We start from the raw sequence: 57,228 nt of genomic DNA on the forward strand, positions 1-57,228 counted from the left end.
TGCTGGATATGCGTGGGCAGGTTCTCGGGGACGTAGTGCTTTGCTGCTGTTTCTACAGGGGTCGTCATCGTTGAGGTCCTAACTGTGTTGTTAAGGATTGGGGTCTGTGGCGTTGGTTTGGGAGAGGTATGCGTCGAGGGTGGCGGAGCGGTGGAGCCGTGCTGCTTTTTCGATGGTGTCGGCGTCGGCACCGGTTTCAATGAGCTTTAGCAGGGCCTCGTGTTCGTCCACGGACTCGTGGGCGCGGCCGGGAACAAAGCGGAACGTTGAGGACCGCAGTGATGCCAGCCGGTTCCAGCCGCGGTGGACCAGATCCAGGATGTGCGGGTTGGGGCAGTGCTCGAACAGGACGCTGTGAAAGTCCTGGTTGAGCCGGGTGAAACGGACGGGGTCGAAGTGCTTCAGGCACTCGCGCATCTCGGCGTTCACGGCGCGGGCCCGGGCAATGTCCGCTTCGCCGACCAGCGGTGCGGACAACGCCGTGGCCGCACCTTCCACGATGCTCAGGGTCTGCATCGTGTAGAGGTACTCGGTGGGGTCGATTCCGGCCACGGTGGCCCCGACGTTGCGTTCGAACTTCACCAGGTTTTCGGCCTCAAGCCGGCGGATGGCTTCCCGGACCGGGACCACGCTGAAGCCGAGGTCTTTGGCGATGGCAGCCAGGACCAGCCGGTAGCCGGGCGTGTAGGTGCCCTCCACGATCCGCGCCTTGATGGCCTGGTAGGCCTGCTCGGACTTGCTGCCCGCGGTGCTCGCAGAAGTGCTCTCAGCAGCGGGGGCGGTTGCCGTCTCAATCATTGGCTTTGCCTGCTTCCCATTGCTTCCCATTCCTCATACTTGGCGCGCCATTCCGCGTTGAGCGGGTAGAGCCCGTCCACGCTGTGGCCCTGCTCCACCATTTCGGCGATGAAAACCTCTTCGCGTTCCTGGGCAATCGAGTCGTTGGCGACTTCCTCGGCCAGGGCCGGCGGGATCACCAGGATGCCGTCCGAGTCAGCCACGATGATGTCCCCGGGCTGCACCGTGGTGCCGCCGCAGGCGATGGTGATGTCGGTGTCCCACGGGATGTGGCGACGGCCTAGCACGGCGGGGTGCGGGTTGGAGTAGTAGGTGGGCAGCTCCATGGCAGCCACGGCGGAGAAGTCGCGGACCCCGCCGTCGGTAATGATGGCTGCGGCGCCGCGGACCTGGGCGCGCAGGGCCAGGATGTCGCCGATGGTCCCGGTGCCCTTCTCGCCGCGGGCTTCCATGACCAGGATTTCGCCTTCGTTCACGGAGTCGATCGCGCGTTTCTGCGCATTGAAGCCGCCGCCGTGCGTCTTGAAGAGGTCCTCACGATTAGGCACGTAGCGCAGGGTCCGGGCCAGGCCCACTACCCTGCGGTCCGGGCGGGTGGCGGTGAGGCCGTCGATGCTGACGTTGTTAAGGCCGCGCTTGCGCAGCTGGGAAGACAGCGTGGCGGTGCAGACGCTCTCCAGCTTCGCCTTGAGCTCCGGGCTCAGGGCAGATTCGGTGGCGGGGAGGCCTGCTGCCTCCCGCGAGCCGTAGGCCTCTTCGCGCTGGAGGTCATCGGCCTTGGGCCGGGCACCAAAGTCAGCGAACGCCGTCGTGCCTTCCTTAACTGTGGTGGTGAGGCGGCCGGTGGTCAGGTGAGCGTCAGCTGTGCTGACCTCCACCTCCAGCACGTCGCCGGGCACGGCGACGGAGGCGCCGGCCGGCGTGCCGGTGAGGATGATGTCCCCCTCCTCGAGGGTGAGCAGCTGGGACAGGTCCGCCACGAGCCGGGCGAACGGGAAGAGCAGGTCTTCGGTGGTGTCATCCTGCACCAGTTCCCCGTTGTGCCAGGTGCGGATGCGCAGTTTGGCGGGGTCGACGGCGTCTGCCGGAATCAGTGCCGGGCCCACCGGGGTGAAGCCGTCGCCGCCCTTGGACCGGAGGTTGGAGCCCTTGTCCGCGTAGCGGAGGTCGTACACGCCGAGGTCGTTGCTGGCCGTGACCGCGGCGACGTGGCCCCAGGCGTCTTCGACCTCGACGCGGCGGGCCGCCTTGCCGATGATGATGGCGATCTCGCCCTCAAAGCCGAGGAGTTCGCAGCCGGCCGGGCGTTCGACGGCGGTGCCGGTCAGGGACAGTGACGACGAGGGCTTCAGGAAGTAGGAGGGCTGGGCCGGCGTCCGGCCGCGCTGGGCGGCACGGCTGGGGTAGTTGATGTGCACCGCGATCACCTTGCGTGCTGCTGCCAAGGTGTCGTCGTTGACCTGCTCCAAAGCGTTCTCCTCATCAGGTACGAAATCGTATACGAAACATACTGGACCGTTTCCGGCCACTGCGTCAACCCCTGTTTTCGGGGGAGGGGAAGCTGGTTGTAACGCGGGTCATATGTGACGTACAGTACTGAAGCATAACCACAATTTCTATTATCGAACCATGTGTTCCGATATAGAACACAAGATTGGCGAAAGCCAGCCACACAGTGAAGTGAGGAAAGCCCGTGCAGTTCCACCACCACGGTTACGTTTCCGGTGACCCGCGCATCCAGCCGGCGGCCGGCGTCGGCATCAACCGCCCTGAAGAGCTGCCCGACGAGGTTGACGTGCTCATCGTGGGCTCCGGCCCCGCGGGCATGCTCGCCGCCGCCCAGCTCTCGCAGTTCCCGGACATCACCACACGCATCGTGGAGCGCCGCGGCGGCCGCCTCGCAATCGGCCAGGCCGACGGCATCCAGGCCCGCAGCGTCGAGACATTCCAGGCGTTCGGTTTCGCCGAGGAGATCATTGCGGAGGCCTACCGGATCACCGAGATGGCGTTCTGGAAGCCGAGTCCGGAGAACCCGAAGCACATCGTCCGCGCCGCCCGCGCGGTCGACGACGAGATGGGCATCAGCGAATTCCCGCACCTGATCGTCAACCAGGCCCGGGTGCTGGACTACTTCGCCAGGGTCATGGCCTTCTCCCCGACCCGCATGACCCCCGATTATGGCTATGAGTTCAGCAGCCTCGACGTCGCGGAGGCGGGGGAGTACCCGGTCACAGTGACCCTGGTCCACACCACCGGTGAGGTGGCAGGCCAGGAGCGCGTTGTGCGGGCCAAGTACGTCGTGGGTGCCGACGGTGCGCGCAGCAAGGTCCGCGAATCGATCGGCTGCACGCTCGCCGGAGACCAGGCCAACCACGCCTGGGGCGTCATGGATGTCCTCGCATCCACCGACTTCCCGGACATCCGCACCAAGTGCGCCATCCAGTCCCACGACGGCGGCAGCATCCTGCTGATCCCCCGCGAGGGCGGCCACCTGTTCCGCATGTACGTCGACCTCGGCGTCGTGCCGGAGAACGACAACGGCGCCATCCGCAAGACCACCATCGAACAGATCATCGCCCACGCGAACCAGATCCTGCAGCCCTACACCCTCGACGTCCGCAACGTCGCCTGGCACAGCGTGTACGAGGTGGGCCACCGCCTCACCGACAGGTTCGACGACGTCCTGCCGGAGCAGCGGGACACCCGCACGCCGCGGGTGTTCATCACCGGCGACGCCTGCCACACGCACAGCGCCAAGGCAGGCCAAGGCATGAACGTGTCCATGCAGGACGGCTTCAACATCGGCTGGAAGCTTGGCCACGTGCTCGAGGGCCGCAGCCCGGAGTCGCTGCTCGCCACGTACTCCGCGGAGCGCCAGGTCGTCGCGAAAAACCTGATCGATTTCGATAAGGAATGGTCCACCCTTATGGCCAAGAAGCCCGAAGAGTTCGAGGACCCCTCCGAGCTTGAGGACTTCTACGTGCGCACCGCCGAATTCCCGGCCGGCTTCATGACGGAGTACGCGCCGTCGATGATCGTCGCCGAGGCGAAGTACGCCGGGCTGGCCACGGGTTTCCCCACCGGCAAGCGCTTCAAGTCCGCTCCCGTGCAGCGCGTCTGCGACACCAACCCGCTGCACCTGGGTCACCAGGCTACGGCCGACGGCCGCTGGCGCATCTACGTGTTCGCCGACCCCGCCGAAGCCGGAGCCGCGTCGCCGACCACTGACTTCGCGCGCTGGCTGGAGAACTCTCCGGAGTCGCCGCTCGCGGCCACGCCGGAGGGTGCCGACGCCGACGCCTGGTTCGACGTGAAGGTCATTTACCAGCAGGACCACAGGGGCATCGACATCAACGCCGTCCCGGCCGTGTTCAAGCCGGAGGTCGGGCCGTTCAAGCTCACCAACCTGGAGAAGGTCTACGGCACCGACCCGAAGGCCGACATCTTCGAGCTTCGCGGCCTCGACCGCGCCGGCGTCGTGGTGGTGGTCCGCCCGGACCAGTACGTGGCGAACGTCCTGCCGCTGACCGCGACGGCGGAGCTCGGGGCGTTCTTTGCGCCCCTGTTGCCGGCGCGCCGCGGACTGGTAAGCCACCACGCCTGAGAAATGAAATAGCCGGGGAGCGCAAAGGCCTCCCCGGCTGTTTCATTCTTGGCTGCGCCAGCCACCACCAGTGCGCTGAGGCACAACAATTGATCGCTGCCAGACAAGCCCTGTCCGGCCGGGACTGCCAAGCTGGAATTCCAGGTGCGAGGCCATTGCCGGCACCCCTCTCCAACGCTCATGACCGTTAAGAAGGATCCAATGAGTATTTCAAATTCCGCGTCCCGGACCGCAGAAGAAGCAAATCCGCGCAAGGAGCAGTCCACCGCCCTCCGCGCGGGCAGCATCGGCGTTCTGGGCATCCTCTTTTTCGTTCTTTCAGCCCAGGCTCCGCTGACCGGCATCGTCGGTGCAGCGCCCCTGGCGGCTGCACTCGGCAATGGTGCCGGGGCACCGGGCGCCTACCTCGTCGTCGGCATTGTCATTGTCATCTTCGCCGTCGGGTTCGTGGCCATGAGCCGGAAGGTGCAGGCCAGCGGCGCCTTTTACGCCTACATCAGCGCCGCCTTCGGCAGAAAGACCGGCACGGGCGCCGCCTGGTTGGCACTGCTGGCGTACAGCACAGTGCAGGCCGCCATGTACGGACTGTATGGTGCGGCCTTCTCCGGCCTGCTGCGTTCCGCCGGCGTGACCGTTCCCTGGTGGCTTCTCGCCGTTGCCACCATGGCAGGCGTGCAGGTTCTTGGCTCGATGAACATTGAACTCGGCGCCCGCGTCCTGGCATTTCTTGTGGGCCTGGAAGTGGCGATTCTGCTGCTGTTCGGATTCACCGTCCTGCTGAAGGGTGGAGGCCCCGAGGGCCTTAACATGGCGGCCTCGTTCTCCCCTGAAGCGATCGCCAGCGGCGCCCCAGGCGTTGCCATCATGTTCGCCGTTGCATCCATGTTTGGCTTCGAGTCAACGGCCATCTACTCCGCCGAGGCCAAGGATCCGCACCGGACGGTGGCGCGGGCAACGTACCTCTCCGTGGGCATCATCGCCGTGTTTTTCGCTTTCATCACGTGGATGCTCGTGAGCTTCTACGGGCCCTCTCACGTCATCGATGCCGCCGGAGCTGCCCTGGAGTCGGGAGACGCGACCTCCTTCGTGATCGGGCCGCTTGTTGAGTTGTTCGGCCCGTGGGCCGGTGTGACTGCAGGAATCCTCCTGGTGACGTCCCTCCTGGCCGGCATCATCGCCTTCCACAACGGCATCAACCGCTACCTCCACTCGCTGGCCCTGCGCGGCTCCCTGCCCGCTGTCCTGGCGCGGACCAACAAGCATCGCGCCCCTGCATCCGCAGCCTGGATCCAGACAAGTGTCGCCGTGCTGCTCGTGGCTCCGTTCGCGGTACTGGGGATGGACCCGGTGCTGACGCTCTTCTCGTGGTTTAGCGGGCTCGCGGTTGCAGCGCTGCTGGTGCTGTACATGCTCTGCTCCCTGGCCGTCGTCGCATTCTTCCGCCGCGAACGGGAGCCGGGGCAACTCTGGCAGACCCTCATCGCACCGGCGCTCGCTTCGCTGCTGCTGGCGTGGGTCCTCTACCTGGTGGTCAGCAACTTCACCTCCCTCATCGGGGGGAGCGCCGAAACAGCGGTGGGGCTGCTGGTTGCCGTCCCCGTGATGTTCGTGGCCGGAGTGTTGGCGGAAATCGCGGTGGAAAAGCGCGGCCGCACCTCAGCGCCCGCGTTTGCCAATGAGGCTGCTGCCATCGCTGACTAACGGCTCGTCGGCGGCTAACGGTTCGTTAGGGACGACGACGGCGTGCCGGCGGTTCCGCTGGCCGTCCCGCCTGGCAAGGCCGCCGGCGAGCAAAAGCAGCACCGCAATGCACGCCCCGGTTCCGCCAGCCGTTGCGGGGTCGCCCGGCCAATTCCCGGTGATCCCGAGAAGGGCCGGGTACCGTCGCTGTCGCCTGGCTGGCCAGAACCAGGGACCAGCCGATCAGCGGCGACAGTCGGCTATGGTCCAGGGCCAGCGAGAAGAAGAACAGCATCCACAAATAGGACCAGCAGAGCCACAGCACTGCCAGCAGCGGGTCCTCAGGGAACCAGGCCGCGGCGAGCAGCAGGCCGCACCCGCCCACCATGCCGCAGAACCAGCCGAGGCCCCTGGACCCGAGCCCCAGCAGGAAATCCAGGCCAACGTAGACGTAGGTGAGGCCGAACAGGAACATGCCGGACGCCGAAAGCAGCAGCTGCACGCCGCCGTCGGCGTCCGGAGCTGTGCTGTCCAAACGAACGTTGCCCAAATACGTGACGGCCAGATGGGTGCTGCCCAGGAGCAGCTGGAGGCTGCCGATGACCAGGCTCAGCACGGCCGCATCCCGGCGCGGGAGGGCTCCCAGAGTGGCGAGCCCGTTGATCAGCAGCGCGGCGCCCGAAAGGAGGAGGCAAACATACGCCATCAGTCGACCCCCCTACCTCTCATAATGCGGAATGTTAGTGTCACAATACGGAGATCAAGGGATAACACTCCAGCCGCCTACCTGGGTGTGGTCTTAATCGGTTAGGTTGAAAGCTCAAGTATAAGACGGTGGGGAGTTATACCTCCCGATCGTCGGCAGCCGAAGTGAGGAAGATTCATGGATGCACGGCTGGAGGCCGTCAGGGACACAGTACTGGCGCGGAACCCGGGCGAGGCTGAGTTCCATCAAGCGGTGGTCGAGGTGTTCGAAAGCCTTGGCCCGGTCCACGACCGGCACCCCGAATTCCTTGAAGCCGCCATCCTGGAACGGCTTTGCGAGCCCGAGCGGCAGATCATCTTCCGGGTGCCGTGGACCGACGACTCCGGCCGGGTGCAGATCAACCGCGGCTTCCGCGTGGAGTTCAATTCGGCGCTCGGGCCCTATAAGGGCGGCCTCCGGTTCCACCCCTCCGTTTACCTCGGGATTGTGAAATTCCTCGGCTTCGAACAGATCTTCAAGAACGCGCTCACCGGCATGCCCATCGGCGGCGGCAAGGGCGGTTCCGATTTTGACCCCAGTGGCCGCAGCGACGCCGAAGTCATGCGGTTCTGCCAGTCGTTTATGACCGAGCTCTACCGCCACATCGGCGAGTACACCGACGTGCCGGCGGGTGACATCGGCGTGGGCGGCCGCGAAATCGGCTATCTGTTCGGCCAGTACAAGCGCATCACCAACCGCTACGAATCGGGAGTCCTGACCGGCAAGGGCATCTCCTGGGGCGGTTCGCTGGTGCGGCCGGAAGCCACCGGCTTCGGCACGGTGATTTTCACCGAAGAGATGCTCAAGACCCGGGGCTCCTCCTTCGACGGGCAGCGCGTGGTGGTGTCTGGCTCCGGCAACGTGGCCATCAATGCCATCGCCAAGGCCCAGGCGCTCGGAGCCGCCGTGGTGGCCTGTTCCGATTCATCCGGCTACGTGGTCGATGAGGCGGGGATCGACGTCGGGCTTCTTCGCCAGGTCAAGGAAGTGGAACGCGGACGTCTCAAGGACTACGTTCTGCGCCGTTCCGGCGTTTCCTATGTGGAGGCTGGCTCCGTCTGGGACGTCGACGCCACTGTTGCGCTGCCGTGCGCAACGCAGAACGAGCTCGACGGCGGTGCTGCCGCGCGGCTGGTCCGCAACGGACTGCTCGCTGTCGGCGAAGGCGCCAACATGCCCTCCACCCGGGAGGCCGTGGCAGTGTTCCAGGAGGCGGGCGTGCTGTTTGGGCCCGGCAAGGCCGCCAACGCCGGCGGTGTGGCCACGTCGGCGCTTGAGATGCAGCAGAACGCGAGCCGCGACTCCTGGTCCTTCGAGCACACCGAACAGCGCCTCACGGACATCATGGTGGGAATCCATGACCGCTGCGCGTCCACCGCGGATGAGTACGGCGAACCCGGCAACTACGTGCTGGGCGCGAACATCGGCGGCTTCGTCAAAGTGGCGGACGCGATGCTCGCGCAAGGGCTGATCTAGGCGCTGTGCCGGTTTAGGTGTTGTGCTGGTTTAGGCGCCGCGCCGCCAGTCGCTGGGTGATTCGCCGAAGGCGTCCCGGAACGTCCGGCTGAAGTGCGCCGCGTCCAGGAAACCCCAACGTGCTGCTACGGCTCCCACGGAAGTGCCGGAGTGCAGCGGGTCCCTGAGGTCCCGGCGGACCCGCTCCAGCCGGCGGCTCCGGATCCAGCTGGCAACCGTGCTGCCGGACTCGTGGAAGACGTTGTGGAGATGGCGGGTCGAAATAAAGTGTGCGGCGGCAATGCTGGCCGGCGACAGCTGAGGGTCAGCGAGGTTCGCCTCGATGTAGTCACGGACCGACGTCGCCAGCAGCGCCTGGGGCTTCATGCTGTCCGCAGCCAGATCCAGTTCCGAATGGAGCATGGTGGAAACGAGGTCCAGGGTGTTGGCCGCAAGCCGCGAACCGCTCGGCCCGCTGAGTGCCTCCAGGTTGCCGGCGAGCTGCGTGATGAATGGTCCCACAATGCCCGCCAGTCCCGACTCGCCGGCCAGACGGACGGCCGACAGCTGTCCCACATAGTCGGGCGGCAGCGACAGGGAATCGTGCGGGAACATGACCACCATCATGCGGGCCTGCTCCTCGAATGCCAGCGTGTACGGCCGGTTGGTGTCATAGATGGCCAAATCGCCGGGGCGGAGCACTGCCTCGCGGTTGTCCTGGATGAGGAGCCCGGTGCCCTCCAACTGGAGATTGAGCTTGAAATAGCGCTGGTCGGACTGCGCCAGAAGTGCCGGTGTGCGGTGGACGCTGTGGCCTGAAGCCGAGACTTCCACGATGCACGTGCGGTCCAGTACCCGGGAGCGCATGCGGCCGCGGAACTGCTCGGGCCGGTCCGTTTCGGCGGCCAGTGGCACAAAGGACTGCGCTACAAGGTGCCTCCAGTGGTCAAAGGAGGTGGCCACGCTGGAAGTGAGGGCCTGGTCCGCGGGGCGGATGGTGGTTGCTGGCATGAACGTTTCCTGACGCCGGTTGGCTGTCTTTTGGCGGGTCCCCAACACTGTGTCTTGCGACACAGTCATTTCAGATTAGCGGCGAAATTCTGCCCTGTCATCTTTTTTCAACATCTGGCGAAAAAAGATTCCGGGACCCAAAGCGGTCGGGCCCCTACTTGTTCTTGCCCCGCGCTGCCACCACCCAGCGGTCCACGAGCGCGCCGCCGCTGACCACTGCGACGTCATCCACCAGGTTTATGGCCAGGCACACGTGGTTGGGAATAACGCGGAGCCGATGCCCGATGGCGGGCACCGTCCTGGGATCGGGCCACTCGACAGTTGCGTGGTGCTCCGACAGTGCGGTGATCCGGGCGTCGGGGTGGGCCATCAGCCGTCCGAAGCCGCTTGCCCACGCGGGCCGGTCGCTGCCGAGAACCTTGCTGCCGGCGTCGATGATGAAACGTGTCGGTCCGTCCGCGGGGGTTGCATGTTGGCTGACCACGGTGGCTGCCACGGTCAGTGCGATGTCCTCGGCGGCGCACCGCCCCAGCTCCAGTTGCTGGGCGTCGCCGAAGACGTAGACGCCCGGGCGCACCTCGGTGGCAGCCGAATTCCCGGTCAGCATCGCGGTCGGGGTGGAGCCGCCGCTGCGGCAGGTGATGTCGAATCCGGCCGCGGTAAGAACCTCGGACGCCCGGTTCAGGGCCTGCTGCTCCTGCTTGGCCGCTTCGACCGGCATGCCCGGTGCGTAGCTGTGTCCCGGGAAGGTGAAGACTCCCGCAACATTCAGTCCCGCGCGCGCTGCTGCTTCGGCAACCGGTGCGACGGCTTCCGGGTGGACGCCGCTGCGGTGGTGGCCGCTGTCGACTTCCACGAGGGCGCTAATGCTTCCCGCGGCATTTCCCATGCCGGATCCCAGTGCCGTTGCGCCCTCCACGGAGTCCACGCCGACGGCGATCTGCGCAGTCTGCGACAGGCGCCGCAGCCGCTCGGCCTTTTGCGGCGAAATCCAGAGGGGGTAGGCGATGAAGAGGTCGCCGACGCCGGCGGCGGCGAACACCTCGGCTTCGCCGATGGTTGCCACTGTCAGCCCGGAGGCTCCGGCTGCGATCTGGCGGGCGGCTATTTGGGGAATCTTGTGCGTTTTCGCATGCGGGCGCAGGTTCAGGCCACGTGCCCGGACGGCTGACGCCATCCGCTCGATGTTCCGGTCAAGAATGTCGACGTCAATCATGATGTCCGGCGTATCGATTTCCTGTGGGATGGTCACTGCCGGCGTCTCCTGGCTGTAGGTCGGTTCTCGCGGTCCGGGTCGGTCCGCGGTGCGTGGGGGCCTAAGGCTAACGTGTCAGCAGGGAAAGGAAGCCCTCGAGCTGCCCGTCCAGGCCGAGTTCCGTCTGGCCCTCCGGAAGCAGCGCGGCTGCGATCTGGGCGCCCAGCAGCATGTTGAGCAGCTGGCCGGCCAGGCTGTCGTCGTCGACGGCGGTTCGTACGTCCCCGCTGTCCCTGGCCTCCGTCAGGTGGCGCCGGATCGTATCCAGCCACTGCCGCATCGATTCCCGGTGGATCTGCGCCTTGCCGGGATCGTTGATGGCCTTCTGCCAGAAGGGGATGACGATCCGGGCTTCATTGATCCGTTCCTCATCCAGCGGGAGCACTTCGACGCAGAAGGCGCGCAGGGCCGCCAGCCCCGAAAGCCCCGAGGTGACTTCGGCGATGCGCTCGTTGGTCCGGTTGAAGACGTGGCTGAACGCGAAAGTCAGCAGCGTGTCCTTGCTGGGAAAGTACGGTTTGAGGGCGCCGTTTGCGAAGCCCGCCTCAGTCGCGATTTCCCGCATCGTGGCGCTTTCAATGCCCAGCCGGGCGATGATCCGCCAGGTCGCATCGACGAGTTCCAGGCGGCGCTCGTCGTGGTCAACAATCTTTGGCACGCGGCCGCTCCCCAGTAAATATTTTCGCCCAGACTCTTGTGAGCCATCTTACGTTCGCTTATTCTCTACAACTATAGAAAATAAAAATCCGACCCGCCAGGGTCCCGGACAGAAGGCTGCCATGACGCCCTCCACCACCCAAACAGCCAGCCCGTTCCGCCTTGCCTCAGCTGGGGAAATCAGTGAGGTGCAGGGCATTCTTCGGACCGCGGGCCTCCTTGGCCCGGAGAAGCGCATTGCCTACCTGGGCGTCCTTGACCCGGTGCGCGGCGCCGGCAGCGAAGCGGAAGACCGGCGCTTCCGGGTCTTCATCCACGACGTCGCCGGGGCACGGCCCCAGGACGTCACTGTCTCGGTCAGCAGCGGCACGGTGATCTCCGCCGTCGAACTCGACACCGCGGCCACCGGCGAACTGCCGGTCCTGGAAGAGGAGTTCGAGGTTGTGGAGCAGCTGCTGGCCACCGACGAACGGTGGCTGAAGGCCCTGGCCGCCCGGAACCTGGACGTCAGCACGGTGCGCGTTGCACCGCTGTCCGCCGGGGTCTTCGAGTACGCGGGGGAAAGGGGCCGCCGGATCCTCCGCGGGCTGGCCTTCGTACAGGACTTTCCGGAGGACAGCGCCTGGGCCCACCCGGTTGACGGGCTGGTGGCCTACGTGGACGTGGTCAGCAAGGAAGTCACCCAGGTGATCGACACCGGCGTCTTCCCCGTCCCGGCAGAGCACGGCAATTACACCGATCCCGAGCTCACGGGCCCGCTCCGCACCACCCAGAAACCCATTAGCATCACCCAGCCCGAAGGCCCCAGCTTCACGGTGACCGGCGGCAACCACATCGAGTGGGAAAAGTGGAGCCTGGACGTCGGTTTCGACGTCCGCGAGGGCGTGGTGCTGCACAACATCGCCTTCCGGGACGGGGACCGGCTCCGGCCCATCATCAACCGCGCGTCGATCGCCGAGATGGTGGTGCCTTACGGCGATCCGTCCCCGATCAGGTCCTGGCAAAACTACTTCGACACGGGGGAGTACCTGGTGGGCCAGTACGCCAACTCCCTCGAACTGGGCTGCGACTGCCTCGGCGACATCACCTATCTCAGCCCGGTCATCAGCGACGCCTTCGGCAACCCCCGAGAGATCCGCAACGGCATCTGCATGCATGAGGAGGACTGGGGCATCCTGGCCAAGCACAGCGACCTCTGGTCCGGCATCAACTACACCCGCCGGAACCGCCGCATGGTGATCTCCTTCTTCACCACTATCGGCAACTACGACTACGGCTTCTACTGGTACCTCTACCTCGACGGCACCATCGAATTCGAAGCGAAAGCCACAGGCGTCGTCTTCACGTCCGCATTCCCGGAAGGCGGCTCGGACAACATCTCCCAGCTGGCACCGGGCCTGGGAGCGCCGTTCCACCAGCACATCTTCAGCGCCCGCCTGGACATGGCCATCGACGGCTTCACCAACAGGGTGGAGGAAGAGGACGTGGTCCGGCAGGCCATGGGCCCGGGCAACGAGCGCGGCAACGCGTTCTCCCGGAAGCGCACCGTGCTCACCCGTGAGTCGGAGGCAGTCCGCGAGGCCGATGCCCGCACCGGCCGGACCTGGATCATCTCCAATCCCGGATCACGTAACCGCCTGGGCGAGCCGGTGGGCTACAAGCTGCACGCCCACAACCAGCCCACGCTCCTGGCAGATCCCGACTCCTCGATTGCGCGGCGGGCGGCGTTTGCCACCAAGGACCTGTGGGTGACCCGCTACGCCGACGACGAGCGCTACCCGACCGGCGACTTCGTCAACCAGCACTCCGGCGGCGCGGGCCTGCCCTCCTACGTCGCCCAGGACCGCGACATCGACGGCCAGGACATCGTCGTGTGGCACACCTTCGGCCTGACCCATTTCCCGCGTGTGGAGGACTGGCCCATCATGCCGGTGGACACCGTCGGCTTCAAGCTTCGTCCCGAAGGCTTCTTCGACCGCAGCCCCGTCCTCGACGTCCCTGCCAACCCCAGCCGGTCCGGCTCTCACTGCCACGGCTAGGCCCACCCGGTGACCGCACTGCATTCCCGTGCCGTCTCTGTGGTGACCGCCGCGTCCTGCGTGGTGCATCTGTGGCTTGTGGCCGAGAACCAGCACGGACCGTGGCTGGGCGTGGTGATGCTCGCGATGGTCGGGGTTTGCCTGCCGTGCGCTGTGCACCTGTGGCGCGGTGGCCGGGAGAAGACCCTGCGCCAGGTGATGGGCTGTGCCCTGGCCATGGCTGCATTGCACGCCGTCCTGCTGCTGGGCGCCCCCGCCCTTTCCGGCAGCGGCGGGCTGGGCCACTCCCATGCCGGCGCGGCGGCGCCTGGTGCGGGTTTCTTTGGGACGGGCTCTTTGGGGTCGGGTTTCTTGGGGCCGGGCGCCGACGGCTTGCTGGCCGTCGTCGTCCTGGAAATTACGACGGCGTTCCTCGCCGCGACGCTGCTCGCCCGCCTTCGCTCCGTCCATGCTGAAATAAAGCACTAGCGGAAGGCCCTTTTGAGGATGATCCTGCTCGATTCACTGGAGCGCCAGATTGTGGCTGCCTTGCAGCTGGATCCCCGCTGCCCCTGGCGCAAGATGGCCGCCGTCCTGGGCGAACCGGAACGCACCGTGGCCCGCCGCGGGGCGCAGCTTTTGGAATCCGGCGCCGTCTCCATCGCTGCCGTGCGGCCGCATCCGGCGTCGATGCTGGTGGAAATGCGCTGCACGCCGGGCACGGCCCGCGCGGCCGCACAGTCGCTCGCGCAGCGCCCCGACACCACGTTCGTTTACACCGTCACCGGCAATGGCGACTGCGTGGCCGAAATCCTCACGGACCCGGACAGGATGGGGGACATCCTCTCCGATGAACTGCCCTCCACGATCGGGCTGCGGCACTCCGTGAGCTATCCGGTGCTGCGGTATTTCCGGACCATCCAGGGCTGGAGGCCGGAGATGCTCACCCCGGAGCAGGCAGATGCCCTGCGCTCGCCGGTCGCTGCGGACACGGGCGTGTACGCAGTCCGGCAGGTCCTGAACCGCCAGGACACCGAGCTCGTGGAGGCCCTCTGCGCGGATGGGCGGATCAGCTTCGAGGCTCTGGCCAGGCGCGTCGGAGTTTCGGAGGCAACGGCCCGCCGGCGCTGCGAATGGCTGCTCGCCAACAACCAGGTCCAGCCCCGCGTGGTGGTGGAACCGGCCGCCCTCGGGCTCGCCGTCGAGGCGCTGCTGTGGATCAGGGCGGCGCCGCACCAGGTGGAGCAGCTCGGCAAGAACCTGGCCGGGCTGCCCACCGTGCGCTACGCGGCAGCGCTTGCCGGTGACTACCAGATCGTGGCCGACGTGACCGTGCCCGATCTGGCGTCCCTGTACCGCCTCATAACGGCGTCAGAATGGGCGGCGCAGGCCTCCGGCGTAGACGTGTCCGTGCTGCTGGATGCCCGCAAACGCGGCGGTCGGATCATGCGGGCTGGCTGAGGCCTGCCAGTTTAGGGGCGATGGCTGCGTAGTCCGTCTCCTGTTCGAATGCCCTCGCCCAGCGCAGCAGCTGCACGTCGGTGTAGTGGTTGGAGGCCAGCTGCAACCCGATAGGCAGCCCGGACCGGCTGAACCCGGCAGGCAGGCTCAGCACCGGCAGGCCGGTGGCCGAGAGCAGGCACGCCGACCGCATCCAGTCCAGATAGGTTTCGGAAGGGACACCGGCCACCTCCTGCGGGTAGCGCAGGCACGCATCGAACGGCAGCACCTGCGCGCACGGGCTCGCAAAAATGTCGTAGCGGCTGAAGAAGCCCTGGACGCTGTATTCCAGCCGGGTGCGGGCGGCGTTGGTGGCAATGATGTCCTCGGCGGTGAGGGCCTGGCCCTTGCCGACGTTCCACCGCACCTCCGGCTTGATGAGCTCGCCTGATTCGGCGACCAGCCCGCCCAGCCCGGCTGCGAAGTCCAGTGCGCGCGTGTTGCCGAATACCAGATCCGCCTCGCTGAAATCCGGGCAGGCCTCCTCCACCACGGCTCCCAGTTCCTCGAACACCGCGAGCTGGCGTTCCAGGTGGTCGGCGATTTCCGGTTCCACCGGAACACCAATGCCAAAGTCCCGGGACCAGCCGATCCGGACCCCGCGCATGTCGGTCTCGAGCCCCGCCCTGAATTCGGCCGGATCAACCACCTGGGGGTGGGGCACGCGTGGATCCCGTCCAGCGGTGACCGACATGAACAGGGCGATGTCCTCCACAGTGCGCGCCATCGGGCCGGTCCGCCCCAGCCAGGACCAGGCGTTGATATCGGACGGCATGGGAATGACGGCCTGGGACGGCCGGAATCCGACGATATTGCAGAAGGACGCGGGGATCCGCAGCGAGCCGCCCATGTCGCTGCCGTCACCCATCGGCTGCACGCGGGAACCCACGACGGCGGCCACCCCGCCGCTGCTTCCGCCTGCACTGAGGGCCGGCGCGTACGGATTAGTGGTGGTGCCGAAGAGGTCGTTGAACGTGTGGGAGCCGGCCCCGAACTCGGGAACGTTGGTCTTTCCCGTGCTGACCACGCCGGCGGCCTTGAGCCGGGCGATGATCAGGTCGTCCTTGGCCGGCACGAAGTCCTTCAGCACCACCGAGCCCTGGGTGGTGCGCATTCCGGCGGTGTTGTTCGTGTCCTTGTGGGTCAGGGGCAGGCCGTGCAGGGGCGGCAGCTCGTTGCCGGAGACTGTGAGCTCGTCGGCGCGGGCTGCCAGTTCCGCGGCGCCCTCGGCGTCGAGTGTCACCACTGCGTTGAGCCGGGGATTCACTTCGGCAATGCGTTTGAGGTGGCAGTCAAGGGCCTCCCTCGCCGAGATTTCCCTGTTCCTGATGGCGGCGGTGAGCTCGACGGCGGAAAGTTTGCTGATCACGTCAGACATGGTGCTCCTTCGGGCAGTGGTTCAAGAGTGCGCGGTTGTACTTACCTGAAGTGTGGAGGACCGGGAGCGTCCAGCGGAAGGCATCGGCAGGTGAATCCGCGGCCTGACTGATCCGGCCAGAATTTTGGCCGATTCCGCCATCCCTTGCGGTCGCGAGCCGGCGTCCCGGACAGTATTCCTAACCTGCTGGCCGATCCGGTCGGCGGCCCAGATCCCGCAACGCGGCGGTCCTGCCCGCGGCATCAGCATCGCCGGCCCCCAGCGGGCCCTAACAGGAGGCTCCCATGCACGCACCCCTGGCACCCACCGGCTCCACGGACATCCTTGCAATCGCCAACGCCCCCGTCCTCTGGCTCTGCGTGGCCGGTGTCTTCGGCGTCATCGTGGTCCAGTCACTGATCTTCCTCCGGGCAGTCCGCCGGGCGGCACCGTCGGTGCAGATGACACCACGGGACATAAGGACGTCGTTCCGGTCCGGGGCTGTCTCCGCGATCGGCCCCTCGCTCGCCGTTGCGCTGGTGGCCATTGCGCTGCTGGCACTTTTCGGTGCACCCGCCGTGCTGTCCAGGATCGGACTGATCGGCTCCGCAGCCTACGACGTCTCGGCGGCCGGCATCGCGGCGGGCACCCTGGGAGCCAAGCTCGGCGACGAGAGCTATACCCAAAGCGTTTTCGCAGTGGCGTTCTTTGCCATGAGCATCGGCGGAGCCATGTGGATGATCGCCACGCTGATCCTCACCCCGCTTCTCCGCCGCGGCGACGCGAAGGTACGCGCGATCAGCCCGGCGGCCATGGCCATAGTCCCCGCGGCGGCCCTCATCGGAGCTTTCGCGTGCCTGGGGTTCACCGAGCTGCCAAAGTCCGGCACCCACGTGGTCACCTTCGCCGTATCCGCCGCCGTCATGGCGCTGTCCCTGCTGCTGGCCAGGGCATTCGGCAAGAGCTGGCTGAGGGAGTGGGGCCTGGGCATCTCGATCGTTGCCGCCCTTGGCGCCGCACTTCTCGCGTCCGGCAGCTGACCGGCGCAAACCACAAAGCGACCCGCCGGAACCCCGGCCGCGCCAATCCGGCACCCCCGAAACTAACGGACAGGAATCCAGGTATGACAGCCACCAGCACCGCACCAGCCACCATGGACCAAGCCATGACTGAGTTTGACCGCACCACCTCGCGCTGGGGACGGGCCACCATGATCGCGGGCCTGCTGGTCTCCGTCGCCGGCCCCCTGTATCTCGTCTTCGCCGGAGGACTGGACATTGCGCCTGCGCAGCTCTGGATCGCCTTCGCTGCCGTCGCCGCCACATTCGGGATCATCTGGATCGTCGAGCCGCTGACGTACTACCCCATCCTTGGACCGGCCGCCATGTACCAGGCCTTTATGATCGGCAACATCTCCAACAAGCTCCTGCCGGCGGCTCTCATCGCGCAGACGAACATCGGCGCGCAGCCCGGAACCCGCCGGGGCCAGCTCGCATCCGTCGTGGCCATCTGCGGTGCGGCCGCGGTCCACTTGGCCTCACTCGCCATTTTCGTGGGGCTGCTGGGCAGCTGGCTCATCAGCGTTATTCCGCCTGCCGTCATGAATGTGACCCGGCTGTACGTGCTGCCCGCCGTCCTCGGCGCCGTGCTGGTCCAGGCCATCGTCTCCATGAAGCAGCCCCGGACCACGGTCATCGCCCTGGCCGTGGCAGCCGCCGTCGTCTTTCTTGTCCTCCCGGCGGTTCCCGGACTTGCCATGGTCTCCACCGCCATCGCCGTGCTGGGGACGGTGCTGCTGGCGTGGTTCTTCCGGGGACGGCAGCCCGCTCCGGCAGGCCGTCCGGCCCAACCCGTCCACCTCGAGTAGCCCCAAACACGACTGACAACAGGGTGCGTTCCGCCGGGATTCCCGGCGGAACGCACCCTTATTACTGCGCCAGCGGGGTTGTGGGCTGAACGGTTTACGGTGCCAGCCGGCGGAACTCCGAGCCGAAATGCACCAGCGGGTCCGGAACCTCGGACGGTTCCGCCCCACTGCCCATGGCCACAACGTTTCCCACAACAAGCAGGTGGGTGGCGGCAGCATGGACCGAAACGGTCCGCAGCTCGAAGTACGCGAGGCAGCCGTCGATGATCGCGGATCCCGTGGCCGGCCCGCGCCGGAACGGGACCTGCGCCAGCAGCCCGTGCAGCGGTGTCCCCCGGACTGGCCAGCCACGTCGCCGTGCCCTCGTGCTTGCCGGACAGCACGCTCAGTGCCCAGGAGCCGGCTTCCTCCACCGCCTCGCCAATGCGGGATTCCGCGTACAGACTGACCAGCATGGTCGGCGGGTCGTACGACACCGAAAGGAAGCCGCTGACCGTGGCAGCGTAGTCCCTGTTCCGCAGCCGGGTGGAAACGACGGCGACGCCTGCGGTGATGTCCGAACTTAGCCTGCGGTACAGGTCCACGTCGGCGTCCGACGGCGGCCCCTCACCCCACTGGCGCGCGTCCAGCGGTCCTGAAGTTTCCATGAGCCCATCGTGCCACGTGGGGCCCCTGTTAAGGCTGATAAAGCTGTTGCCGAATCACTACGACTGTGGCGCAACTAACGCAATGGCAACCCAGCATCTGTAAGCCAATGGCCCGCCGTCGTTAACCCTGCGTTCACCTCGGACCCCAAAACTTGTTACCTGCGGCCCATAACTTCAGTGAAGGTACAAAAAGTACGCATGTCACGTTCGGACGTCTCCGGTCCGCACCGCATCGAAAAACCCTGGAAGGGGTACACCCAGTGAAGGCACTCCGCTTCGGCCGCCATGCGGCTATCGCTGTTATCGCCGCCGGCGCACTCGCGCTCACCGCCTGTGGTTCAGACAATGCCACGAACACCGCTCCGGCAGGCAGCGCCTCCGCCGCCGGCACCAAGGTCACCGGCACCCTGACCGGCATCGGCTCCTCCGCGCAGGGCGCGGCCATGGACGTCTGGAAGACCAACTTCGCCTCCGCCAACCAGGGCGCCACCGTCCAGTACTCCCCGGACGGCTCCGGTGCCGGGCGCAAGGCCATCCTCGACGGTTCGGCACAGTTCGCCGGGTCCGACGCCTACCTGAAGGACGAGGAACTGGCATCGGCCAAGAAGGTCTGCGGCCCCGAGGGTGCCATCGAGATCCCCGTCTACATCTCGCCGATCGCCATTGCCTTCAACCTGCCGGACGTCACCGAGCTGAAGCTGGACGCCCCCACCGCGGCCAAGATCTTCCGCGGCGAGATCGCTAAGTGGAACGACCCCGCCATCGCGGCACTGAACCCGGACGCCAAGCTCCCGGACCTCGCCGTTACCCCGGTGAGCCGCTCTGACGACTCCGGCACCACCAAGAACTTCACCGAGTACCTCTCCGCCGCGGCTCCCGATGTCTGGAAGGACAAGGCCGACGGCATCTGGCCTGCATCCCTCAAGGGCGAGAACGCCAAGGGCACGTCCGGCGTGGTCAAGACCGTCACCGACACCCCGGGCGCCGTGACCTACGCAGACGACTCCGCCGTTGGCGGCAAGCTGGGCATCGCCCAGATCAAGGTCGGCTCCGAGTTCGTCAAGATCTCCCCGGAAGCCGCCTCCAAGGCAGTCGACGCCGGCAAGCCGGTTGACGGCCGCGCCGACACCGACGGCGCCATCAAGCTTGACCGCACCACCACCGAATCCGGCGCCTACCCGGTGGTCCTGGTTTCCTACCACATCGTCTGCTCCACGTACGACAAGCAGGAAACGGTCGACCTGGTCAAGGCTTTCGAGACCTACGTAGTTTCCGAAGAGGGCCAGAACGCTGCCGCCGAGTCCGCCAAGTCGGCTCCGATCTCCGCCGCACTGGCAGAGAAGGCCGCCAAGGCCATCGAGACGATCAAGGTCAAGTCGTAACGTCTGTCCTGTTCGCCGAGGTTCCCCGCCCAGCCGCCAGGCAGGGCGGGGAACTTAGCCGTGTAAGCGCGGTTCCACCCCGATTCACATCTGACGCATCAACAACACCGAAGGGCCGGGTATGACCACCACCTCCCTGACCAGTTCCCGAGGCGCCGGCCGCGCCGGGGACAAAGTCTTCTCCGGAGCGGCCCTGGCGGCAGGCTGCCTGATTCTTGCCGTGCTGTTCGGCGTGGCGCTCTTCCTCGTCATTCAGGCGATTCCCGCCTTCACGGCCCCGGCCGCGGACATCCAGGGCGGCGAGGGCTTCTTCGCCTACATCTGGCCGATCGTCGTCGGCACCCTCATTGCGGCCATCATCGCCCTGGCCATCGCCACGCCGGTGTCCATCGGCGTCGCCCTCTTCATCTCGCACTTCGCCCCGCGCGGCCTCGCGTCCGGCCTCGGCTACGTGATCGACCTGCTCGCCGCGATCCCCTCCGTCATCTACGGTGCCTGGGGCGCCGCCTTTCTGGCCCCGCAGATTTCGCCCGCCTACGGCTGGCTCGCCGCGAACTTGGGCTGGCTGCCCATCTTCCACGGTCCGGCCTCCGCCACAGGCAAGACCATCCTGACCGCCGGCATCGTGCTGTCCGTCATGGTGATCCCCATCATCACATCGCTGTCCCGCGAGATCTTCCTCCAGACCCCCAAGCTGCACGAGGAAGCAGCCCTCGCACTGGGCGCCACCCGCTGGGAAATGATCAAGATGTCGGTGCTGCCCTTCGCCCGCCCGGGCATCATCAGCGCCGTCATGCTGGGCCTCGGCCGCGCCCTGGGTGAAACCATGGCCGTGGCGCTGGTGCTGTCCTCGGGGGCACTCACCGCCAGCCTGATCCAGTCCGGCAACCAGACCATCGCCGCCGAGATCGCCCTGAATTTCCCCGAGGCCAGCGGCCTCAAGGTGAGCACGCTGATCGCCGCGGGCCTGGTCCTGTTCGTGATCACCCTCGCCGTCAACATGATCGCCCGGTGGATCATCAGCCGGCACAAAGAATTCTCGGGAGCCAACTAAATGACCTCCACCCTGACCCCGGTCCGCAAGCGGTCCGCCCTGACAAAGGGCCAGCTGCCCAAATACGCCCCCTACGTGGTCCTGGGCGTCGCGCTGGTCCTCGGGGCCGCCATCCTCGCGCTGATCGGCTTCAACGCCTTCGGGTGGGGAGTCGTATCCGCCGTTCTTTTCGCCGCCGGGCTCGTGGGGTGGAGCGGTGCCGTTGAGGGGGCCCGCAAGGCCAAGGACAAGCTCGCCACGTGCCTGGTGGTGGGCGCCTTCCTGGTCGCCCTGCTGCCGCTGATCTCCGTTATCTGGACCGTCATGGTCAACGGCATCCCGGGCCTGCTCAACCCCGGCTTCCTGGGCACCTCGATGAACGGCGTCACCGGTGTCTTCGACAACCGGGCGGCAGAAGGCACCGGGCCGGTCGTCGGCGGCATCTACCACGCGCTCGTGGGCACCGTGCAGATCACCCTGCTAGCCACTGTCATCTCCGTTCCGGTGGGCCTGCTGACGGCGATCTACCTCGTCGAGTACGGCAACGACCGACCGCTGGCCCGGGCCATCACGTTCTTCGTGGACGTCATGACCGGCATCCCGTCCATCGTCGCCGGCCTCTTCGCTGCTGCGTTCTTCTTCGCGGTGGTGGGGCCCGGCACCAAGACCGGTGCCGTTGCCGCCGTCGCCCTGTCCGTGCTGATGATCCCGGTGGTGGTGCGGTCCAGCGAGGAAATGCTGAAGATCGTGCCCAACGAGCTCCGCGAGGCCTCCTACGCGCTGGGCGTCCGCAAGTGGCGGACCATCCTCAAGGTGGTCATGCCGACGGCGATCTCCGGCATTGCGTCGGGCGTCACCCTGGCCATTGCCCGGGTTATCGGCGAGACCGCCCCCATCCTGGTGACCGCAGGGTTCGCGACGAGCATCAACAACAACGTGTTCGGCGGTTGGATGGCTTCGCTGCCCACGTTCATCTACACGCAGATCCTGAACCCCACCTCCCCGTCCAACCCCGACCCGTCCTCGCAGCGGGCGTGGGGTGCGGCCCTGGTGCTCATCATCCTGGTGATGCTGCTCAACCTCGGCGCCCGCCTGATTGCCCGGGTCTTCGCCCCGAAGACGGGCCGCTAGGCCGGACCGCCCCTACCGGATCGCCTTCCGGCCCGGGAAGCCCGGATCTAGACTTCAATTCATACCAGCAAGTTAAGGAACATCATGTCCAAGCGCATCGACGTCAAAGACCTGAACGTGTACTACGGGAATTTCCTGGCCGTGGAAGACGTCAGCATCAACATCGAGGCCAAGTCCGTCACGGCGTTCATCGGCCCCTCGGGCTGCGGCAAGTCCACCTTCCTGCGCACGCTGAACCGCATGCACGAGGTGCTCCCGGGCGCCCGCGTCGAGGGCGAGGTGCTGCTCGACGGCGACAACCTCTACGGGCCCGGCGTGGACCCGGTGACGGTGCGCTCCCAGATCGGCATGGTGTTCCAGCGGCCCAACCCGTTCCCCACCATGTCCATCCGGGACAACGTCCTGGCCGGCGTGAAACTGAACAACCAGAAGATCTCCAAGGGCGAGGCGGATGCCCTGGTGGAGCGCTCGCTCCGTGGCGCCAACCTTTGGAACGAGGTCAAGGACCGCCTGGAGAAGCCCGGCTCGGGACTGTCCGGCGGCCAGCAGCAGCGCCTCTGCATTGCCCGCGCCATTGCCGTGGAGCCGCAGGTGATCCTCATGGACGAACCGTGTTCCGCTCTGGACCCGATCTCCACCCTGGCCGTTGAGGACCTCATCAACGAGCTCAAGGACCAGTACACCGTGGTGATCGTGACCCACAACATGCAGCAGGCCGCCCGCGTCTCGGACAAGACGGCGTTCTTCAACATCGCCGGGACCGGCAAGCCGGGCAAGCTCATCGAGTTCGCCGAGACCAGCACCATCTTCAACAACCCGAGCCAGAAGGCCACCGAGGACTACGTCTCCGGCCGCTTCGGATAGTCCCCAGCCGCACCCCGGGCTCGCACGCTCGCCCGGGGACCCCTGCGGCTGTGGGCCCACCCACCGCCATCGATTGCTCCGTAACTGCCCTTGTGAACGCTCAAAAGGGCCGTTAGGGAGCAATCGTTGTTTGCGGGCTTTTCAGGCGGCGATGAGCGGGGAGAGCGCCAGTTCCAGGACGAAGGCTCCTGCGGCGGTGGCTGCCGGCGTGAGGACCCACAGTGACAGGATCCGGGTCACCAGCTTGCGGTGGCTGGTGGCGAACTGCTGGTTTTCCCCTGCGCCAAGCACGGCGGACGTGACCGTGTGGGTGGTGGAGACGGGCCAGTGCAGCCCGATGGCGCCAATAAACAGCAGGAGCGCACTGAACCCCTGGGCCACCACACCGCGCAGCGGATCAATCCGGGTGAGCCGGTAGCCGATGGTGTGCGAGATGCGCCAGCCGCCAAAGAGCGTGCCCACCGTGATCATGACCGCGGACAGCAGCGCCACCCACATCGGCAGCGAGCCGCCGTCCGAGTAACCGGCGGCCAGCAACGCCAGGATGAGTACCGCGCTGATCCGCTGGCCGTCCTGCAGCCCATGGCCAAAAGCCACGGCGCCGGCCGCGATCGACTGTGCAGCCCGGAACCGCTTGTTGACCACGCTCGGCTGGGTGTAGCGCGCGGCCCAGGTGACGGGAAATACCAGCAGATAGGCGGCGATGAAGGCAATGACCGGCGAGAGCGCAAGGGGGAGGACCACCTGGAACAGGAGTGACTGGTCCACGCCGCCCACGGAGTTGCGGCCCACCAGCACGCTGGCGGTTCCCGCGCCCGCCAGGCCGCCCACGAGGGCGTGAGTGGAGGAGGAGGGAATGCCCCGCCACCACAGGAACAGGCCCCAGGCGCACGCGCTGGCGAGGCCGGCGGCGATGATGGTCAGGCCGCTGTTCCCGGGAGGGAGGGCCACCCAGTTCTGACTGATGGCCACGGCCAGTCCGGCGCTGAGAAAGGCGCCGATGAGATTGAAAAGGGCGGCCAGCAGGACGGCAATGGTGGGGGTCAGGGCGCGTGTCCGCACGGCAAGGGCCACGGAGGTGGACACGTCCCTGAAGCCGTTGATGAAGGCAAAGGCCGCAGTGAGGAGCACCACCAGGGCAAAGATGAACAGCGTCACCTCAGGATTCCTTGACGATGATGCTGCCCACCTGGGTGGCGACGCGGCGCATGTCTTTGGTAACGTCCACCAGCTGGTTGGCGATGTCCCGGTTGCGGGCATACTGGGCGGATTTCATGTCCTTGAGCATGTCCGCGACCCAGACGCGGTGGGTCCGTTCGGCCCGCTTGGCCAGGCGCAGGACCTCGATCCAGTAGTCCTCAAGGTCGTCCAGGTTGTTCAGCCGGCGCATGGCGTCAGCCGTCAGCTCGGCCTGGCGGCTGATGATCTCCAGCTGGTCGGCCGCGCGCTTGGGCAGCCGGTCCAGGTTGTAGAGCGCTACGAGTTCGGCCGCGGCGTCCAGCTTCTCAATGGCTTCATTCAGGCACTGCGAAAGGGCGTACATGTCCTCGCGCGGGAGGGGATTCACAAAGCTGGTGCGCATGTGGGTCAGCAGGGCGAAGTGCAGCTCAGCCGACTTTGCCTCGTGGTTGTGCATGTCCTCCACCAGCCGGTGGTGTTCGGTGGCCGGCGCGCCGAGGATTTCCGCCATGGTGGCGCTGGCCAGAACGATCTGCCTGGCCAGCTGCGACAGTAGGTTCAGGCCTGCGGGCTCCTGGGGAAAAAGGCGCAGCTTCATGAGTACCGGTCTCCGGAGGATCGTCAGGGCGGGACGCCGCGGGAGGTTTTTGACTTGACGTCGGAGCCGCAGCTACCCAGTACTTTACCGGCAGCTGGATGAGGGCATAAAAATGGTGCCGAACCGGATACGCCTCTCGGCGGTAGGCCGCTCTAGGCGGCTAAATGTTGAAGCCCGGGGGTTTCGCGGTTCGGCACCTATTTCAGTCTTCTACTTTGGCTGGGCCAAGTCAACATTGACAGATCGGGCCTGATGGGTCAGTCGAGCTCACCCAGTCGCCAGGCGTTGGCGGCGTGTTCCAGGTCCTCCGCGGTCTTGACGAGCAGGTGCGAGTTGCGCGTCAGCTTGCGCGCGTGGCTCTCGTTTGAATGCTCCGCACCGTCCGCGAGCGTGGCCTGTCCCAGCGCCACCACGCGGCAGAACGCAGCGGACCGTTCCAGCGCAACGTCGAAGTCGCCGTCGAAGGCTCCAGACAGGATGGCGTCCGCCATGGTCTTCATTTCGTCGGCGCCGGGCGGTTCGGCCGCGCCGGCCACCACATTGGAGACCTGCGCTGTGTCCTTGCCCGCCTTGAAATAAACGGAGATGCGCTCGGGATCCTGCACGGTAGCGGCGCGGAGGGCATACAGCCGCCACAGCGCGCCGGGCAGCGAGCGTGCCGGGCTTTCAGCCCACATCTCCGCGATTGCCTCCAGGCCCTGCTCGTCGGCCAGCTTGACCAGCCGTTTGGTGATGACGGGATCATCGCTGTCCCGCCCGTGGCGCACCAAGGCCTGGGCGGCCAGGTGCGCAGCTTCCGAGACACGCGCCGGATCGGCGCCGCCTGCGAAAGGTTCGAAATCTATGGGCGCAAAAGGCTTCGGTTTGTGGTGCCGCTCCGCCCCGCCCGGGCCGCTGGTTCCTGCGTTCTGGCTCATGGTCCCACGCTACTCCTGCAAAGAACGGGAATCGAGCGTCCCTTGCGGCACCCGGCCCGTCCTGCACGAGCGGCCGGGAGCCCTGCTGTCTCCCGGGGAAGACACGTTCGACGACGGCGGCGGGGCGCCGTGCTGAAGTCGCCACCGTCTGGGGTACAGTATTAAACGTCCAGAAATGGACTGGAACTGTTTCGCGTTTGCAGGCTGCTGAAGCCCGCATTTCAGCAGGCAGTTTGGGCCTTTAGCTCAGTTGGTAGAGCATCGGACTTTTAATCCGTGGGTCGTGGGTTCGATCCCCACAGGGCCCACTCTTTTAGCGAAGAGTGGAAAGTCCCCGGCTTCCTGGCACCAGGAATCCGGGGACTTTTTATTTGCGCCGGCCTCCACTTTCGCGCCCGCCTCCACTTTCACGCCTGCCGCCACGTCCAGCCCGAACAGCGTTTCAAGGGCAGCGGTGTATTCGTCCTGCCTGCCGGCTGCCGCCAGCTCGCGCGCCCTCGAGGTGGGAACATGCAGGAGTTGCCGCACCACCCGCCGCAGGGCGAATTCCACCGCTTCCGCGGTGGCCGTGCAGCCGTGCTGGTTCTTCACCCGAGCCACTTCACCCGCCAGTACAGACTGCATGTGTTGGCGCAGCGCCACGATCGCCGGATCAAGGAGCCGCACCTGCCGGTCCTCCTCGAATCGCAGGGCGGCCTGCCGGACCAGTTCACCGGCCTGCCGGACGACGTCGGTTTGTTCACGCGGCGAGGCTAGCCGCACATGCTCCAGCGTGATGAGGTCAAGCCCGGGCAGTTCGCCCGCTTCCGGTTCAAAGTCCCGGCTGAGGGCAAGGTCGACGACGACGAGCGGAACGGCAGCGCCCTGCCGGAAGGCGCGAAAGTCTCCGGCACTGAGCCTGGCGCCGCGGCCGCTGCAGCCGATCACCACATCCGCTCCGCGGACGGCAGCGGGCAGATCCTCGGAGGTCAGGCCGGTGGCGCCCCGGGCTGACGCAAAGGCCTCGGCCCGTCCGGACCAGGAAAACACGGACACCGCCGGGCACGCCCTTGCCGCCAAAAGGGCAAGGGTGGATCCTGCGTAGGCGCCGGTGCCGAGCAGCACCACGGACAGGCCGGACAGGTCCCGGCGTCCCAGCTTTGAGAGGGCCAGGTCCAGCGCAACGGACACCATGGACCGGCCGGCCTCACCCAGGGCCGTCAGCGATCCGACTTCGCGGGCGGCGCGGGAGGCGGCCTGGAAGAGCCGGACCAGTGATCCGCTGGCCGATCCGGTCTCCTGGGCCGAGGCAAGCGAGCGGCGCAGCTGCCCGGCGATTTCCCGTTCGCCCACCACTGCAGAGTCAAGGCCGGCACCCACCGAGAAGAGATGCTCGGTCAGGGCGGTGCCGGTCAGGCAGTCAAGGGCCCGGCTGAGTTCGTCGGCGGAGACACCCGAGCATGTGCTGATGATATCCAGCACGTGCTTCCTGGTGATTTCCGGGTCGGCCGCCGGAGCGACGTCGCAATAGACCTCGAACCGGTTGCACGTGGCAAGCACAACTGCTCCCGCGACGCCGTCCAGATTCGCGATAACGTCCGAAGTGATGCGGACGGGTCCCGAACCGAGCCGGGCCAGGAACTCCAGTCCGGATCCCCGGCCGTCCGCGCCGCCAGCCGGTCCGGGACCCCCGTCTCCGCGCCGGGGACCGGATCCCTGGTACGGTGTGCGGGCATGATGGGAAACCACAAGAGCAAACTGCCGTTCTGACGGGGGTAATCCCTCGATGGATCCCCCTGCACCCTGCAACAAATCGGCCCCCTTCCGCCGCTACGTTCCCCACCCTGTCCTGCCGCGATCCTTGGTGGCCGCCCCGGTGGTGGCACCCGCTTAACGCAAAGGAGGACACCGCTTCCGGACCGGTCCCGCCGGTGGCCGCCGCTTATGAGGACACCGCCGATTGTCGCTGGGGCCAGGCGCCGTTGCCTGGCCCCAGAGCCAAGAGACCTTGCAGACAGGGTGGGGGACCCACCTTGGGAAATTCTTGATGGGCGGGGCGGCCTGCATTCTGCAACGATGTATCCGAGAGAGATGTCCGAGGGGGATGTCTGCCGCGAAAGGGACCCAGCATGGCCGTGACAATGAACGATGTTGCCCGTGCGGCCGGAGTTTCCCTCAAAACCGTGTCGAATGTGCTCAACAACTATGAGTTCATCAGACCGGCCACCCGGCAGAAGGTGCTGGACGCCATCGCCGAGCTTGGCTATGAGGCGAACCTGACGGCGAGGAGCCTGCGTTCCGGAAAGTCCCGCATGCTGGGCCTGGTGGTGTCCGACCTCTCCGTGCCGTATTACGCGGAGCTCGCTTCCAAGCTCATGACTGTGGCAGCCGCGCGGGACTACCGCGTCCTGGTCGAGCAGTCTGCGGCGACCAGGGCCAACGAGCTCACCGCCCTGCAGGGATCCCTGAGCCAGCTGACGGATGGCCTCCTGTTCACTCCGCTGGTGCTTGACGCGGACGCCGTGGCCGCCGCCCGGCGCGGCACCAAACCCCTCGTGATGCTCGGCGAGCACATCGACGACCCGCGGTTCGACCTCGTCACCATGAAGAATGTCGGTGCGGCCAGGGCCATGACGGCCCACCTGCTGGCGGGAGGCCGGCGTCGAATTGCGGTGATCGGCGCCTCTCCCGGGGACCGTGCCGGTTCGCCTGGACTTCGGCTGGCCGGATACCGGGAGGCGCTGGACGAGGCGGGTGTGGCCTTCGATCCGGCCCTGATCGTGCCGTCGGAGTGGCGCCGTGACGGCGGTTCGACGGCGGTGGCCAGGCTCCTTGACGGCGGCCAGCCGTTCGACGCCGTCTTTGGACTGAACGACGTCCTGGCTTTGGGCGCGATGCACGAACTGCTGCTCCGCGGAGTCAGGGTGCCCGAGGACGCTGCCGTGGCCGGGTTCGACGACATCGATGAGGCCCGGTTCTCGTCCCCGTCGCTGACCACTGTTGCCCCCGGCATGAACGAGATCGCCGAGCGGTCCGTGCAGCTGCTGATCGACCGGATCGAGGGATCCGGGAAAGCCGCCGAAGGCACGCATGTGGAAGCACAATTTGAACTGCGGATCCGTGCCTCCGCACCGTAAATTTGCAGCCCAGGTTTCGCGCCCGGGGTTTCGCAGGGTCCCCGAACGGGTACGTCATCGGCACCGGCACCGGCACAGTGAACGAAAGGTGCACCCATGATTGCCCTGCTCATCATCGACATGCAAAACGCCTACTTCGAGGCGCCGGAACTGGCAGCCCAGCAGGAGCGGCTGGTCAGCGCCTGCAACACGCTCCTTGAGGGCTTCACGTCCAGTGGGTACAAGACGCTGCTGGTTGGCACCGAGCACGAGCGGGATAAATCCACATGGACGCTGAACATGCTCGACGACGACCAGGGCTTCATTTTCCGGGGCAGCAAACAGGCGGAGGCTGTGCCCGGCCTCGTCACCGACGGGCTGCCACAGCTGAGCAAGACGCGGGACAGCGCCTTCGTGGGCACCAACCTGCTGTCCCGGCTGCGGAACTGGGGCGCCGATGAAGTGGTGCTGGCGGGCGTCTCCACGCACAACTGCATTGCCCAGACCGGAGCGGATGCCTTCGCCCACAACATCCGGGTGACGTATGCGAAGGACGCCATGGCGTCGGAGGACAGCCAGGACGCAGCGGACATGCTGCGCATCCTGTCCACCACATACCGCCAGCCTGTCCAGTCGAACGATGAGATCCTCGCCCGGCTCAGCGGAGACCAGAGCAGAGACCGTTGACAGCGGAGGCAGTTGAGAGGCGCGGCTGCCGGAGCCCGACCTGACGCTCCGGAAACGTGGTGGAAACGAACGGGGCTTAGTCTGGGTCCCACGCCGACCCGCAGGCCGTTGAAGGGATCCTCATGCATCTGCTGCCCCGTGAGCAGGAAAAACTCATGATCGTGGTCGCCGCCGACCTCGCCCGCAGGCGCCAGTCGCGGGGCCTCAAACTGAACTATCCGGAAGCCGTGGCCATCATCAGCTACGAACTGATCGAGGGTGCACGGGACGGCCGCACCGTGGCCGAACTCATGAGCTACGGCACCACGCTGCTCAGCCGCGACGACGTCATGGAGGGCGTGCCGGAGATGATCCACGATGTCCAGATCGAGGCCACCTTCCCTGACGGCACCAAGCTCGTCACCGTCCACAACCCCATCCGATAAGGGGCATCATGATTCCCGGAGAGTACGTCCTGCGTCCTGAACCGCTGGTCATCAATACGGGCAGGGAGGCGATCGACGTCGTCGTCCTCAACACCGGTGACCGGCCCGTGCAGGTGGGCTCGCACTACCACTTCGCAGAGGCGAACCCGGCGCTGGAATTCGACCGCGGCGCCGCCTACGGGCGGCGCTTGGACATCCCCGCCGGCACCGCCGCGCGGTTCGAACCGGGCGACGGGAAGACCGTCCGGCTGATTCGGCTGGCCGGCAGCCGCGAGGTTTATGGCCTGAGCAACGCGGTGAACGGCAGCCTCGGCGCTGACCGGGACGCCACTGGCCAGGACGCCACTGACCGGGACGGCGGACACCGATGAGTTTCGAATTGTCCCGCAGGCAGTATGCGGACCTCTACGGCCCGACGACGGGCGACGCCATCCGCTTGGCGGACACCGAGCTGTTCCTCGAGATTGAAAAGGACCTCACGAACTACGGCGAGGAAGTGGTGTTCGGCGGCGGCAAGGTCATCCGGGACGGCATGGGCCAGAACGGCCAGGCCACCCGGGACGGCGGTCCTGATGGCGGTGTGCCGGACACCGTCATCACCAATGTGGTGGTGCTGGACTACACCGGGATCTACAAGGCCGACGTCGCACTGAAGGACGGCCACATCTTCAGGATCGGCAAGGCCGGCAACCCTCAGATTGCCGATGGCGTGGACATCGTCATCGGCGCGAGTACAGAGATCATCGCCGGGGAGCGGAAGATCCTCACCGCCGGGGGCGTGGACACGCACATCCACTTCATCTCCCCGGACCAGGTGCCCACCGCCCTCACCAGCGGCGTGACCACCATGGTGGGCGGCGGCACCGGGCCGGCCGAAGGCACCAAAGCCACCACCGTCACTCCCGGCAAGTGGCACATCCAGCGGATGCTGCAGGCCACCGAGGGCATGCCCATCAACATCGGGCTGTTCGGCAAGGGCCACGCCTCCGCCGTCGAACCCCTCGCCGAACAGATCCGGGCCGGTGCCATCGGGCTCAAGGTCCACGAGGACTGGGGGTCCACCACGTCCTCGATCGACACCTCGCTGAAGGTGGCGGACGAGTACGACGTCCAGGTGGCCATCCACACGGACACGCTGAACGAATGCGGCTTCGTGGAGGACACCATCCGCGCCATCGGCGGGCGCGTCATCCACACGTTCCACACCGAAGGCGCCGGGGGCGGGCACGCACCGGACATCATCAAGATCGCCGGCCTGCCCAACGTGCTTCCCGCCTCCACAAATCCCACGCTGCCCTACACCCGCAACACCATCGAAGAGCACCTGGACATGCTCATGGTGTGCCACCACCTCAACCCGGACATCCCCGAGGACGTGGCCTTCGCAGACTCCCGCATCCGGGCCGAAACCATCGCGGCCGAGGACGTCCTGCAGGACCTCGGCATCTTCGCCATCACGTCATCGGACTCGCAGGCCATGGGTCGCGTGGGCGAGGTGATCACCCGCACCTGGCAGGTCGCGGACAAAATGAAAAAACAGCGAGGCGTCCTGAAGGACCCCGCCGGCGAAGCGCACGGCTCCGCAGACAGCGACAACTTCCGGATCAAGCGGTACGTGGCCAAGTACACCATCAACGCCGCCATCGCGCAGGGCATGGCCGACTCCATCGGCTCCGTCGAGGAGGGCAAGTTCGCGGACCTGGTGCTCTGGGATCCCGCGTTCTTCGGCGTGAAGCCGGAACTGGTCCTCAAGGGAGGCCAGATTGCCTACGCGCTGATGGGTGACGCCAACGCCTCCATCCCCACCCCGCAGCCGCGCACCATGCGCCCGATGTTCGCCGCGTTCGGCAAAGCGGTGCAGCAGTGTTCTATCACGTTCCTGTCGCAGGCGGCCATCGACGCCGGGGTGCCGGAAGAACTGGGGCTCCAGAAGAACATCCGACCCGTGTCGGGGATCCGCACGCTGTCCAAGGCCGACCTTAAGTTCAACGACGCCACGCCGGACATCCAGGTGGACCCTGAAACGTACCAGGTCAGCGTGGACGGCGAGGACGTCACCTGTGAACCGTCGGACGTCCTGCCCATGGCGCAGCGCTACTTCCTCTTCTAACTCCCGGAGCCTGACGTGATCATCGAAAAAATCCTCGGCAACCTGCACGAGCAACCCGCCGAGTCTTACGCCGGCCTGCACCAGGAGAAAGCCGTCCTGCCCAGTGCCCAGCTGGTCAAGCGCATCCAGCGCGTCACCACCGACCACGGCAACGAGATTGGCATCAGGCTTCCGGCGGGATCGGCCGACCTCCGGGACGGCGACGTGCTGTACGTGGCCGAAACCAACATGATCGTGGTCTCCGTGTTGCCCACGGACGTCCTGGTGGTCGCGCCTCGGACCATCCACGAAATGGGCGTCGTGGCGCATTCGCTCGGGAACCGGCACCTGCAGGCGCAGTTCTTCGACGCCGGCTCCGAGTACGGTGCTGAAGTCATGGTGTGCCAGTACGACCACACCGTCGAGGACTACCTCAAACATGTCGGAGTGCCCTACGACCGTCAGGAACGCGTCATGCCAGTGCCTTTCCGCCATGCTGAACACAGCCACTGACGACTCCGCTGGTCGAGCTTGTCGAGACCAAGGGGTTTCGACAAGCTCAACCATCGGGGGTTACCAGCTCGCGCTTCGGCAGCTTACTGATTCCTCGCTTCCTACCGGGGCGTTTGCTCACTCGCTTGGATTTGAGACCTATATCGAGCGGGGGGTCGTTCATGATGAGGAGTCCTTTGGGCGGTGGCTGGGGGTGTTCCTTTCGCAGCAGCTGACGTATTCAGACGCCCTGGCCATGCGGTTCCTGTATGAGGGGTGGGATGTCCTCGAGCTGGATGGCCTGCTGACCGCGCAGCTTTTGCCGCGGCAGGTGCGGGAGGCCAGCATCAAGATGGGAAACCGGATGCTCGAAATCGGCACCGAAGTGTTTCCCTCGGCCGAACTGTCGGAGTACCGGGCGTTGGTGAGTGGCGGCCGGGCCGCCGGCCATCAGCCGCTGGCGTTCGCCGTCGTCGCCCGTTCCCTCGGGGTTCCGCCGGCGGAGGCGATCGCTGCGTACCTTTTCGCCACCGTCACGTCCCTGACGCAGAACGCCGTCCGGGCCATCCCGCTCGGGCAGGCCGCCGGCCAGCGGGTGCTGCGGAACGCTCACGACGCCGTTGCTGCCGCCGTCGAGCGGGCCGCCCGCCTCACCCCGGACGACTTCGGGGCGGTCAGCCCCGGACTGGAGATTTCGCAGATGAGGCATGAGCGCCAGCGTGCCCGCATGTTCATGAGTTAGCAGGAGGACAACATGACTGAACCCATCAAGATCGGCATCGGCGGCCCCGTCGGCGCCGGAAAGACCCAGCTGGTGGAACGGCTCACGCGCCACATGAGCGCGGAGATTTCCATGGCCGCCATCACCAACGACATCTACACGATCGAGGACGCCAAGATCCTCGCCACCAACGGCATCCTGCCCGAGGATCGCATCATCGGCGTCGAAACCGGTGGCTGCCCGCACACCGCCATCCGCGAAGACACGTCGATGAACACGGCGGCCATCGAGGAGCTCAAACAGCGGCACCCGGACCTGCAGGTGATCTTCGTGGAGTCCGGCGGCGACAATCTCTCCGCCACTTTCAGCCCCGAGCTGGTGGACTTCTCGGTCTACATCATCGACGTCGCGCAGGGCGAGAAAATCCCGCGGAAGGCCGGCCAGGGAATGATCAAGTCCGACCTCTTCATCATCAACAAAACAGACCTCGCCCCGCACGTCGGCGCCGACCTCGCCGTCATGGAACGCGACTCCAAGGAGTTCCGCGGCGCCAAGCCGTTCTGCTTCACCAACCTCAAGACGGACGAAGGCCTCGAGTACGTCATCGAATGGATCCGGCGCGACGTCCTGATGCTCGACCTGGCCCAATGAGCACGAGGGCGGCAACTCAGGTGGTCACCTCATCGGCGGCCGGGCTGGGTCCGGCGGCTTCGCCGGATTTGGGGCCGTGCCCGTCCCCAGCCGCTCCCGACTCTCGCAAGCTCGAGTCGGGGCCCTCGCGGCAGTGGGCCCCCCACGAGTGCCACCACGCCGCGGCCCCAAAATCCGGCCTCGCCGCCTCAGCGCTCAAGTCGCCAATGGGGGAGCTTGAGCTGCAGATCGCCGTGCGTGTTCAGCGATCTGTGGCCGTGCAGCAGTTTCATCGGGGCGCGTTGCGGGTGCTCCGGCCGCATTATCTGGATGACAGCGGGCAGGTTTGCTACGTCGTCGTGAATCCTGGCGGGGCCTACTTGGGTGCAGATCTCTACGTTCTGGACGTGGAGGTGCGTGACGGGGCTGACGTGCTGCTCACCACGCAGTCGGCGACGAAGATCTACCGGACCCCCGGATCGTTTGCCGAGCAGCGCATGAGCGTCCGGCTGGGGGAGGGCTCGCGGCTGGAGCTGGCGCCGGACCAGGTCATCGCCTACCGGGAGGCCAGTTACCGGCAGAACACCCGCATCACGGTACGGCCGACGTCGAGCCTGGTGATGGCGGAGGTGATCACGCCGGGGTGGTCCCCGGACGGGGCCTCCTTCCGGTACGAGGAACTGCGGCTCCGCAACGAGATCCGCGTGGAGACGGACGCGGGCACCCGGCTGCTCGCCCTGGACAACCTGCTGGTCCGGCCACCGCTCGACGACGTCACCGGCACCGGCTTCATGGAGGGCTACAGCCACCTGGGTTCGCTCGTGGTGGTGGACGCCCGCGTGGACCAGGCGCTCGCCGATGAACTGCACCGGCTGGCAGAAAGGTTCGACGCCTACACAGGGGTCTCGCTCAGTGCCACAATGGACGGCATCACGGCCCTGGTGCTCCGGTCACTGTCCAACAGCACCGAAAAACTCAATACGCTACTGGGTGGCTGCAGCGGCCTTCTCCGTCAACGCTGGTATGGCCAGGCGCCCCTGAACCTCAGGAAGTACTGATGACTACCTTGACCCAGTTCGCAGCCATGTACCGCGAGCGTGAGCAGTTGCCGCTCCGGACGCGCCTGCTGGCCACCTTTGGTGCGGTGGGCATCCTGCATCTGGCCGCCGTCGTGCTTTTGGTTGCCGGCACGGCAACGTCGGGGCAGCCGCTGGCGTTCGGACTGGTGCTCACCGCGTACCTGGCCGGCATCAAGCACAGCTACGACTGGGACCACATCGCCGCGATCGACAACTCCACGCGGAAGTTCGTGGCCCAGCGCCAGGATCCCACGAGTGTGGGATTCGCTTTCAGCCTGGGGCACAGTTCGGTGGTGATCCTGGCCGGGGCACTTGTGGTTTCGGGGGTATCGCTGGTGGGCAGGTTCATGACCCAGGGCAGCACCGGGAACCTGGTCCTCGGGTTGATTGGCAGCAGCGTCTCCGGCCTGTTCCTGCTGGCCATGGGGATCTTCAACGGGTCGGCGTTTCTCGGTGCCGCCAGGTCCTACCGCAGGGTCCGCGGCGGCGGCACGGTGCTCCCCGAGGAACTGGAAGCCAAGGGCTTTGTGGCCCGCCTCATGGCCCGGCCACTGTCCAAGGTGCGGCGCCCCAGGAACGTGTACGTGATCGGATTCCTGTTCGGGCTCGGTTTTGATACGGCCACCACCATCGGACTTCTGGTGATGACGACGGCGGCATCCCTGGCGGGTGTTTCGCCCGTCGCGCTGCTGGCACTGCCGCTCGCTTTCACCGCCGCCATGACCCTGTGCGACACGGCGAACGGCGTGGCGATGATGCGGATGTACAGGTCCGCCATCCATGATCCAATGCGCAAACTTGGGTTCAACGCCGTCATCACCGGGCTCTCGGCATTGTCCGCGCTTTTCGTAGCCGGAATAACCCTCGCCGGTTTCTGCAACGCGGCGTTCGCTCTGAAGGACCCGCTCACGGCCTGGCTGGGCGGGATAGATCTGGGCGACGCCGGGCTGCTGCTCGTGGCTGCATTCCTGGCGCTGTGGGGAGTGGCCACCCTGAGGGCGCGCCGGAGGGCTGTTTCCTAGGCGCGCGTTTCCTGGCCGCCCAGCTTTGCCCGAAGCCCGCCGATGACCACGTCCAGGCCGAAATCGAAGGCGTGCCCGCCCCGCTCCGCTGACGGTCCGGCATTGCCGAGCGCCCGCTTAAGCGTTGGGTAGCCCTCCGCCGGCGGGTCCCACACCACTTCCGGCGCCGCCAGGTCCAGGGCCGCGCCCAGGGCAAAGCTGTCGATGGTGGAAATGGCCGCCACGACGTCACGTCCGCGGAACCCCGCGCTCTCCAGGGCCAAGGCCAGGTCCTCGTAGAGGCCGATGACCGCCGGATCGGTGATGGACTGCAGCACCAGAAGCGGAGCCAGCCGCGGATGGCGGGCAAAGGCGTCGCGGTACGCGCGGATCAGGACCCGCAGCGCGCCCTCCCACTCGCTGTGGTCCACGGGAGGGTACGGCTCCTCGGTGATGATCCGGTGCCGCAGCAGTTCCAGGATCTCGTCCCGGCCGCTGACGTGGTTGTAGATGGAGGACTGGCTGACGCCGATTTTTTTCGCCAGCTTCGGGAAGCTGAAGTCGCCGCTCTCATCGACCAGCTCCAGCGCGGCCGTCGTCAGGGCCTCCACGGATATCAGCGGGAGGAGCGGGCGCCCCATGGAATCTCCTGTCTGCAGCTCTGGAACATCGGAACCCAGCCTAGTCTCCGGCAGCGGTTGCTGCCGCTTTTGAAAAAGCTATTGTGCTCGGCGCCACACGCCCTCATACTAAAACGAAAGCCTTTCGTTTAGTCGGGCTTCCCAGAAAGGACGGACCAGTGCCGGATATCCAAACCAGACCTCCTGCGTCGTCTGCGGACGGCGCCCTCAAGCGCAATGCCCTGGGCACGGGCGGCATTGCCTTCCTCGTCATTTCGGCGGCAGCGCCGCTGACCGTCATGGCGGGCGTTGCCCCGGTGGCCATCAACGTCGGCGGCATCGGCGCCCCGGCCGGCTACCTCCTGGCAGGCACCGTGCTCACCCTCTTCGCCGTAGGCTTCATGGCCATGACCCGGCACGTGAAGGCGGCCGGCGGCTTTTACACCTACATCTCGCTGGCCATGGGCAAGACGGCGGGACTCGCCTCGGCCATCCTGGCGATCGTTTCCTACAACTGCCTCCAGATCGGTGTCTACGGCCTCTTCGCCGTCCAGACCCACGACATGCTCAAGGTGGTGTTCGGGCTCGAGGTGCCCTGGCCGGCGATAGCGCTGGCCGCCGTGGCTGCCGTCTGGTTCCTCGGCTACCGGGGCATCGACGTCGGCGCCAAAGTGCTCGGCGTGCTCCTCGTGGCCGAGACCGGCATCCTGGCCCTGATGGCAGCGGGGATCCTGGGCAGCGGCGGAGCACACGGAATCAGCGTGGGCTCATTCAGCCCGGAGAACGCCTTCGGGCCGGGCGTCCTGGCCATCCTCGGGATCTGCTTCGCCGCCTTCATGGGCTTCGAGTCCACAGTGCTGTACCGCTCGGAGGCCCGCGACCCGGACAGGTCGGTGCCGCGCGCCACGTACATCGCCGTCGGCTTCATGTCAGTGTTCTACGCCTTCATCGTGTGGGCCGTGGTGCAGGCCTACGGCGAAGACCGTGCCGTGGAAGCCGCCGGGGAGCTGGCCGGCGGCATGTTCTTCCAGACCATCAACCACTATGTGGGCCCCTGGGCCGAGGTGGCGATGTACTTCCTGATCGTCACCAGCGTCTATGCCTCACAGCTGGCCTTCCACAACGCGATCAACCGCTACGTCTACATGCTGGCCCGCGACGGCGTGCTGCCGGCCTTCCTGGGGCGGACCCACCCGAAGTTCAAATCACCACACCGGGCCGGACAGCTGCAGACGATCCTGGCCGCCGTCGTCATCACCATTTGTGCCATCCTGAACGCCGATCCGTACCAGCAGCTGCTGATCTGGGTGAACACCCCGGGAATCTTCGGCATCGTCGGGCTGCAGGGCCTGGTGTCGGTGGCCGCCTTCCTCTACCTGCGCCGGAATCCCGACGCCGTCACGCACCGGCTGATGGTCCCGTTGAGTCTGGCGTCGGCCATCCTGCTCTTCGGCGTGGTGCTGCTGATCGGGTTCAACATCGAACTGCTCACCTTCGCCGACGCGCTGACCAACACCATCCTCATCCTGGTGACGCCCATCGTCTTTATCGCCGGACTCCTGGCCGCCCGCTGGGTGCGCCGCAACCGGCCGGAAACCTTCGCCCAGATTGGAAGCTTCGAAACCCATGAATCCTGATGTGATCATCCTTGCCGGCACCGTCCACACGATGGACGGCATGTTGTCAGGGAGCCCGGCGCCGCAGGCCGTTGCCGTCCGGGACGGCGTGATCGCCGCCGTCGGAAGCCGTGCGGATGCGGCCGGTTGGCCGGCAGCGGAGGTTATCGACTTCGGCGACGCCGTGCTGACCCCCGGCCTGGTGGACTGCCACATCCACCCTGTCTTCGGGCTGGAACTGACCCGCGGCTGCGACCTGTCCGGCGCCGCGGACCTGGCAGCGGTGCGTGCACTCTTGCATGCCGAGGCGGCGGCAACAGCGCCAGGCGAGTGGGTGCGCGGCTGGGGCCTGGACCCCAACGTGTTCGGATCCGCTCCCGCCCACCGCGGGCTGATTGACGACGCAGTCTCCGGACTGCCGTGCCTCATCCGGCTGTTCGACGGGCATTCCGCGCTGGCCAGTTCCCGGGCCATCGACATCGCCGGTGTCACGGGGCCACGCTCCTTCGACCAGGCCGCGGAAGTGGTCTGTGACGGAAGCGGCCGGCCGACGGGGCTCCTGCTGGAGGCGGCCGCCGTCGAACTCGTTGCGCGGGTGGTGCCCGCCGAGTCCTTCGCCGAACGGAAGGCGCGGCTGGCGGAACTGCTCACGCAGTTCTCACGGTCCGGACTGACCGGGGCACACGTGATGGACTGCAACGACGATTCGCTGGACCTTTACCGGGCGCTCGAAGAAGAGACCGACGGCGGTCTTCCGCTGCGCCTGCGGATCTTGCCCTGGTGCATGCCCGGCACCGGTGAGCCGGACTGGCGCGGGCTGGCCGAACAGATCGGCGTCGGCGGGCGGCGCTGGGAAGTGGCCGGCATCAAGCTGTTCGTCGACGGCACGGTGGACAACGGCACGGCCTGGCTGTTTGAACCCGATGCCTATGGCGAGTCGGTGGCACCGTTCTGGCCCCGCCCCGAGGAGTATGCGGCGGCCGTGCGGTACTTCGCCGGGCGCGGCATTCCGACGGCCACGCACGCAATCGGCGACGCCGGGGTGGCCGCGGTCCTGGCCGCCTTCGAGTCCCTGCCTCCGGTCACCCTGCAGGGCGTGCACCGGATCGAACACCTTGAGACCGTTCCGGATGAGCTGATCGGGAGGTTCTCCCGATCAGGCCTCATCGCCAGCATGCAGCCGACCCACTGTACGCACTACTCCCGCGCCGACCACTCGGATAACTGGTCCACCCGGCTGGGCACGGAAAGGGCCAACAACGCCTGGCGGTGTGCCGACCTCCGTGCTGCGGGAACCGTCCTGGGGCTTGGCTCTGACTGGCCGATCGCCCCCTTCGAACCGCTGCCCATCCTGGCGGACGCGCAATTGCGACGGCGGTCGGGCCGGCCGGGTGAACAGCCGATTGTTCCCGGCCAGGCCCTCACGGCCCGTCAGGCGCTCGAAGGCTACACCTCGCATGCCGCCCGGGCTGCGGGGGAGTGGCAGGTCTCCGGCTCGGTCACGGTGGGCAAGCGCGCCGACTTCACGGTGTTCGACGTAGATCCGCTGGCGGCTGCTCCGGATGACCTTGCAGCGGCCCGGGTCCTGGCGACGTTCGTGGACGGGCAGGCGCAGCACTCGGCGGTCGGGACCGGCAGGCAGCTGGCCTAGGTGTACTGCCCAGGCAGGTTGGTTAAGCGGCTGATGGGCGTGTGGCCTCCGATTGCAGTGTGGGGCCTGTGGTGATTGTAGTGGTGCAGCCATGCAGGGAGGGCGTTTCTGCGGGCTGATTCAGTGGCGTAGAAGCGTTTGAAGGCCCATCCGTCGGCCAGTGTGCGGTGGAACCGTTCGATCTTGCCGTTGGTTTGCGGACGGTAGGGTCGGGTCTTCTTGGCCTTGATGTTCAGCTCCCGGCAGGTGTCCCGCCAGAGGTTCGATTTGTACGCTGATCCGTTGTCGGAAAGGACTCGCTCGACGGTGACGCCGCGCGCGGCGAACCAGGATACTGCCCTTTTCAAAACGGAGGCTGCGGTGGCCGCTGTTTCGTCATCATGGATCTCGGCGTAGGCGACGCGTGAGTGGTCGTCCACGACGGTGTGCACGTAGGCGGTGCCGATCAGCGGGTTACGGTGGTTGCTTCGCGGCTTTGCCGGAGTCGTAGCGCGGTTCCTCTTGCCTTCCTGCCGGCCAACGTAGCGCCAGCCGCCACCGTCCGGGATGTTGCCGAGCTTCTTCACATCGACGTGGATCATCGCCCCGGGTTTGTCGTGTTCGTAGCGGCGGATGACTTCCCCAGTGCGCTTATCCACGTAATGCAGCCGGTTCAGCCGGCACCGGACCAGGACCGCGTGGACCGTGGAGGCAGGCATGGCCAGCTTCGCTCCAATCGCGACAGGCCCCAGCCTTTGCTTCCAGCGCAGGTGCACGACCTTGCGAACCAGATGCGGCGGAGTCCGGTTCGCCACCCGGTGCGGGCTTGAGGATCGGTCCGTCATGCCGGCTGGGCCCATCGCGGCATACCTGGCTGCCCACCGTTTGGCGGTGGGCCAGGAGCAATTGAACTGTTCGGCAGCCCGGGACACCGGCCAGCCGTGATCAACGACGAGCCGCGCGACGCGTAACCGTTGGCGTGGAGTCAAAGCAGCATTAGCGTGGGACATTGAGGACCTCCTGGTCGCTTCAGCGGTTGTCTAAGCAACTCCACTGTGCAACCGGAGGTCCTCACCCATGAGTCAACGACTCCAGCGAGTCATCACATTCACCCAACCAACGTCCCTGGGCAGTACACCTAGATCGCTGCTTTAGGAGGTGATGGGCTCAAGCCGCCTGCGCAGGAGGCAGAACTCGTTGCCCTCAGGGTCGGCCAGGACGTGCCATTGCTCGTCGCCGGTTTGCCCGACGTCGGCGGGCCGGGCGCCGAGGGCGAGCAACCGTTCCAGCTCGGCGTCCTGGTCCCGGTCGACGGGGTTGACGTCGATGTGCAGGGGCAGCTTTCCGGTCCGGGGGTCGCTGCTGGGGCTCAGGATGATGGTCGGCTGCAGACCGCCGAACCCGGCGTCGGGCGGGCCGATCTCGATTGCACCATCCTCCCGGTCGAGCTCGACGTAGCCAAGGACCTCACTCCAGAACCGCGCGAGCAGTTCGGGATCGGCGCAGTTGAGGACAAGTTCACTGATACGGCATGCCATGAACCTCAGTGTACGGAGACGCCCGGCGCGGATGCGGTAATTATCCGCATCCGCGTGTGGCGGCGCTCGTCGCCGTCCCTGACCCACCCGCCGTGATCCCTTAGGCGGCGGCTCTCTTAGGCGACGGCGGCGGGTGCCACTTCCGCGGGCGCCGCCGTGTCCTCAGGCAGGTCCGCCAGGAGCTCGGCCGCTGTGGGCGGATTGGCTCCGGGGCGGCGGACGGTGATCGCGGCGGCCTTCGAGGCGGTGCGTCCCAAGGTTTCCAGCACGGCCGGCGCCAGGCCGTCGGTTCCCCGCGCAAGCAGTCCGTAGATCAGCGCCGCCATGTAGGAATCGCCGGCGCCGATGGTGTCGGCCACGGCGGACCGGACGGCCGGCACTGTCAGCTGCAGGTCCGGAGTGGCAAGCAGTGATCCCTCGGAACCGCGGGTTACCACCGCGAGCCCCGCACCCAGCCCCAGGATCCGTGCTGCGGTGTCCTCGAGCTGCAGGTTGGGGTACAGCCACCTGGCATCCTCGTCGCTCAGCTTAACCACGTCGGTGAGCGGGACCAGCTCTTCGAAGATGGTCCGGGCCTCAGCCTGGCTGCCGAGGAGTGCGGGGCGGATGTTGGGATCGTAGGTGACCACGCATTCGCGGTGCGACTGCTCCAGCAGGGTCCTGACTGCTGCCGCCCCCGGAGCCAGGAAGGTCGCGATCGAGCCGGTGTGGAGCACCTTGGGAAGGGATGCCGGGGCTACCGGCGGCAATTCCCAGTGGATGTCGAAGTCATAGGTTGCGGAGCCGTCTGCGGCCAGCGTCGCGGTGGCGCTGGCCGTCCTGCCCGGTGTCCTGGAGCCGGGCAGGAGTGCGACGCCGGCGCGCTGCAGGTGCGCCTCGATGGCCCGCCCGCGGTCGTCGTCGCCAATGGAGGTGAGCAGCGCGGTTCGGATGCCGAGCAGGCCGAGCCCGTAGGCAACGTTCGACGGCGATCCGCCGGGGTGCTCAACGGCACCTTCCGCAGAGGCGACGACGTCCACCAGCGCTTCACCGATGACGATGACTTCCGGCGTTGCGGCGCGGGTTGCTGAGTCAGCAGCTCCTGCGGTGGCGGTTCCGGGGTTGGAGGTTGGGATCACGGTGGGCCTTTCATGGAGCCGTCCGCGGGCCGAAGCCGGCCCGCGGACGGAGGTGGTGACGTGCTGGTTCTGTGGTGGCGCTGGTTTGGTAAGGCGGGGTTTTGGGTTGCGCTGCCTGGTCAGGCTGTGGCGGCGCCCGTCATGATGGCCACGGCGTCGGTCATGCTGTGTGACTGCGGGGTGATGGTGGCGGCGCACTTCCCGAGCCGCTGGATGTGGATGCGGTCGGCGACATCGAACACGTGGGGCATGTTGTGGCTGATCAGGATGACCGGGAGGCCGCGGTCCCGGAGATCGCGGACCAGCTGCAGGACCTGGTTCGACTCCCGGACGCCGAGGGCCGCAGTCGGCTCATCGAGGACAACCACCTTGGAGCCGAAAGCAGCGGCGCGGGCCACGGCCACCGCCTGCCGCTGGCCGCCGGACAGGTTCTCCACAGGGACGGTCACGTCCTGGAGTGTCGAGATGCCGAGCCGGGTCAGTTCCTCCTTGGCCTTGCGGCGCATGCCCTTGGTGTCCAGGACACGGAAGAGTTTTCCCAGCGGGCCGGGGAGCCGTTCTTCGCGGCCCAGGAAGAGGTTGGAGGCAACATCGAGCGCGGGTGACACGGCCAGGTTCTGGTAGACAGTTTCGATGCCGTGTACCCGGGCGTCCTGTGGGCGCTTGAAATGGACGGTCTGTCCGGAGACCTTCAGTTCGCCGGAGTCCGGGACCTCTGCGCCGGTGAGGCACTTGATGAGCGTGGACTTTCCTGCGCCGTTGTCGCCGATGATCGCCAGGACTTCACCCGGGTACAGGTCAAGGCTGACGCCGTCCAGGCCCACGACGCGTCCGAAGGTCTTGACGAGGTTCCTTGCTTGCAGGATCGGCTGGCGGATCGGGGTCTTAGCCGGCTGGAATTCTGTGGCGGTCATGATTTCACCTTTCGGATCCACTGGTCGATCGACACAGCGAGGATGATGAGGACGCCCACGGCGAGGGTCTGGTAGAGCACGTCGAGGCCGGCCAGGGACAGGCCGTTGCGGAACACGCCCACGATCAGCGCGCCGAGGAGGGAGCCCCAGATGGAGCCGCGTCCGCCGAAGAGGCTGGTTCCGCCAATGACGACGGCGGTGATGGAGTCGAGGTTCAGGTCCACGCCGGCGTTGGGGCTGGCTGCGTTCGTGCGGCCGATCTGGATCCACGCGCCGATGGCCAGCACGGCCCCGGCTGCGAGGTAAACGCTCATCAGGACCCGGTTGACCGGGATACCGGCCAGCCGGGCGGCTTCCTTGTCATCGCCCACCGCGTAGACGTGCCGGCCCCAGGCGGTCTTGCCAAGGATGAACGCGACCGCGATGTAGAGCAGGAGCATCATGACCACGCCGGTGGAGATCCGGACGGGTCCGACGGGGAACGTGCTGCCCATCCATGTCAGCAGGCCGGGCATCGCCGAGCCGCGCACTGTGGAGCCGCCGGAGTAGAGGAGCGTCAGGGCGATGAAGATGTTCAGCGTTCCGAGCGTGACGATGAACGGGGGGAGCCGGAACCTGGTGACGAGGAAGCCGTTCAGCGCCCCTGCTGCCAGACCCACGACGAGGCCGAAGAGGAGAGCGAGCGGAGCGGGTGTGCCGCTGCCGACGGCCAGCTGCGCGACCACCATGGATGAGAGGATCATGACGGCGCCCACGGAGAGGTCGATGCCGGCGGTGAGGATGATGAGGGTCTGGGCGATTGCGAGGGTTCCCACCACCGAGACCTGCTGGGTGATCAGGGACAGGTTCTCGACACGCAGGAACCTCTCATTGAGGAGCCCGAAGACCACCACCGCAACAAGCAGGACAATGGCCGGGCTGAGCGCGGGATAGCGGTGAAGGATGTTGCGGATTCGGCTGAGCGGGGTCTGACGGTCGAGGAATTCCTCGGCCGGGTCGGCATGCCCTGCGGCGGGCGGTCCGGCGGTCTGTTGCTGGGTCACTGTTGCTCCTGAACTTCAAGGTCCTGCGGGGGCTGGTTCGGCTGGGGCTGGTGCGGCGGCTGCGGCTTCTGCAGTTAATTCTCCTGCTGCGAACCGCGGGAGAGTACTGAATCTTCAGCGCCCTCCCGCGGTGCTGGGTCCATGCTGGTTACTTGCCCCAGCAGATCTTGGAGGCCTCCGACGTGGTGATGCTCTTGACGCCGTCGACGGCCTTATCCGTGACGAGCTCGACACCGGTGTTGTAGAAGTCCAGGCCTGGTGAGTTGGCCGGCTTCTTGCCGGTCTTGGCCAGCTCAACGATGGCCTTGACGCCCAGTTCCGCCATCTTCACCGGGTACTGCTGGGCAGTGGCGCCGATCACGCCGGCCTTGACGTTGTTGACGCCCGAGCAGCCGCCGTCCACCGAGACCACCAGCACGTCCTTTTCCTTGCCGGCAGACTTCAGCGCCTCGAAGGCGCCCGCCGCAGCTGGCTCGTTGATGGTGTAGACCACATTGACGTTCGGGTTCTTGGCGAGGAGGGTCTCCATGGCGGTCCGGCCGCCGTCTTCGGCGCCCTGGCTTGCCTGGCTGCCCACGATTTCGTAGTCGCCGCCCTTGCCGCCGGTGTATTTGCCGGTCTTGGCCTCGTCACCGTTCTTCTTCTTGTCCGCGGTGTCGATGCCGAGGCCGGTGAGGAAGCCCTGGTCCCGGTTGTAGTCCACCGAGACGACCTTGTCGTCGAACAGGTCCAGCAGCGCGATGGTGGCCTTCTTGCCGCCGAGCTGCGCGGCGGTCCACTTGCCGATCAGTTCACCGGCGGCGAAGTTGTCGGTGGCGAAAGTGATGTCGGCGGCGTCAGCCGGGTCCGGCGGGGTATCCAGGGCGATGACGAACAACCCGGCATCTTTGGCCTTCTTCAGCGCATCGACGACCGAAGGGCCGTTAGGCGTGATGAGGATGCCTTTGTCGCCCTTGGAGATTGCGTTTTCGATTGCCTGGATCTGCGTCTCTTCGTCGCCGTCGGCCTTGCCTGCTGCGAGCTTGAGGTCCACGCCGTCGGTTTCGGCAGCCTTCTTGGCGCCGTCCTGCATGGAAACGAAGAACGGGTTCGAGGTGGTCTTGACGATCAGGGACACACCGACCTTCTCGGCCGAAGAGCTTCCGGCCGACGAGGTGGTTGGCGAACTCCCGCCGCAAGCGGTAAGGCTGAGCGTGCCGAGGGTCAGTACTGCACCGATGGCAAGCAGGCGGTGGGTGACTGTCCGCGGGGCTTTGGAACTCAACATTGAATCTCCTGTTTTCGTGGCACTTCTGGTGCCTGACAACGATGTCATGCATCATGTAATCAAGATCACAAGGTACAGTCAAGAGAAATCGGATGATGAAGGACCAATTAATGACAACGATGTCTAATCGTTACCAGCCTGATACGACGAAGAATCGGCCCACGATGCGCCACGTCGCGGCACTGGCCGGCGTCGGCATCAAGACCGTCTCCCGGGTGATGAACGATGAACCGGGCGTGTCCGAGGCAACCCGCCAGCGCGTGCTCGGTGCCTCCCAGCAGCTCAATTACCAGCTGGACATGGCAGCGGGGAGCCTTCGCCGGGCCGGCCGCCGGACCCTTTCCATCGGCCTCCTGCTGCCAAGCGTGTCCAACCCCTTCAGCGGTGAGATTCACCGCGCCCTGGAGGACTCCCTGGCCGCCCGAGGCATTGCGGTCTTCGCCGCCAGCCTTGATGACGACCCCGAAAGGGAGAAAGCCCTGGTTGCCGCCTTCCTGGGCAGACGCGTGGACGGCCTGGTCCTGACGCCTATCGCGAAAAGCCAGTCCTATGTCATCCCGGAGCACTCACGCGATCTGCCCATGGTCTTCATCGACCGCGAACCCGTGGGCATCGAGGCGGACGCAGTGGTGACGGATAACGCGGTTGGATCAGCCATGGCCGCCAGTCACCTGATTGCACAGGGCCACACGAAGCTCGCCTATCTCGGTGACCGCACAGATATCCAGACTGCCCGCGAACGCCGGCGCGGCTTCATCGAAGAAGTCGGCAGGGCGGGCATCGCGACCTCCTCGGTTCCGGTGCTTGAAGGCCTTCACGACGAGGATTCGGCGAGGCGGGCCGCCCTTCAGTTGCTGACGTCGGAGGATCCGCCCACGGCCATCTTCTCCAGCCAGAACCTCGTCACGTTCGGCGTTATGCGGGCGCTGAAAGAGCTCGGCGCCAGCAAGCGCGTTGCCCTCGTCGGCTTCGACGACTTCACCCTGGCCGACATGATGGAGCCAGGCGTGACCGTGATTGCCCAGCACCCCGACCGGATCGGAAAACTCGCCGCCGAACGCCTGCTGGCCCGGATCGACGGCGACCACAGCGCGGCGCAGACGTACGTCGTCCCCTCAGAGCTCATAACCCGCGGATCCGGCGAACTGCCCCCGCCGGAATGAACAGCACGCCGGAATGAACAGCACGCCGGAATGAACCAAACCCCCAAAGCCTCAAAACCCACCCCGACAGGAGAATCATGACCAAGACGCTCTACGCCGAATTCACCGTCAAGCCCGGCAGCGAAGCCCGGGTTGCCGAAATGATGCGCGAACTCACCGAGCAGGTGCGCAGTGAGCCCGGCAACCAGCTGTTCCTGCCGTACACCCGGGAAAGCAACCCCCGGGAGTACTTCGTTTTCGAGGTGTATCGCGACGAGGCAGCCTTCCAGGAACACATCACGGCGGACTACGGCGCCCGGTTCAACGGGGAGCTCGCGGACCACATCGAGGAGGACGGGTCGGTGCTGACCTGGCTGCAGCCGGTCCACTAAACCCGGCGCCGCCTCGCCACAAAGACCGCCCGGCCAGGGCGGTGCGTAACGGCCCGGTCCGGCACGAATAAGGCCGGTGTCCGCAGGTTCTGCGGACACCGGCCTTCCGTTTACCGGCCGTTACTTCCTGTTCTTGGTGGGCACTTGCGCTGCCAAGAACATGGACCGGCTGAGCGGCGTGACGGTCAGTGACTTCAGTCGGGCGGTTCCCCCTTCGGCGAAGAGCGCCACCTGGTTGGCGCCCTGTTCGGGGAAGACCTGGTCCGTGATGGTCCGCAGGCCGTTCTGGGCGAACACCTCCACCGAGGACCGGTCCACGTAGATGCGCAGCGTCACGTTGCCGCTCGCGTCCACGGTCACGGGGGCGGAGTCAACCGAAACGAAGAGCGGGTGGAAGTCAGTGCTGCCGGAGTTGCTTCGGTCGACGTACAGCTCCCCGGTTGCCTTGTCGTAGCCGATGACCGTCGATTTACTGCCGTTCCCCAGGACTGTGATCCCGGCCTTGGACGCTGATCCGGGGGCGAACGTCACGTCGATCCGCTGCACGTCGCCCGAGGCCGCAGACGGCAGCGCGTGGGTGCCAGCGGGAATGTTCCGCGCCCGCTTTTCGGCGTAGCTTTCCTTTGTGCCGAGGCCATCCACCTGCTGGACTGCCTTCTGCGCCAGCCGCGGACCGTTGGCCGTCTGCGTGAGGGCCACTTCGCGGGGCAGGGACATGGCGCTGCGCCAGGGCGAGGTTGGAATGTTGTTGGCGTAGTCCCAGTTGTTCATCCAGCCGAGCATGATGCGCTTGCTCTGCGGCATGTTGTTGAAGGACACGGACGCGTAGTAGTCCCGGCCGTAGTCGAGCCAGTCATAGGTCTGGACCCGCGGCGTGGCCGGCCGCGGGGAGGCGACGAACTCGTCCGCCAGGATGTGGCCCCAGCCGAAGCGGTTGTTGTCCACCACCCGGATGCTGGCCTGCCGCCCCCTGAACTCGGAAACGTTCCACGATGCCCAGTCCAGGACCTCGCTGTTAGCCCCGGTGGCCGACCTGACCACCTTGCCGTCCACCACGAGGTTGACGGTGGTCTCATCGGAACGGGGCACTGCTGCCTGATCCGTCAGCATGACGTGGTCCAGGGTGAGGTGTCCCCAGCCGCCGGTGGCCTGGTCCACGATCCGGAGCTGTGCCTGCTGCCCGGCGAACTCGGATACGTCCCAGCCCTTCCAGTTCAGGGCTCCAGCGTCATCGCCGGCGAGGCTGCGGACCACGTTGCCGTTCACCAGCAGCTGCGCTTCCAGCGTCTGTCCGGAGCCGGCCGTGCGGTGTCCGCCGCCCACCAGCATGCTCATGAAGTTCCGGTTTACCGTGAACGACGGCGACGTGAGGGTTCCCTGCCTCTCGTCGCTGGGCGCGCCTGCCGTATCGAACGTGTTGATCCGTTTGGTGCCGATATAGAAGTCGCCGCCGGACGTTGCCGGCTGGAACGCCGGTGCCAGATCCCCGGTTCCTGTCCACCCGGCGTCGGCCAGCGTGGAGCCGTCCGGTACCTCAAAGCCGTTGAACAACAGGTCCCCGGGTGGCGGGGTGTTGTCCAGCTTGTCCGAGACCCGCGGATGCTGTCCGCCGCCCACGAGGAAGTTGAGGTAATCGCTGTCCACGGTGAACTGCGGCGAGGTCATCGACCCCAGCGGCCAGTCGCCGTCGTTGAATGAATTGATCAGACCGGCGCCGGCAAAGCCGGTAACGGCGTTCTGCCCGGCAAGCGTACCGGAGGCGGGTGCCCCGGCGAATGGCCCGTCCTTCCAGTTGCCGGGTTCGTTGTTCACCGTCCAGCCGTTGTACGTGCCGTCGTTGAAGCCTGCCAGGGGAGTGCCCGCGGGCAACGCGTCACTGGCCTTCGTTGTCTCCGAGGTGAATGTGGTGCCGTCAAAATTGCCCACGAAATACTGCCCTGCCGAGCCGCCAGCCACGCCTCCCGGGTTGATGTTGACCACCATCACCCACTTGACGTTCGCGGGGTTGCCGTCGACGGCAAGCGGGAACAGGTCCGGGCATTCCCAGAGCCCGCCCGTGGCATTCGCCGGGCCGAACTCGCTGAGCTGCGTCCAGTCCTTGAGGTTGCCGGACTTGTACAGCACCACCTTGTGCTCGGTGGCCTCGACGGCGGTCATCACCCAGTAGCCGCCTCCGCCGGGGGAGTCGTACCAAAACACCTTTGGGTCCCGGAAGTTCGCCGAGTTGCGGTTTAGCACCGGGTTGCCGCTGTACTTGGTCCAGGTCTTGCCCTCATCCAGGCTGTACGCAAGGGATTGGGCCTGCAGCCCTTTGTACGGTGAGGCGTCCTTGTAGGCGCTGGTGAAGATCGCCACCAGAGGAGGGTTCGCGGCCGTGCCGAGGCCGGAACTGTTGTTCTTGTCCACCACCACGCTTCCGGAGAAGATGTCCTGCTGGTCGTCGGTGGCGATGGCCAGGGGCTGCTCCTTCCAGTGCACCAGGTCTGTTGACGTGGCGTGTCCCCAGGACATGTTGCCCCACTGATTGCCGGACGGGTTGTGCTGGTAGTAGAGGTGGTAGACGCCCTTGTAGAACACCATCCCGTTGGGATCGTTCATCCAGTTCTGTTCGGGCGTGTAGTGATATGCCGGCCGAAACTGCTCGTCGCCGGCAGTGCCCGCCGCCGTTGCCGTCGCTGCTCCGGCGAGTACTGTGGCAAGGCTGAGACCGGCCACGGTCAAAGCGGTACATAGCTGTAGTCTGCCGAATTTTCTCTGATGCATTGTGCTGGTGTCGCCCTTCATCGCGCGTGCCTCTCCCCACCCCGAAGGTAGGTAGACAACGTTGTCAATGAGTGGAACGCTAGGGGATGTCCACAAGACAAGTCAACGGCTCCAACGGCGGCAAATCGACTAGCTGTTCATGGCCTTTGCGGTTGGCGAAAGGCCCGCAACCTGGCCTCCAGGCCAGCGGCTGTCAGCCCTCGATGAAGCGCCTGGGCCAGGATCGCAGCCGTTTCCAAGGGAAAGCAAGAGCAGACACCGTTGTCACGCGCCCGTCGTCGAAGTTCGCCGGGACCGCCGTTGCTAGGGTGGAATCATGAAAACGCAGCCTCCTCGCCATGTCCATGCTTCCTGTCCTCGTTCTGCTGGCGGGCTGCGCCCAGGCCGAGGAAGCAGCCCAGAATGCGGCGAGCTCGGCAGTCTCCCAGGCTGCCAATGCGGCGGCCGAACAGGTGAAGGGGCAGATCTGCACCGTGATCGAGGACGGCCTGGTGAGCGCCTCTGACAAGGCTGCGCTCGCGGGTCTTGTCGCCGGCGCCGAAACTGCCGGCGTGCCCGCCGAAATCACCGGTCCCCTGAAAGCGATCGCCCAGGCCGGCGACAAGGTTCCCAGCGATTCTGTCCGTGAGCTTCAGAAGGCCTGCGCCGCCGCCTGAACCGTGGAGTCAGCGCAGCCTGCAATAATCGGAACCAGCAGTTGCGGGGGCCGCTGAAAATGGCCGGCCGCGACGGGCAGCAACGTTAGTTTCGGGCCGATTACAGCAGACGAGGCGGACATATGAAGGCTCCCAGCCAGCAGCACGCGACTTCCCCTGAGGCGCCTTTCCCTGCAACCTCTTCCCCTGAGCCTTCTTCATCTGAAATTTCTTCTGAAATGCCGGCGGGCAACGGAGCGCCGGTGACTGGTGCCGCCGTCAATCCCGAGCTGCTGCGCTGGCTGGCGGAGGCGTACGGCGTCGGAACCTCCTACCAGGGGTGGGACGGGCAGCCGCATGAGGTTGCGGCAGAAACCCTGATCCGTGTCCTTGCCGCGCTTGGCGTCCACGCCCACACCGATCAGCTCATCGAACACGAACTGGCCGAGGCGGAACTGGCGCCCTGGCGTCGGATGCTGCCGCCCGCCGTCGTGATTCAGGAAGGCACGCCGGGGCAGGTGAGCGTCCATGTCCCGCACGGTTCCAGCGTCCGCATGTGGGCCATCACCGAGGACGGACGCGAGCTGGAGGCCGTCCAGGAGGACGTCTGGGTGGAACCCCGCGAAGTGGACGGTACTCTGACCGGCCGGGCCACCTTCGCCGTGCCACAAAATACGGGCCTGGGATGGCACACCCTGCGTGCCAAGGCGGCCGGGGTGGTTGCCGAAACCACGCTGGTGGTGACCCCTGCCCGGCTGTCCACGGCAGCCGACCTTGAGGAGCGCCGGGGCTGGGGACTGGCGACGCAGCTGTATTCCGTCCGCTCCAAGCGGTCCTGGGGGGTGGGAGATTTTTCCGACCTCGCAGAGCTTGCGGCGGTTGCCGGCGCACGCGGAGCAGACTACGTGCTGGTGAATCCCCTGCACGCGGCCGATCCCGTGCCGCCCCTGGAGCCGTCCCCGTATTCACCGTCGACCCGCCGCTTCTTCAACCCGCTGTACCTGCGGATCGAGGCCATTGCCGAGCTTGCGTACCTGAAACCCAAGAAGCAGTCGCTGGTCCACGGCCTCATGAAGCAGGCACGGAAGCTGAACAAGGATGCGACGCGGCTTGACCGGGACAAGGTCTACTCCGCCAAGCTGGCAGCGCTGGAGCTGATCTTTGGCGTCCGCCGTTCGCCGTCGCGGCAGCTCGCGTTTGAGGACTACTGCCGCCGGGCCGGCGCCGGCCTGGATGACTTTGCCCTCTGGTGCGCCATCCGTGAGGATCTCGACGCCGATGACCCGTTTTGGGCGGACCCAACGGCTGCGATGGGCTCCCCTTTGGCGGAGAAGCTCAGGGGTGAGCTGGCGGAACGGATCGAGTTCCACCGCTGGCTGCAGTGGCTCTGTGACGAGCAGCTTGAATCCGCCCAGCAGGCCGCGCGCAACGCCGGCATGCGCCTGGGCGTGGTGAACGACCTTGCCGTCGGCGTGGACCTTCAGAGCTCCGACGCCTGGACGCTGCACGGCGTACTCGCGCCCGGCGTCAGCGTCGGCGCGCCGCCGGACATGTACAACCAGCTGGGGCAGGACTGGCACCAGCCGCCGTGGCACCCCACCCGCCTCGCCGAAGCCGGGTACAAGCCGTTCCGGGAGATGCTCGCGACGGTGCTGCGGCATTCGGGCGGCATCCGGGTGGACCACATCCTCGGCTTTTTCCGGCTGTGGTGGGTGCCGGAAGGGAACTCGCCGGTGGACGGCGCCTACGTCCGGTTCGACCACGACGCCATGATCGGCATCCTTGCCCTGGAGGCCCACCGTGCCGGCGCCGTAGTGATCGGCGAAGACCTGGGCACCTTCGAGCCGTGGGTCCGGGATTACCTGGCCGCACGGGGCATCCTGGGCACCTCGATCCTGTGGTTTGAGAACGACGGCGACGCTCCGCTGCCGCCCGAACAGTACCGGCTGCAGGCCCTCTCCAGCGTGAACACGCACGACCTGCCGCCCACGGCCGGCTACCTCGCCGGTGACCACGTGACCCTGCGCAACGCGCTGGGGCTGCTGGAGCGTTCCGCGGAGGAGGAGCGCCTGGAGCACAATGCCAAGCTGGAGAAAATGATGGACCTGCTCCGGCAGCGGGGCCTCCTTTCGTCCAGTGACGCCGGCTCCGAACAGGAACGCATCGAGGCGCTGCACCGGCTGCTCGCGCAGACCCCGTCCGTCCTGCTCGGGGTGGCGCTCGTGGACGCTGTCGGAGAACGCCGGGTGCAGAACCAGCCCGGCACCACCTCCGCCCAATACCCCAACTGGCAGGTGCCACTGGCCAACTCCGACGGGGACCCAGTCCTGCTCGACACCCTCGCAGACGACGACAGGTTCAACTCCCTGCTCGCGGCGGTCGAGAAGGCCATGCGGGCCTGACGCCCCGGGCGGGGCGGGCTTGGCGCCCCGGGCGCGCCTAGCCTGCCGTGATCACGTGCGTGGTGTGGTCGTACCGGAAGGTGACCGGGCCGCCGTCGTGGTTCAGCACGATATTGGAACCGTTCGGAGCGCCATCCTGGCCGTAGTTCTCATCCCAAGAGCCGTTGATGGCCGCCTTGAATTCGTACTGCCCCGCTGGAAGGTCGGCTGTGAGTTTCCACAGGCGGTCAGCCGGATTAAAGGCCATAAAGGCCGCCTCGCACGCCGGCTGCCAATCATCAGGGCACCCCATCTCGCTGTTCAGGCTTCCCGCCACGGTGACCGAGTCGGGCTGTGGTGGGGCGCCCACCACGACGGTCCGGACATTGCTCACCACGGTTGACCCTTCGAGGCTGGCCCGGTAGCGCACCTCGGTGCCATCGGCGAGGTCCAGGGCGGCCAGGTCGTCTGCCACTGTGTAGGCCGGCGACGAGTCATCTTCAGAGCCGATGGCTGTCCACGGTCCGTCCGCGATGCTGCGCTCAAACCGCACCACGTGGCTGGCCTTCTCCGGGTCCGCCGTGGCAACCACCTCCACGTTCCCCTGGACGGTGCTGCCCTCGGCCGGCTGCTGGATGGTCAGCACCGGGTCCGGCACCACAGCGGACCGGGAAGCGCTGACCGACGTGCGGCCGGCGTTGTTCAGGACGACCGCCCGGTACTCCAGCTCAGTGCCGGGGTTCAGTCCCGAGACATCGTGGAAGACGCGGTAGGGGGCGGTGTCATCTGTGCCAACGCGCTCCCACATGCCGCCCGGCGTCCTGGCGTCAAAGGTGACCTCGTAGAACGAGTTGCCACCGACGTCGGCCGTCACCTGGATGCGGCCGTTGTCCCCGGCGGACGTGGCGGTAGCGGCGGCGGAAACGGGAGGCTGCAGCGCGACGGCGGGCGCCGCCTTCTCGCGGGGGATACGGCCGGAAGACTGGTAGACGACGGCGGACAGCGGCGGCACCGTGACGGTCAGTTTGCCATCGGCTGAGGTCCTGGAGTTTTCGGCGGCGCCGCCGTAGAGAAGGCTGTAATTGCGCTTGGCGATGTAGGTGGGAACAGCGGCGGTCCGGGGTTCCTCACTGTTGTTCAGCGCTACTACGTACTCGCGCTGGTCCTTGGCATCGGTGCGGGAAAAGGCATAGATGCCGGGCCCGTCGGAGGCGTAGCGGTGCTGGTGGGCGCCGTCGCGCAGGGCGGGGTGCTCCTTGGTCAACTGCGCGAGTTCGCGGATCTTGGCGTAGAGGGGATGCCCGGTGTTGAAGTTGTCGGTGGCGTGGGTGGCGTCCGTGCCGAGCAGGTCATCGTCGAGGTAGTCGGGCACCTTGCTGGCGAACAGCGTCTGGCGGGCGTCCTGGTCCCCGCCGGGCCCGGTGAAACCCTGCTCGTCACCGTAGTAGACCACCGGGTTTCCGCGGGAAAAGTACATGAGCTCGTGGGCGAGTTCGTCGCGGGCCACGCGTTCGGCGTCGTCCGCGTCAGGGTTGTCGGTGCTGATGAAGCTGCCGATCCTGCCCATGTCGTGGTTCCCCAGGAAGGTGGGCAGCTGGTAGACGTTGGAATCCGCGTCGGTGTACCAGTCGTCGGCGGCGAAGAAAGTCTCAAGCTGCTTCGCGTCCTGGCTTTTCGAGGCGAAATTGCGCGCCGCATCCTGGAACGGGAAGTCGAGGACCGCCTGCATCCTGTTGCGGGTGGTGAACTGGCTCGTGTTGCTCTTGGAAGTGTCGAAGACCTCGCCGAACATGAAGAACTCGTCCTTGCCGTGCTCCTTGGCGTAGGCCAGGACGTCGGGCCCGAACTGCTGCCAGAATTCGTCGTTGACGTGCTTCATCGTGTCGATGCGGAACCCGTCCACGCCGAAATCCCGGATCCACGTCTCGTAGATGTCCGTCATGCCGGCCACGACCGTCGGGTGTTCGGTGAACAGGTCGTCCAGGCCGAAGAAGTCTCCGTAGAAGGAGTTTTCCCCGGCGAAGGTGGTGTCGCCGCGGTTGTGGTACAGCGTGGGGTCATTGAGCCAGGCCGGAACCTTGAGGTTCTGTTCCGCCGGATCAAGCACCGGCGTGTACGGGAAGGAGGTCCCGGCATCGAGCTTTGGGAAGTCCGCGCGGCCGGCGAAGTCCCGGTCATCGAAGGCAACGCCTGAGCCGGTGCGGTACGGCTCCTTGTCCTTGGAGACGTAGCCGGTGCGGGCGCCCTCCTTGTAGCCGATCACATCCGCGGTGTGGTTGGTGATGATGTCGAAGTACACCTTCATGCCGCGCGAGTGCGCCTCGTCGATCAGTGCCTTCAGCTCGGCGTTGGTGCCCAGGTGCGGATCGATCTGGGTGAAGTCCGTGACCCAGTAGCCGTGGTAGCCGGCGGAATTGTCCTCGGGCTGGACCGCCTTGTTCTTGAAGCTCGGTGTCAGCCAGATCGCCGTCGTTCCGAGCCCCTGGATGTAGTCGATCTTGTCCAGCAGGCCGTTCAGGTCCCCGCCGTTGTAGAAGCCCTTGCGGGTGGGGTCGAAGCCGGACACCATCGGATCCGGTCCCAGGCCGCCTTGGTCGTTGCCGGTGTCGCCGTTGCTGAACCTGTCCGCCATGACGAAGTAGAAGTTTTCGTCGGTGACGGGAGTGCGGAGGGAATGGGCGCCTTTTCCCGCGTCCGACGGCGGTCCGGGGGCTTTGCTGGTGACTGCGGCTTGGGTTTGTGCCTGGGTGGGCAGGGCCTGCGCGGGCAGGGCTGATGCAGCCAGCAGAACGAGCGCGCCGGCTGCTGCCAGAGTCGCGCGGGCGGGCTTGGTGGGACCGTCGGTGCGGCGCGGGGAATTCAGGCGAGGGACGGTGAACATGTTGGACCTTCCGCAAAGCAACGTTGCTTGTCCGGGTGGGGAAGCCCGGAATCCGTTAGGGTGCCGACTCGTCCAAGGCAAGCCCGATCACCGATATCAGCTCCTGTGATGGAGCCGTATTGGCAGTGACTAATCCTGTATTGGCTTTGTCGATTGCGGTTTAGCTTGCCACAATCAGGGCCGTGGGGGAACCCGCAACAAGGCGCTGAAGAGGGCCTTCCGGAAGTCCTGTCTGGACGTCCAGGCGGAAGGTGGTGATGTCGTGGGACCGCTCATGGGCCACGTGAAGCCACCCGCCGCGGACCAGGTGATGACGGGGCCAGTCACCGCCGCTGGCAAAGTCGCCGAGCGGGCTCAGCACACTGCCCTCTGCTGACGGCGTCACCTCCAGCACGCTGACGCGGTTGGATCCCCGCACGCCTACATATGCGAACCGTCCGTCCGCCGACAAGGCGATTTCGGCCGCGGAGTCACCGTCCTTGGCACCGTCGGACGTCGCGGGACTCTGGCCGACCAGCTCGAACTTCCCCGATGCCGAGGCGGCCCGGGCTGCGAAAACCTCGATGGAGTACTCGGAGACCACAAACACCGTTCCATCGGAGTGCTGCACCAGGTGGCGGGGACCGCTGTTCTTCGGAAGCACCACCTCATGGTCCAGCACCAGGCCCGTCGCGGGGACGTGGTTCCACACCCGAAGTAGATCGTGGCCCAGGTCGGTGGTCATGATCCGGCCGTCAGCGAGTACCAGGCTGGCCTGCGCCCGGCTGGGGCGGTCGTCCCGGTGCGGATCGCTGGAAGGCGCCGCCGGAAGGCGGCGGGCGATCCCGCCGTCGTCCGTCAGTTCGTACAGCAGCACCTGGCCGTCACCCCAGCAGGCAACAATCAGGAATTTGCCCTGCGGATCGACCGTGACGTGGCAGGCAGCTTCACCGGCCGCCCAGGGTTCACCGACGGCTTCGAGGCCGAACTCTCCCCGCCGCCGGTACGCCTGGACGGTTTTGGCGTTCTCTCCGACGGCGTAAACCACCGGCAGTTGCCGGTGCACGGCAACGAACGACGGCGAGTCCGCCTTTGCCGCCGTGCCGCGCCAGGTAAGTGTCCCATCAGCGTTGGCCGATACGGCCCCGATTCCGGCACCGTGGCCGCCGCTGTCCGCAGTGTAGGAGCCGGTCCAGATGAGCGTGTGGGTTTCGCTGTGGGTCATCATTATATCCTGCCAATAATTGCCGGAATCGGCGTCGGATAACATGGATTTTTGCAGAGCCGATTCGACTGCCGGGCACGTTTGGAAGTGCCTGTGCAGGGTTAATAATGTGCCGATTCGGTACTACCGGGAGGTGAGAACAATTCACGCAATGCCAGCTTGGGTTC

The 57,228-nt window shown here is 66.2% G+C and carries 50 protein-coding genes, 1 tRNA gene and 2 pseudogenes (1 of these 53 cut by a window edge); 29 read left to right on the top strand and 24 right to left on the bottom strand.

The features are described 5' to 3' along the window. The 3 genes in view from hpaE to QF036_RS03145 are tightly spaced (at most 22 nt apart) and all read right to left on the bottom strand, a layout consistent with a single transcriptional unit that may run on beyond the window. Window positions 1–68: the start of a 5-carboxymethyl-2-hydroxymuconate semialdehyde dehydrogenase gene (gene hpaE / locus QF036_RS03135; RefSeq protein ID WP_307099161.1), read on the bottom strand. It extends 1,447 nt beyond the left edge of the window; the window shows 68 of its 1,515 coding nt (coding positions 1–68); it begins with the start codon at window positions 66–68; its stop codon lies beyond the left edge, outside the window. 22 nt (window positions 69–90) lie between these two features. Then, entirely contained in the window at window positions 91–798 is a 708-nt protein-coding gene (locus QF036_RS03140) for a GntR family transcriptional regulator (protein ID WP_307099163.1), read from the bottom strand. After that, complete coding sequence (locus QF036_RS03145) at window positions 795–2,267, bottom strand: fumarylacetoacetate hydrolase family protein (protein ID WP_307099165.1); 1,473 nt, start codon at window positions 2,265–2,267, stop codon at window positions 795–797. Before QF036_RS03145 ends, QF036_RS03140 begins: the two co-directional genes overlap by 4 nt. A gap of 224 nt (window positions 2,268–2,491) precedes the next feature. On the opposite strand from QF036_RS03145, the gene QF036_RS03150 reads away from it, so the two are divergent. Further along, window positions 2,492–4,402: an FAD-binding monooxygenase gene (locus QF036_RS03150; protein WP_307099167.1), complete on the top strand. Its 1,911-nt coding sequence runs from the start codon at window positions 2,492–2,494 to the stop codon at window positions 4,400–4,402. A 201-nt stretch (window positions 4,403–4,603) separates the two neighbouring features. Next, on the top strand, window positions 4,604–6,103 hold the full coding sequence (locus QF036_RS03155; protein ID WP_307099169.1) for an APC family permease: 1,500 nt from the start codon (window positions 4,604–4,606) through the stop codon (window positions 6,101–6,103). A 25-nt stretch (window positions 6,104–6,128) separates the two neighbouring features. On the opposite strand, the gene QF036_RS03160 is transcribed toward QF036_RS03155, so the two are convergent. Continuing rightward, window positions 6,129–6,788 carry an AmiS/UreI family transporter gene (locus QF036_RS03160; RefSeq protein ID WP_307099171.1) on the bottom strand — a complete coding sequence of 220 codons (660 nt, stop codon included), beginning with the start codon at window positions 6,786–6,788 and terminating at the stop codon, window positions 6,129–6,131. A gap of 177 nt (window positions 6,789–6,965) precedes the next feature. Between QF036_RS03160 and gdhA the strand changes: the two genes are divergently transcribed. Beyond that, window positions 6,966–8,303, top strand: a complete 1,338-nt coding sequence (gene gdhA / locus QF036_RS03165) for an NADP-specific glutamate dehydrogenase (RefSeq protein WP_307099172.1) — start codon at window positions 6,966–6,968, stop codon at window positions 8,301–8,303. Window positions 8,304–8,333: 30 nt separating this feature from the next. Here the strand turns inward: gdhA and QF036_RS03170 are convergent, their stop codons facing one another. From QF036_RS03170 to QF036_RS03180, 3 genes are all read right to left on the bottom strand, one after another. After that, window positions 8,334–9,293, bottom strand: coding sequence for an AraC-like ligand-binding domain-containing protein (locus QF036_RS03170; RefSeq protein ID WP_307099174.1), 960 nt, complete (start codon window positions 9,291–9,293; stop codon window positions 8,334–8,336). Between the two features lie 154 nt (window positions 9,294–9,447). Next, window positions 9,448–10,509 carry a D-TA family PLP-dependent enzyme gene (locus tag QF036_RS03175; RefSeq protein WP_373460248.1) on the bottom strand — a complete coding sequence of 354 codons (1,062 nt, stop codon included), beginning with the start codon at window positions 10,507–10,509 and terminating at the stop codon, window positions 9,448–9,450. Between the two features lie 106 nt (window positions 10,510–10,615). Continuing rightward, on the bottom strand, window positions 10,616–11,206 hold the full coding sequence (locus tag QF036_RS03180) for a TetR/AcrR family transcriptional regulator (RefSeq protein WP_307099178.1): 591 nt from the start codon (window positions 11,204–11,206) through the stop codon (window positions 10,616–10,618). Window positions 11,207–11,327: 121 nt separating this feature from the next. Between QF036_RS03180 and QF036_RS03185 the strand changes: the two genes are divergently transcribed. The 3 genes from QF036_RS03185 to QF036_RS03195 are packed head-to-tail and all read left to right on the top strand — an operon-like array spanning window position 11,328 to window position 14,684. After that, entirely contained in the window at window positions 11,328–13,244 is a 1,917-nt protein-coding gene (locus QF036_RS03185; RefSeq protein WP_307099180.1) for a primary-amine oxidase, read from the top strand. A gap of 9 nt (window positions 13,245–13,253) precedes the next feature. Then, window positions 13,254–13,712: a hypothetical protein gene (locus QF036_RS03190; protein WP_307099182.1), complete on the top strand. Its 459-nt coding sequence runs from the start codon at window positions 13,254–13,256 to the stop codon at window positions 13,710–13,712. Window positions 13,713–13,730: 18 nt separating this feature from the next. Continuing rightward, window positions 13,731–14,684: an Lrp/AsnC family transcriptional regulator gene (locus QF036_RS03195; RefSeq protein ID WP_307099184.1), complete on the top strand. Its 954-nt coding sequence runs from the start codon at window positions 13,731–13,733 to the stop codon at window positions 14,682–14,684. Here QF036_RS03195 and QF036_RS03200 read toward each other — a convergent pair. Further along, complete coding sequence (locus tag QF036_RS03200; RefSeq protein ID WP_307099186.1) at window positions 14,668–16,101, bottom strand: amidase; 1,434 nt, start codon at window positions 16,099–16,101, stop codon at window positions 14,668–14,670. The two genes, QF036_RS03195 and QF036_RS03200, sit on opposite strands and share 17 nt — an antisense overlap. Before the next feature lie 284 nt (window positions 16,102–16,385). Between QF036_RS03200 and QF036_RS03205 the strand changes: the two genes are divergently transcribed. Then, entirely contained in the window at window positions 16,386–17,120 is a 735-nt protein-coding gene (locus tag QF036_RS03205) for a DUF5058 family protein (protein WP_307099188.1), read from the top strand. A gap of 83 nt (window positions 17,121–17,203) precedes the next feature. After that, window positions 17,204–17,947, top strand: a complete 744-nt coding sequence (locus tag QF036_RS03210) for a hypothetical protein (RefSeq protein ID WP_307099190.1) — start codon at window positions 17,204–17,206, stop codon at window positions 17,945–17,947. Window positions 17,948–18,041: 94 nt separating this feature from the next. Here QF036_RS03210 and QF036_RS03215 read toward each other — a convergent pair whose 3' ends face one another. Continuing rightward, window positions 18,042–18,272, bottom strand: a complete 231-nt coding sequence (locus tag QF036_RS03215) for a flavin reductase (protein ID WP_307105741.1) — start codon at window positions 18,270–18,272, stop codon at window positions 18,042–18,044. A 25-nt stretch (window positions 18,273–18,297) separates the two neighbouring features. Continuing rightward, a pseudogene (locus QF036_RS03220) lies at window positions 18,298–18,594 on the bottom strand (flavin reductase family protein); the annotation flags it as partial. Between the two features lie 260 nt (window positions 18,595–18,854). On the opposite strand from QF036_RS03220, the gene pstS reads away from it, so the two are divergent. The 4 genes from pstS (at window position 18,855) to pstB (ending at window position 23,004) form a co-directional block, all read left to right on the top strand. After that, window positions 18,855–19,976, top strand: a complete 1,122-nt coding sequence (gene pstS, locus QF036_RS03225) for a phosphate ABC transporter substrate-binding protein PstS (protein WP_307099191.1) — start codon at window positions 18,855–18,857, stop codon at window positions 19,974–19,976. A 121-nt stretch (window positions 19,977–20,097) separates the two neighbouring features. Beyond that, window positions 20,098–21,030 carry a phosphate ABC transporter permease subunit PstC gene (gene pstC, locus QF036_RS03230; protein WP_307099193.1) on the top strand — a complete coding sequence of 311 codons (933 nt, stop codon included), beginning with the start codon at window positions 20,098–20,100 and terminating at the stop codon, window positions 21,028–21,030. Further along, on the top strand, window positions 21,031–22,140 hold the full coding sequence (gene pstA / locus QF036_RS03235) for a phosphate ABC transporter permease PstA (RefSeq protein ID WP_307099195.1): 1,110 nt from the start codon (window positions 21,031–21,033) through the stop codon (window positions 22,138–22,140). 84 nt (window positions 22,141–22,224) lie between these two features. Continuing rightward, entirely contained in the window at window positions 22,225–23,004 is a 780-nt protein-coding gene (gene pstB / locus QF036_RS03240) for a phosphate ABC transporter ATP-binding protein PstB (protein WP_003799400.1), read from the top strand. Between the two features lie 141 nt (window positions 23,005–23,145). Here the strand turns inward: pstB and QF036_RS03245 are convergent, their stop codons facing one another. From QF036_RS03245 to QF036_RS03255, 3 genes are all read right to left on the bottom strand, one after another. After that, window positions 23,146–24,162 (bottom strand): inorganic phosphate transporter, encoded by a 1,017-nt coding sequence (locus QF036_RS03245; RefSeq protein ID WP_307099197.1) that lies wholly within the window; start codon window positions 24,160–24,162, stop codon window positions 23,146–23,148. 1 nt (window position 24,163) lies between these two features. Next, on the bottom strand, window positions 24,164–24,781 hold the full coding sequence (locus QF036_RS03250) for a DUF47 domain-containing protein (RefSeq protein WP_307099199.1): 618 nt from the start codon (window positions 24,779–24,781) through the stop codon (window positions 24,164–24,166). 257 nt (window positions 24,782–25,038) lie between these two features. After that, entirely contained in the window at window positions 25,039–25,698 is a 660-nt protein-coding gene (locus QF036_RS03255) for a hypothetical protein (RefSeq protein WP_003799392.1), read from the bottom strand. Window positions 25,699–25,933: 235 nt separating this feature from the next. Here QF036_RS03255 and QF036_RS03260 point away from each other — a divergent pair. Next, a tRNA-Lys gene (locus QF036_RS03260) sits at window positions 25,934–26,006 on the top strand. Window positions 26,007–26,127: 121 nt separating this feature from the next. On the opposite strand, the pseudogene QF036_RS25215 reads toward QF036_RS03260, so the two are convergent. Further along, window positions 26,128–27,426: pseudogene (locus tag QF036_RS25215) on the bottom strand (glutamyl-tRNA reductase); the annotation flags it as partial. 380 nt (window positions 27,427–27,806) lie between these two features. Here QF036_RS25215 and QF036_RS03275 point away from each other — a divergent pair. The 10 genes from QF036_RS03275 to QF036_RS03320 all read left to right on the top strand — a co-directional run bounded on the left by QF036_RS03275 (window position 27,807) and on the right by QF036_RS03320 (window position 35,938). Then, window positions 27,807–28,814, top strand: a complete 1,008-nt coding sequence (locus QF036_RS03275; RefSeq protein WP_307099205.1) for a LacI family DNA-binding transcriptional regulator — start codon at window positions 27,807–27,809, stop codon at window positions 28,812–28,814. Between the two features lie 96 nt (window positions 28,815–28,910). After that, window positions 28,911–29,480 carry a cysteine hydrolase family protein gene (locus tag QF036_RS03280; RefSeq protein WP_307099207.1) on the top strand — a complete coding sequence of 190 codons (570 nt, stop codon included), beginning with the start codon at window positions 28,911–28,913 and terminating at the stop codon, window positions 29,478–29,480. A 122-nt stretch (window positions 29,481–29,602) separates the two neighbouring features. Then, the gene (locus QF036_RS03285) at window positions 29,603–29,905 is read left to right on the top strand and encodes an urease subunit gamma (RefSeq protein WP_307099209.1); all 303 of its coding nucleotides are present in this window, start codon (window positions 29,603–29,605) and stop codon (window positions 29,903–29,905) included. Window positions 29,906–29,913: 8 nt separating this feature from the next. Next, complete coding sequence (locus QF036_RS03290) at window positions 29,914–30,276, top strand: urease subunit beta (RefSeq protein WP_307099211.1); 363 nt, start codon at window positions 29,914–29,916, stop codon at window positions 30,274–30,276. After that, window positions 30,273–32,015, top strand: a complete 1,743-nt coding sequence (gene ureC / locus QF036_RS03295; protein ID WP_307099212.1) for an urease subunit alpha — start codon at window positions 30,273–30,275, stop codon at window positions 32,013–32,015. The genes QF036_RS03290 and ureC overlap by 4 nt, the downstream gene beginning before the upstream one ends. Window positions 32,016–32,030: 15 nt before the next feature. Beyond that, on the top strand, window positions 32,031–32,507 hold the full coding sequence (gene ureE, locus QF036_RS03300; protein WP_307099214.1) for an urease accessory protein UreE: 477 nt from the start codon (window positions 32,031–32,033) through the stop codon (window positions 32,505–32,507). Between the two features lie 52 nt (window positions 32,508–32,559). Further along, window positions 32,560–33,228: an urease accessory protein UreF gene (locus QF036_RS03305; RefSeq protein WP_307105742.1), complete on the top strand. Its 669-nt coding sequence runs from the start codon at window positions 32,560–32,562 to the stop codon at window positions 33,226–33,228. Window positions 33,229–33,240: 12 nt separating this feature from the next. Beyond that, window positions 33,241–33,858: an urease accessory protein UreG gene (ureG, locus tag QF036_RS03310; protein WP_307099217.1), complete on the top strand. Its 618-nt coding sequence runs from the start codon at window positions 33,241–33,243 to the stop codon at window positions 33,856–33,858. 206 nt (window positions 33,859–34,064) lie between these two features. Continuing rightward, window positions 34,065–34,895 carry an urease accessory protein UreD gene (locus tag QF036_RS03315; protein ID WP_307099219.1) on the top strand — a complete coding sequence of 277 codons (831 nt, stop codon included), beginning with the start codon at window positions 34,065–34,067 and terminating at the stop codon, window positions 34,893–34,895. Next, entirely contained in the window at window positions 34,895–35,938 is a 1,044-nt protein-coding gene (locus QF036_RS03320; protein ID WP_307099220.1) for a HoxN/HupN/NixA family nickel/cobalt transporter, read from the top strand. Before QF036_RS03315 ends, QF036_RS03320 begins: the two co-directional genes overlap by 1 nt. Here the strand turns inward: QF036_RS03320 and QF036_RS03325 are convergent. Then, window positions 35,935–36,558, bottom strand: coding sequence for a TetR/AcrR family transcriptional regulator (locus tag QF036_RS03325; protein WP_307099222.1), 624 nt, complete (start codon window positions 36,556–36,558; stop codon window positions 35,935–35,937). The two genes, QF036_RS03320 and QF036_RS03325, sit on opposite strands and share 4 nt — an antisense overlap. A 158-nt stretch (window positions 36,559–36,716) precedes the next feature. Between QF036_RS03325 and QF036_RS03330 the strand changes: the two genes are divergently transcribed. Beyond that, window positions 36,717–38,174, top strand: coding sequence for an APC family permease (locus QF036_RS03330; protein WP_307099224.1), 1,458 nt, complete (start codon window positions 36,717–36,719; stop codon window positions 38,172–38,174). After that, a complete protein-coding gene (locus QF036_RS03335) occupies window positions 38,164–39,804 on the top strand; it encodes an amidohydrolase (protein WP_307099226.1) in 1,641 nt (546 codons plus the stop codon). The genes QF036_RS03330 and QF036_RS03335 overlap by 11 nt, the downstream gene beginning before the upstream one ends. On the opposite strand, the gene QF036_RS03340 is transcribed toward QF036_RS03335, so the two are convergent. The 6 genes from QF036_RS03340 to QF036_RS03365 form a co-directional block, all read right to left on the bottom strand. Beyond that, window positions 39,801–40,793 (bottom strand): IS481 family transposase, encoded by a 993-nt coding sequence (locus QF036_RS03340; RefSeq protein ID WP_307099228.1) that lies wholly within the window; start codon window positions 40,791–40,793, stop codon window positions 39,801–39,803. The genes QF036_RS03335 and QF036_RS03340 overlap by 4 nt on opposite strands. Window positions 40,794–40,934: 141 nt before the next feature. Then, entirely contained in the window at window positions 40,935–41,321 is a 387-nt protein-coding gene (locus QF036_RS03345) for a VOC family protein (protein ID WP_307099230.1), read from the bottom strand. 116 nt (window positions 41,322–41,437) lie between these two features. Then, window positions 41,438–42,439, bottom strand: a complete 1,002-nt coding sequence (locus QF036_RS03350; RefSeq protein ID WP_307099232.1) for a carbohydrate kinase family protein — start codon at window positions 42,437–42,439, stop codon at window positions 41,438–41,440. A gap of 119 nt (window positions 42,440–42,558) precedes the next feature. Beyond that, entirely contained in the window at window positions 42,559–43,353 is a 795-nt protein-coding gene (locus tag QF036_RS03355; RefSeq protein WP_307099234.1) for an ATP-binding cassette domain-containing protein, read from the bottom strand. Continuing rightward, window positions 43,350–44,396: an ABC transporter permease gene (locus QF036_RS03360; RefSeq protein ID WP_307099236.1), complete on the bottom strand. Its 1,047-nt coding sequence runs from the start codon at window positions 44,394–44,396 to the stop codon at window positions 43,350–43,352. The genes QF036_RS03355 and QF036_RS03360 overlap by 4 nt, the downstream gene beginning before the upstream one ends. A 148-nt stretch (window positions 44,397–44,544) precedes the next feature. Beyond that, on the bottom strand, window positions 44,545–45,663 hold the full coding sequence (locus QF036_RS03365) for a substrate-binding domain-containing protein (RefSeq protein WP_307099238.1): 1,119 nt from the start codon (window positions 45,661–45,663) through the stop codon (window positions 44,545–44,547). A 164-nt stretch (window positions 45,664–45,827) separates the two neighbouring features. Between QF036_RS03365 and QF036_RS03370 the strand changes: the two genes are divergently transcribed. Beyond that, complete coding sequence (locus tag QF036_RS03370) at window positions 45,828–46,826, top strand: LacI family DNA-binding transcriptional regulator (RefSeq protein ID WP_307105743.1); 999 nt, start codon at window positions 45,828–45,830, stop codon at window positions 46,824–46,826. Window positions 46,827–46,903: 77 nt separating this feature from the next. Beyond that, window positions 46,904–47,197 carry a putative quinol monooxygenase gene (locus tag QF036_RS03375; protein WP_307099240.1) on the top strand — a complete coding sequence of 98 codons (294 nt, stop codon included), beginning with the start codon at window positions 46,904–46,906 and terminating at the stop codon, window positions 47,195–47,197. A 120-nt stretch (window positions 47,198–47,317) separates the two neighbouring features. Here QF036_RS03375 and QF036_RS03380 read toward each other — a convergent pair whose 3' ends face one another. Beyond that, the gene (locus tag QF036_RS03380) at window positions 47,318–49,981 is read right to left on the bottom strand and encodes a GH32 C-terminal domain-containing protein (RefSeq protein WP_307099241.1); all 2,664 of its coding nucleotides are present in this window, start codon (window positions 49,979–49,981) and stop codon (window positions 47,318–47,320) included. A 317-nt stretch (window positions 49,982–50,298) separates the two neighbouring features. On the opposite strand from QF036_RS03380, the gene QF036_RS03385 reads away from it, so the two are divergent. Next, window positions 50,299–50,616 carry a hypothetical protein gene (locus tag QF036_RS03385; protein WP_307099243.1) on the top strand — a complete coding sequence of 106 codons (318 nt, stop codon included), beginning with the start codon at window positions 50,299–50,301 and terminating at the stop codon, window positions 50,614–50,616. Window positions 50,617–50,834: 218 nt separating this feature from the next. Next, entirely contained in the window at window positions 50,835–52,997 is a 2,163-nt protein-coding gene (gene malQ / locus QF036_RS03390) for a 4-alpha-glucanotransferase (RefSeq protein ID WP_373460064.1), read from the top strand. Window positions 52,998–53,034: 37 nt separating this feature from the next. Here the strand turns inward: malQ and QF036_RS03395 are convergent, their stop codons facing one another. Together QF036_RS03395 and QF036_RS03400 are read right to left on the bottom strand one after the other, a co-directional pair. After that, window positions 53,035–55,857, bottom strand: coding sequence for an alpha-amylase family glycosyl hydrolase (locus QF036_RS03395; RefSeq protein WP_307099247.1), 2,823 nt, complete (start codon window positions 55,855–55,857; stop codon window positions 53,035–53,037). Between the two features lie 160 nt (window positions 55,858–56,017). Then, window positions 56,018–57,061 carry a lactonase family protein gene (locus tag QF036_RS03400; protein WP_307099249.1) on the bottom strand — a complete coding sequence of 348 codons (1,044 nt, stop codon included), beginning with the start codon at window positions 57,059–57,061 and terminating at the stop codon, window positions 56,018–56,020. Between the last annotated feature and the right edge of the window lie 167 nt (window positions 57,062–57,228).

The sequence above is a fragment of the Arthrobacter globiformis genome, assembly GCF_030817195.1.
GTDB classification, from domain to species: domain Bacteria; phylum Actinomycetota; class Actinomycetes; order Actinomycetales; family Micrococcaceae; genus Arthrobacter; species Arthrobacter globiformis_D.

Bases quoted from the DNA above. Each gene is read 5' to 3' on its own strand.
- QF036_RS03160 (WP_307099171.1), bottom strand. From the start codon at position 6,788: ATGGCGTATGTTTGCCTCCTCCTTTCGGGCGCCGCGCTGCTGATCAAC.
- ureG (WP_307099217.1), top strand. From the start codon at position 33,241: ATGACTGAACCCATCAAGATCGGCATCGGCGGCCCCGTCGGCGCCGGA.
- QF036_RS03155 (WP_307099169.1), top strand. From the start codon at position 4,604: ATGAGTATTTCAAATTCCGCGTCCCGGACCGCAGAAGAAGCAAATCCG.
- QF036_RS03200 (WP_307099186.1), bottom strand. From the start codon at position 16,101: ATGTCTGACGTGATCAGCAAACTTTCCGCCGTCGAGCTCACCGCCGCC.
- QF036_RS03175 (WP_373460248.1), bottom strand. From the start codon at position 10,509: ATGATTGACGTCGACATTCTTGACCGGAACATCGAGCGGATGGCGTCA.
- QF036_RS03335 (WP_307099226.1), top strand. From the start codon at position 38,164: ATGAATCCTGATGTGATCATCCTTGCCGGCACCGTCCACACGATGGAC.
- QF036_RS03285 (WP_307099209.1), top strand. From the start codon at position 29,603: ATGCATCTGCTGCCCCGTGAGCAGGAAAAACTCATGATCGTGGTCGCC.
- QF036_RS03275 (WP_307099205.1), top strand. From the start codon at position 27,807: ATGGCCGTGACAATGAACGATGTTGCCCGTGCGGCCGGAGTTTCCCTC.
- QF036_RS03340 (WP_307099228.1), bottom strand. From the start codon at position 40,793: ATGTCCCACGCTAATGCTGCTTTGACTCCACGCCAACGGTTACGCGTC.
- malQ (WP_373460064.1), top strand. From the start codon at position 50,835: ATGCCGGCGGGCAACGGAGCGCCGGTGACTGGTGCCGCCGTCAATCCC.
- QF036_RS03385 (WP_307099243.1), top strand. From the start codon at position 50,299: ATGTCCATGCTTCCTGTCCTCGTTCTGCTGGCGGGCTGCGCCCAGGCC.
- QF036_RS03325 (WP_307099222.1), bottom strand. From the start codon at position 36,558: ATGGGGCGCCCGCTCCTCCCGCTGATATCCGTGGAGGCCCTGACGACG.
- QF036_RS03355 (WP_307099234.1), bottom strand. From the start codon at position 43,353: ATGACCGCCACAGAATTCCAGCCGGCTAAGACCCCGATCCGCCAGCCG.
- QF036_RS03400 (WP_307099249.1), bottom strand. From the start codon at position 57,061: ATGACCCACAGCGAAACCCACACGCTCATCTGGACCGGCTCCTACACT.
- ureC (WP_307099212.1), top strand. From the start codon at position 30,273: ATGAGTTTCGAATTGTCCCGCAGGCAGTATGCGGACCTCTACGGCCCG.
- QF036_RS03370 (WP_307105743.1), top strand. From the start codon at position 45,828: ATGCGCCACGTCGCGGCACTGGCCGGCGTCGGCATCAAGACCGTCTCC.
- QF036_RS03345 (WP_307099230.1), bottom strand. From the start codon at position 41,321: ATGGCATGCCGTATCAGTGAACTTGTCCTCAACTGCGCCGATCCCGAA.
- QF036_RS03170 (WP_307099174.1), bottom strand. From the start codon at position 9,293: ATGCCAGCAACCACCATCCGCCCCGCGGACCAGGCCCTCACTTCCAGC.
- QF036_RS03210 (WP_307099190.1), top strand. From the start codon at position 17,204: ATGACAGCCACCAGCACCGCACCAGCCACCATGGACCAAGCCATGACT.
- QF036_RS03205 (WP_307099188.1), top strand. From the start codon at position 16,386: ATGCACGCACCCCTGGCACCCACCGGCTCCACGGACATCCTTGCAATC.
- QF036_RS03195 (WP_307099184.1), top strand. From the start codon at position 13,731: ATGATCCTGCTCGATTCACTGGAGCGCCAGATTGTGGCTGCCTTGCAG.
- QF036_RS03320 (WP_307099220.1), top strand. From the start codon at position 34,895: ATGACTACCTTGACCCAGTTCGCAGCCATGTACCGCGAGCGTGAGCAG.
- QF036_RS03365 (WP_307099238.1), bottom strand. From the start codon at position 45,663: ATGTTGAGTTCCAAAGCCCCGCGGACAGTCACCCACCGCCTGCTTGCC.
- QF036_RS03250 (WP_307099199.1), bottom strand. From the start codon at position 24,781: ATGAAGCTGCGCCTTTTTCCCCAGGAGCCCGCAGGCCTGAACCTACTG.
- QF036_RS03375 (WP_307099240.1), top strand. From the start codon at position 46,904: ATGACCAAGACGCTCTACGCCGAATTCACCGTCAAGCCCGGCAGCGAA.
- QF036_RS03140 (WP_307099163.1), bottom strand. From the start codon at position 798: ATGATTGAGACGGCAACCGCCCCCGCTGCTGAGAGCACTTCTGCGAGC.
- QF036_RS03380 (WP_307099241.1), bottom strand. From the start codon at position 49,981: ATGAAGGGCGACACCAGCACAATGCATCAGAGAAAATTCGGCAGACTA.
- pstC (WP_307099193.1), top strand. From the start codon at position 20,098: ATGACCACCACCTCCCTGACCAGTTCCCGAGGCGCCGGCCGCGCCGGG.
- QF036_RS03280 (WP_307099207.1), top strand. From the start codon at position 28,911: ATGATTGCCCTGCTCATCATCGACATGCAAAACGCCTACTTCGAGGCG.
- pstB (WP_003799400.1), top strand. From the start codon at position 22,225: ATGTCCAAGCGCATCGACGTCAAAGACCTGAACGTGTACTACGGGAAT.
- QF036_RS03395 (WP_307099247.1), bottom strand. From the start codon at position 55,857: ATGTTCACCGTCCCTCGCCTGAATTCCCCGCGCCGCACCGACGGTCCC.
- QF036_RS03290 (WP_307099211.1), top strand. From the start codon at position 29,914: ATGATTCCCGGAGAGTACGTCCTGCGTCCTGAACCGCTGGTCATCAAT.
- QF036_RS03255 (WP_003799392.1), bottom strand. From the start codon at position 25,698: ATGAGCCAGAACGCAGGAACCAGCGGCCCGGGCGGGGCGGAGCGGCAC.
- QF036_RS03315 (WP_307099219.1), top strand. From the start codon at position 34,065: ATGGGGGAGCTTGAGCTGCAGATCGCCGTGCGTGTTCAGCGATCTGTG.
- gdhA (WP_307099172.1), top strand. From the start codon at position 6,966: ATGGATGCACGGCTGGAGGCCGTCAGGGACACAGTACTGGCGCGGAAC.
- pstA (WP_307099195.1), top strand. From the start codon at position 21,031: ATGACCTCCACCCTGACCCCGGTCCGCAAGCGGTCCGCCCTGACAAAG.
- QF036_RS03185 (WP_307099180.1), top strand. From the start codon at position 11,328: ATGACGCCCTCCACCACCCAAACAGCCAGCCCGTTCCGCCTTGCCTCA.